Source organism: Stenotrophomonas sp. ZAC14A_NAIMI4_1 (genome assembly GCF_003086915.1).
Taxonomy (GTDB): domain Bacteria; phylum Pseudomonadota; class Gammaproteobacteria; order Xanthomonadales; family Xanthomonadaceae; genus Stenotrophomonas.
This window is the reverse complement of record NZ_CP026002.1, coordinates 2,519,806-2,577,476: the sequence shown is the minus strand read 5'-3', so window position 1 is coordinate 2,577,476 and position 57,671 is coordinate 2,519,806. Positions and strand designations below refer to the sequence as shown.

General features: G+C 67.0%; 47 protein-coding genes (1 of these 47 running past the window's edge). 10 read left to right on the top strand and 37 right to left on the bottom strand.

Annotated features, from left to right (window positions below):
* The 9 genes from C1926_RS11685 to C1926_RS11645 form a co-directional block, all read right to left on the bottom strand.
* Positions 1–289, bottom strand: partial view of a crotonase/enoyl-CoA hydratase family protein gene (locus tag C1926_RS11685; RefSeq protein WP_079221765.1) — the 5' end (the start) only. It extends 584 nt beyond the left edge of the window; the window shows 289 of its 873 coding nt (coding positions 1–289); its start codon is at positions 287–289; the stop codon falls past the left edge of the window.
* 160 nt (positions 290–449) lie between these two features.
* Positions 450–2,126, bottom strand: coding sequence for a long-chain fatty acid--CoA ligase (locus C1926_RS11680; RefSeq protein WP_108759299.1), 1,677 nt, complete (start codon positions 2,124–2,126; stop codon positions 450–452).
* A gap of 190 nt (positions 2,127–2,316) precedes the next feature.
* Complete coding sequence (betA, locus tag C1926_RS11675; protein WP_108759298.1) at positions 2,317–3,999, bottom strand: choline dehydrogenase; 1,683 nt, start codon at positions 3,997–3,999, stop codon at positions 2,317–2,319.
* Positions 4,000–4,105: 106 nt separating this feature from the next.
* Positions 4,106–5,578, bottom strand: coding sequence for a betaine-aldehyde dehydrogenase (gene betB / locus C1926_RS11670; RefSeq protein WP_108759297.1), 1,473 nt, complete (start codon positions 5,576–5,578; stop codon positions 4,106–4,108).
* 40 nt (positions 5,579–5,618) lie between these two features.
* A complete protein-coding gene (gene betI / locus C1926_RS11665) occupies positions 5,619–6,209 on the bottom strand; it encodes a transcriptional regulator BetI (protein ID WP_108759296.1) in 591 nt (196 codons plus the stop codon).
* Between the two features lie 164 nt (positions 6,210–6,373).
* On the bottom strand, positions 6,374–7,006 hold the full coding sequence (locus tag C1926_RS11660; RefSeq protein WP_079221770.1) for an AAA family ATPase: 633 nt from the start codon (positions 7,004–7,006) through the stop codon (positions 6,374–6,376).
* The gene (locus C1926_RS11655; RefSeq protein WP_079221771.1) at positions 7,006–7,380 is read right to left on the bottom strand and encodes a type II toxin-antitoxin system Phd/YefM family antitoxin; all 375 of its coding nucleotides are present in this window, start codon (positions 7,378–7,380) and stop codon (positions 7,006–7,008) included. Before C1926_RS11655 ends, C1926_RS11660 begins: the two co-directional genes overlap by 1 nt.
* A 313-nt stretch (positions 7,381–7,693) precedes the next feature.
* Entirely contained in the window at positions 7,694–10,447 is a 2,754-nt protein-coding gene (gene acnA, locus C1926_RS11650) for an aconitate hydratase AcnA (protein WP_108759295.1), read from the bottom strand.
* A 171-nt stretch (positions 10,448–10,618) separates the two neighbouring features.
* Entirely contained in the window at positions 10,619–11,521 is a 903-nt protein-coding gene (locus C1926_RS11645) for a LysR family transcriptional regulator (RefSeq protein ID WP_049455867.1), read from the bottom strand.
* Positions 11,522–11,630: 109 nt separating this feature from the next.
* Between C1926_RS11645 and C1926_RS11640 the strand changes: the two genes are divergently transcribed.
* From C1926_RS11640 to C1926_RS11595, 10 genes are all read left to right on the top strand, one after another.
* A complete protein-coding gene (locus C1926_RS11640; protein WP_108759294.1) occupies positions 11,631–12,752 on the top strand; it encodes a 4-oxalomesaconate tautomerase in 1,122 nt (373 codons plus the stop codon).
* A gap of 76 nt (positions 12,753–12,828) precedes the next feature.
* Entirely contained in the window at positions 12,829–13,890 is a 1,062-nt protein-coding gene (locus C1926_RS11635) for an ABC transporter substrate-binding protein (protein WP_079225216.1), read from the top strand.
* 14 nt (positions 13,891–13,904) lie between these two features.
* Positions 13,905–14,738 (top strand): ABC transporter ATP-binding protein, encoded by an 834-nt coding sequence (locus C1926_RS11630; RefSeq protein WP_108759293.1) that lies wholly within the window; start codon positions 13,905–13,907, stop codon positions 14,736–14,738.
* Positions 14,722–15,498, top strand: a complete 777-nt coding sequence (locus C1926_RS11625) for an ABC transporter permease (protein WP_006442371.1) — start codon at positions 14,722–14,724, stop codon at positions 15,496–15,498. Before C1926_RS11630 ends, C1926_RS11625 begins: the two co-directional genes overlap by 17 nt.
* 134 nt (positions 15,499–15,632) lie before the next feature.
* Positions 15,633–17,069, top strand: coding sequence for a porin (locus tag C1926_RS11620; protein WP_108759292.1), 1,437 nt, complete (start codon positions 15,633–15,635; stop codon positions 17,067–17,069).
* Positions 17,070–17,134: 65 nt separating this feature from the next.
* A complete protein-coding gene (locus tag C1926_RS11615) occupies positions 17,135–17,359 on the top strand; it encodes an AbrB/MazE/SpoVT family DNA-binding domain-containing protein (protein WP_108759291.1) in 225 nt (74 codons plus the stop codon).
* Between the two features lie 6 nt (positions 17,360–17,365).
* Positions 17,366–17,764 carry a type II toxin-antitoxin system VapC family toxin gene (locus C1926_RS11610; RefSeq protein ID WP_079221777.1) on the top strand — a complete coding sequence of 133 codons (399 nt, stop codon included), beginning with the start codon at positions 17,366–17,368 and terminating at the stop codon, positions 17,762–17,764.
* Between the two features lie 44 nt (positions 17,765–17,808).
* Positions 17,809–20,400 (top strand): bifunctional aconitate hydratase 2/2-methylisocitrate dehydratase, encoded by a 2,592-nt coding sequence (gene acnB / locus C1926_RS11605; RefSeq protein ID WP_108759290.1) that lies wholly within the window; start codon positions 17,809–17,811, stop codon positions 20,398–20,400.
* A 137-nt stretch (positions 20,401–20,537) separates the two neighbouring features.
* Positions 20,538–22,313 (top strand): WG repeat-containing protein, encoded by a 1,776-nt coding sequence (locus C1926_RS11600; RefSeq protein WP_159095093.1) that lies wholly within the window; start codon positions 20,538–20,540, stop codon positions 22,311–22,313.
* Positions 22,314–22,634: 321 nt separating this feature from the next.
* Positions 22,635–23,126, top strand: a complete 492-nt coding sequence (locus C1926_RS11595) for an energy transducer TonB (protein ID WP_108759288.1) — start codon at positions 22,635–22,637, stop codon at positions 23,124–23,126.
* Positions 23,127–23,542: 416 nt separating this feature from the next.
* Here C1926_RS11595 and C1926_RS11590 read toward each other — a convergent pair whose 3' ends face one another.
* The 28 genes from C1926_RS11590 to C1926_RS11455 all read right to left on the bottom strand — a co-directional run bounded on the left by C1926_RS11590 (position 23,543) and on the right by C1926_RS11455 (position 57,452).
* A complete protein-coding gene (locus tag C1926_RS11590; protein ID WP_159095091.1) occupies positions 23,543–24,514 on the bottom strand; it encodes an HNH endonuclease in 972 nt (323 codons plus the stop codon).
* Positions 24,515–24,559: 45 nt separating this feature from the next.
* Positions 24,560–25,633 carry a chemotaxis response regulator protein-glutamate methylesterase gene (locus tag C1926_RS11585; RefSeq protein WP_079221787.1) on the bottom strand — a complete coding sequence of 358 codons (1,074 nt, stop codon included), beginning with the start codon at positions 25,631–25,633 and terminating at the stop codon, positions 24,560–24,562.
* Positions 25,630–26,226, bottom strand: coding sequence for a chemoreceptor glutamine deamidase CheD (gene cheD / locus C1926_RS11580; protein ID WP_108759286.1), 597 nt, complete (start codon positions 26,224–26,226; stop codon positions 25,630–25,632). Before cheD ends, C1926_RS11585 begins: the two co-directional genes overlap by 4 nt.
* On the bottom strand, positions 26,223–27,092 hold the full coding sequence (locus tag C1926_RS11575) for a CheR family methyltransferase (protein ID WP_108746633.1): 870 nt from the start codon (positions 27,090–27,092) through the stop codon (positions 26,223–26,225). Before C1926_RS11575 ends, cheD begins: the two co-directional genes overlap by 4 nt.
* A gap of 33 nt (positions 27,093–27,125) precedes the next feature.
* A complete protein-coding gene (locus tag C1926_RS11570) occupies positions 27,126–29,411 on the bottom strand; it encodes a methyl-accepting chemotaxis protein (RefSeq protein WP_108759285.1) in 2,286 nt (761 codons plus the stop codon).
* Positions 29,412–30,194: 783 nt separating this feature from the next.
* Positions 30,195–32,561, bottom strand: coding sequence for a methyl-accepting chemotaxis protein (locus C1926_RS11565; protein ID WP_108759284.1), 2,367 nt, complete (start codon positions 32,559–32,561; stop codon positions 30,195–30,197).
* A gap of 96 nt (positions 32,562–32,657) precedes the next feature.
* Positions 32,658–33,041, bottom strand: a complete 384-nt coding sequence (locus tag C1926_RS11560) for a hypothetical protein (RefSeq protein ID WP_108759283.1) — start codon at positions 33,039–33,041, stop codon at positions 32,658–32,660.
* A 127-nt stretch (positions 33,042–33,168) separates the two neighbouring features.
* Complete coding sequence (locus C1926_RS11555) at positions 33,169–33,660, bottom strand: chemotaxis protein CheW (RefSeq protein ID WP_108746636.1); 492 nt, start codon at positions 33,658–33,660, stop codon at positions 33,169–33,171.
* Positions 33,661–33,831: 171 nt separating this feature from the next.
* A complete protein-coding gene (locus C1926_RS11550) occupies positions 33,832–34,605 on the bottom strand; it encodes a flagellar brake protein (protein WP_108759282.1) in 774 nt (257 codons plus the stop codon).
* A 165-nt stretch (positions 34,606–34,770) separates the two neighbouring features.
* Positions 34,771–36,987: a methyl-accepting chemotaxis protein gene (locus C1926_RS11545; RefSeq protein ID WP_108759281.1), complete on the bottom strand. Its 2,217-nt coding sequence runs from the start codon at positions 36,985–36,987 to the stop codon at positions 34,771–34,773.
* 3 nt (positions 36,988–36,990) lie between these two features.
* The gene (locus C1926_RS11540; protein WP_159095090.1) at positions 36,991–37,467 is read right to left on the bottom strand and encodes a hypothetical protein; all 477 of its coding nucleotides are present in this window, start codon (positions 37,465–37,467) and stop codon (positions 36,991–36,993) included.
* 147 nt (positions 37,468–37,614) lie between these two features.
* Positions 37,615–39,855 carry a methyl-accepting chemotaxis protein gene (locus C1926_RS11535; RefSeq protein ID WP_108759279.1) on the bottom strand — a complete coding sequence of 747 codons (2,241 nt, stop codon included), beginning with the start codon at positions 39,853–39,855 and terminating at the stop codon, positions 37,615–37,617.
* 327 nt (positions 39,856–40,182) lie between these two features.
* Positions 40,183–42,183, bottom strand: coding sequence for a chemotaxis protein CheA (locus tag C1926_RS11530; protein WP_108759278.1), 2,001 nt, complete (start codon positions 42,181–42,183; stop codon positions 40,183–40,185).
* 53 nt (positions 42,184–42,236) lie between these two features.
* Entirely contained in the window at positions 42,237–42,602 is a 366-nt protein-coding gene (locus tag C1926_RS11525; protein WP_070207889.1) for a response regulator, read from the bottom strand.
* Positions 42,599–42,907: an STAS domain-containing protein gene (locus C1926_RS11520; protein WP_079221799.1), complete on the bottom strand. Its 309-nt coding sequence runs from the start codon at positions 42,905–42,907 to the stop codon at positions 42,599–42,601. Before C1926_RS11520 ends, C1926_RS11525 begins: the two co-directional genes overlap by 4 nt.
* Before the next feature lie 74 nt (positions 42,908–42,981).
* Positions 42,982–44,232, bottom strand: coding sequence for a chemotaxis protein CheW (locus C1926_RS11515; RefSeq protein WP_108759277.1), 1,251 nt, complete (start codon positions 44,230–44,232; stop codon positions 42,982–42,984).
* Positions 44,229–45,011, bottom strand: a complete 783-nt coding sequence (locus C1926_RS11510; protein ID WP_108759276.1) for a ParA family protein — start codon at positions 45,009–45,011, stop codon at positions 44,229–44,231. The genes C1926_RS11515 and C1926_RS11510 overlap by 4 nt, the downstream gene beginning before the upstream one ends.
* Positions 45,012–45,015: 4 nt before the next feature.
* On the bottom strand, positions 45,016–46,026 hold the full coding sequence (motD, locus tag C1926_RS11505) for a flagellar motor protein MotD (RefSeq protein ID WP_108759275.1): 1,011 nt from the start codon (positions 46,024–46,026) through the stop codon (positions 45,016–45,018).
* Between the two features lies 1 nt (position 46,027).
* On the bottom strand, positions 46,028–46,768 hold the full coding sequence (locus tag C1926_RS11500; protein ID WP_079221803.1) for a flagellar motor protein: 741 nt from the start codon (positions 46,766–46,768) through the stop codon (positions 46,028–46,030).
* 102 nt (positions 46,769–46,870) lie between these two features.
* Positions 46,871–48,703, bottom strand: coding sequence for a chemotaxis protein CheA (locus C1926_RS11495; protein ID WP_108759274.1), 1,833 nt, complete (start codon positions 48,701–48,703; stop codon positions 46,871–46,873).
* 2 nt (positions 48,704–48,705) lie between these two features.
* Entirely contained in the window at positions 48,706–49,311 is a 606-nt protein-coding gene (locus C1926_RS11490) for a protein phosphatase CheZ (RefSeq protein WP_079221805.1), read from the bottom strand.
* Entirely contained in the window at positions 49,311–49,703 is a 393-nt protein-coding gene (cheY, locus tag C1926_RS11485; RefSeq protein ID WP_053520063.1) for a chemotaxis response regulator CheY, read from the bottom strand. The genes C1926_RS11490 and cheY overlap by 1 nt, the downstream gene beginning before the upstream one ends.
* 57 nt (positions 49,704–49,760) lie before the next feature.
* On the bottom strand, positions 49,761–50,504 hold the full coding sequence (locus C1926_RS11480) for an RNA polymerase sigma factor FliA (RefSeq protein ID WP_079221806.1): 744 nt from the start codon (positions 50,502–50,504) through the stop codon (positions 49,761–49,763).
* A complete protein-coding gene (locus tag C1926_RS11475; RefSeq protein ID WP_079221807.1) occupies positions 50,501–51,388 on the bottom strand; it encodes a MinD/ParA family protein in 888 nt (295 codons plus the stop codon). The genes C1926_RS11480 and C1926_RS11475 overlap by 4 nt, the downstream gene beginning before the upstream one ends.
* A complete protein-coding gene (gene flhF / locus C1926_RS11470) occupies positions 51,375–53,063 on the bottom strand; it encodes a flagellar biosynthesis protein FlhF (protein WP_108759273.1) in 1,689 nt (562 codons plus the stop codon). Before flhF ends, C1926_RS11475 begins: the two co-directional genes overlap by 14 nt.
* Positions 53,064–53,208: 145 nt before the next feature.
* Entirely contained in the window at positions 53,209–55,269 is a 2,061-nt protein-coding gene (gene flhA, locus C1926_RS11465; protein WP_174214126.1) for a flagellar biosynthesis protein FlhA, read from the bottom strand.
* A gap of 41 nt (positions 55,270–55,310) precedes the next feature.
* Complete coding sequence (gene flhB, locus C1926_RS11460) at positions 55,311–56,441, bottom strand: flagellar biosynthesis protein FlhB (protein WP_079221810.1); 1,131 nt, start codon at positions 56,439–56,441, stop codon at positions 55,311–55,313.
* Between the two features lie 96 nt (positions 56,442–56,537).
* Positions 56,538–57,452, bottom strand: a complete 915-nt coding sequence (locus C1926_RS11455; protein ID WP_108758280.1) for a transposase — start codon at positions 57,450–57,452, stop codon at positions 56,538–56,540.
* Between the last annotated feature and the right edge of the window lie 219 nt (positions 57,453–57,671).

Here is a 57,671-nt window from a genome sequence, read left to right as displayed (position 1 = left end):
GGATCAGCCGGGTGAACAGGTCCAGATCGCCACCCAGGTTGTACGCGGCGGCATCGGAGGCCAGCACGAAGTGGCGCAGCTGCCCGCTGTGGCGCTGCGCCGGGCCGCGGGTGATGGCGCTCATGTAGCTCCACATTTCGTCCAGCATGTCCTTGCGGCAGCACGGGCGGATGCCCGTCGCAGCATCGGCATGCATGAACAGCCAGTGGGCGGTGTCGTTGTTGCGGTCGTCCGTACGGATGGTGGCGTAGGGCGAACCACTGGTCGGCAGCTTTTCGATGGTGCTCATTGAAGTGTCCTCGGCATGCGGCCCGTTGAGAGAAGTGGTGGCCGGCGGGCCGAACGGTCCACACACGCGGCGATGCTACACCGGGCACGTGGCCACGCATGCGAAAAGGCCCGGGTCGTTGCCGACCCGGGCCTGAAAGCATTCAACCTGGAGCAGACCCTTACGGGGCGGGCGTATCGCGCAGTTCGCGGCGCAGGATCTTGCCCACGTTGGTCTTCGGCAGTTCCTTGCGGAATTCCACGATCCGGGGGTGCTTGTAGCCGGTGAGATTGGCCCGTGCGTGTTCCTTGACCATTTCGGCGGTCAGGTTCGGGTCCTTCTTCACGATGACCACCTTTACGACTTCACCGGACTTCTCGTCCGGTACACCGACGGCGGCCACTTCCAGCACGCCCGGCATCATCGCGATGACGTCCTCGACTTCGTTCGGGTACACGTTGAAGCCGGACACCAGGATCATGTCCTTCTTGCGGTCGACGATGTAGAAGAAGCCCTGTTCGTCCATCTTCGCCATGTCGCCGGTGTGCAGCCACTGGTCGGCATCGATGGCGGTGGCGGTCTCGTCGGGGCGCTGCCAGTAGCCCTTCATCACCTGCGGGCCGCGGATGCACAGCTCGCCCACCTCGCCCATGGCCAGGACATTGCCGTTGTCGTCCTTGATGCAGGCATCGGTGGACGGGATCGGCAGGCCGATGGCGCCGTTGTATTCCTTCAGGTCCAGCGGGTTGATGCAGGCCGCCGGCGAGGTCTCGGTCAGGCCATAGGCCTCGACCAGGGTCACCCCGGTCACCTTCTTCCAGCGCTCGGCCACCGCACGCTGCACGGCCATGCCGCCACCCAGGGTCACCTTCAGCGAGGAGAAGTCGACAGTGTCGAAGCCGGGGGTGTTGAGCAGGCCGTTGAACAGGGTGTTGACGCCGGTGATGGCGGTGAAGCGCACCGACTTGAGCTCCTTGACGAAGCCCTTCATGTCGCGCGGGTTGGTGATGAGGTGGTTGCAGCCGCCGAACTTCATGAAGACCAGGCCGTTGGCCGTCAACGCGAAGATGTGGTACAGCGGCAGGGCAGTGATGATCCACTCCTTGCCCGGCTCGATGCCCGACGCGCCGATCCAGGCCGAGGCCTGCTGCATGTTGGCGATCAGGTTGCGGTTGGTCAGCATCGCACCCTTGGCGACGCCGGTGGTGCCGCCGGTGTACTGCAGGAACGCGACGTCGTCGTGGTCGATCTCGACCTTGGGCAGGGTGTGGCGGCTGCCGAGCTTGAGTGCCTGGCGGAAGCGGACCGCGCCCTTCAGATGGTAGTTGGGCACCATCTTCTTGACGTACTTGAGCACGAAATTGACGATCGTGCCCTTGAGGCCGAGCAGGTCGCCCAGGCCGGTGGTGATGACGTGCTTGACCGGGGTGTCGGCGATGACCTGCTGGACGGTGTCACCGAAGTTGTCCACCACCACCAGCGCGCTGACGCCGGCGTCGACCAGCTGGTGCTTCAGCTCGCGCGCGGTGTACAGCGGGTTGACGTTGACCACGGTCAGGCCGGCGCGCAGCACGCCGAAGGTGGCGATGGGGTACTGCAGGCAGTTGGGCATCATCAGGGCGACGCGGTCACCCTTCTTGAGCTTGAGCTCACCCAGCAGGTAGGCGGCGAACTGCTCGACCAGGACGTCGGTTTCGCCGTAGGTGAGGACTTTGCCGAAACTGGAGTAGGCGGGACGGTCGCGGAATTTCGCGACGGAAGCGTCGAAGACCGAAGCTACCGAATGGAACTCGTTGATGTCGATTTCGGCGGGAACGCCTTTCGGATAGCTCTGCAGCCAGGGACGATCCAGACTCATATTCCCCCTCCAGGAATCGTTTTTGATGGGTGCGGCGCGGACAGTATCCGCCAGAACCGCTCGCAGCAGCATACCGTTCCGTAGGGAAAACGCGAAGGGGGCGTCTGTGTCCGGTAGTGCCGGCCGCTGGCCGGCACTGAAGGAGCCGGCCAGCGGCCGGCACTACCCGAAGGATTGAGAGGCGTATGCGTCAGCTGCGGCTGCGCGCCGGGGCGCCGTTGGCCTTGTAATAGGGCGCGGTGCTGCGGGCCAGCGGGCTGCGGCCACGGATCACGTCGGCCAGCTTCTCGGCGATCATGATGGTCGGCGCGTTGAGGTTGCCGGTCACCACCTGCGGCATGATCGAGGCATCGACGATGCGCAGGCCTTCCAGGCCGTGCACGCGTCCCTGGCCGTCGACCACCGCCATCGGGTCATCGGCGTGGCCCATCTTGTTGGTGCACGAGGGGTGGTAGGCCGTCTCGGCGTGCTCGCGGACGAAACCGTCGATCTGTGCGTCGGTCTGCAGCTCACGGCCCGGCGAAATCTCGCGGCCGCTGTACGGCGCCAGCGCCGGCTGCGCGAAGATCTCGCGGGTGATGCGGATGGCGGCGCGGAACTCGCGCCAGTCCTGCTCGTGCGACATGTAGTTGAACAGGATGCTGGGGTGCACGCGCGGATCCTTGGATACCACCTGCACGCGGCCGCGGCTGGGCGAGCGCATCGAGCCGACGTGCATCTGGAAGCTGTGCGCCTTGATCGGGTTGGAGCCGTTGTAATTGATCGCCACCGGCAGGAAGTGGTACTGCAGGTTCGGCCAGTCGAAGGCCTCGTCGCTGCGGATGAAGCCACCGGCCTCGAACTGGTTGCTGGCGCCGATGCCGGTGCCCATGAACAGCCATTCGGCGCCGATGGCGGGCTGGTTGTGCAGCTTCAGCGCAGGGGCCAGCGATACCGGCTTTTTGCACTCGTACTGCAGGTACATCTCCAGGTGATCCTGCAGGTTGGCGCCGACACCCGGCAGGTGGTGCACCAGGTCGATGTCCAGGCTGCGCAGCAGTTCGGCCGGGCCGACGCCGGAGCGCTGCAGGATCTGCGGCGAGGCGATGGCGCCACCGCACAGCAGCACTTCGCGGCGTGCGGTGGCACGCTGCGGCTGGTCGTTGTGCAGCCACTGCACGCCGACCGCGCGCTTGCCCGAGAACAGGATGCGATCGGTGAGGGCGTGGGTGACGATGGTCAGGTTCGGACGCGGCTTGGCCAGGTCCAGGTAGCCACGGGCGGTGCTGGAGCGGCGGCCCTGCGGGGTCACCGTGCGGTCCATCGGGCCGAAGCCTTCCTGCTGGTAGCCGTTGAGGTCGTCGGTGCGCGGGTAGCCAGCCTGAACGCCGGCTTCGACCATGGCGGCGAACAGTTCGTTGTTGCCGGCCTTCGGCGTGGTCACCCGCAGCGGGCCATCGCCGCCGTGGTAATCGTTGGCGCCGATGTCGCGGGTCTCGGCCTTGCGGAAGTAGGGCAGGCAGTCCAGGTAGGTCCAGTCTTCCAGGCCGGGCATGCTGGCCCAGTGGTCATAGTCCATCGCGTTGCCGCGGATGTAGCACATGCCGTTGATGAGCGATGAGCCGCCCAGGCCCTTGCCGCGGCCGCAATCCATGCGGCGGTTGTTCATGAAGGGCTCCGGGTCGGTCTTGTACGCCCAGTTGTAGCGCTTGCCCTGCAGCGGGTAGGCCAGTGCGGCCGGCATCTGGGTGCGGAAGTCGAGGCGGTAATCCGGGCCACCGGCTTCCAGCAGCAGCACGCTGACATCGGCATCCTCGGTGAGGCGGGTGGCCAGCACGTTGCCGGCCGAACCAGCGCCGATGATGATGTAGTCGTACTCGGTGTGGGTGCTCATGGGGTTCTCCTGCTGGCCGGGACGCGCGATGCGCAGGCGTCCCGGCGGAATGTCGGTCCGGCACGCGGGCCGGGCGGTGGGGCGGGGCCGGCTCAGGGCGCGCTGATCAGAACACGCTGGCGTAGTCGCCCAGTTCGACCTGCACCGACTTGATGCGGGTGTAGTGGCCGAGCGTGGACAGGCCGTTCTCGCGGCCGACGCCGGACTGCTTGTAGCCACCCACCGGCATTTCCGCCGGCGATTCGCCCCAGGTGTTGATCCAGCAGATGCCGGCTTCGAGGCGGTGGATGATGCGATGGGCGCGGCTGATGTCCCGGCTGACCACACCGGCAGCGAGGCCGAAGGTAGTGTCGTTGGCGCGGCGGATGGCTTCCTCCTCGTCGTCGTAGGCGAGGATGCTCATCACCGGCCCGAAGATCTCCTCGCGGACGATGGTCATGTCATCGCGGCAATCGGAGAACACGGTCGGCAGCACGTAGGCGCCTTCGGCCAGTGCGCCTTCTCCGGCACGGCCACCGCCGGCCAGCAGGCGCGCGCCTTCGGCCTTGCCACTGTCGATGTAGCGCAGCACGTTCTGCATGTGCGGGAAGCTGACCATGGGGCCGAAGTTGGTGTCGGCCGCCTGCGGGTCGCCGATGCGGATGCGCTTCACGCGTTCGACCACGGCGGCTTCGAATGCGGCCAGCAGGACGCGCGGCACGAACACGCGGGTGCCGTTGGTGCAGACCTGGCCGGAGCTGAAGAAATTGGCCATCACCGCGATGTCGGCGGCGCGGTCCAGGTCGGCGTCATCGCAGATGACCAGCGGCGACTTGCCGCCCAGTTCCATGGTCACTTCCTTCAGCGAGGAGGACGCAGCCGCGGCCATCACCTTCTTGCCGGTGGCCACGCCGCCGGTGAAGGAGATCTTCTCGATCACCGGATGCTCGGTGAGCCAGTTGCCGATCTCGCCGCCCGGGCCCTGCACCACGTTGAACACGCCGTCCGGAACGCCGGCTTCGGTGTAGATCTCGGCCAGCTTCAGCGCGGTCAGCGGGGTCACTTCGGAGGGCTTGAACACCATGGCGTTGCCGGCGGCCAGCGCAGGCGCCGATTTCCACAGCGCGATCTGGATCGGGTAATTCCAGGCACCGATGCCGGCGACCACGCCCAGCGGTTCGCGGCGCGTGTAGAAGAAGCTCGATTCGCGCAGCGGCAACTGGATGCCTTCGATGGCGGTGGCCAGGCCGGCGTAGTACTCCAGCACGTCGGCGCCGGTGACGATGTCCACCGTGGTGGTTTCGGCCAGCGCCTTGCCGGTATCCAGGGTTTCCAGCCGGGCCAGCTCATCGTTGCGCTCGCGCAGGATATCGACGGCGCGGCGCAGGATGCGCGAGCGCTCCATCGCCGTCATCGCCGCCCAGACCTTCTGTCCTTCGGCGGCGCTCTGCACCGCGCGTTCGACGTCGGCCTGGCTGGCGATCTGCACCTCGGCCAGCACCTGGCCGTTGGCCGGGTTGATGCTCTGGAAGGTCTTGCCGCTGGTGGCGTCGACGCGTTGGCCGTGGATGTAGAGCTGCTGTACGGGCAGGGGGGACATGGGGCACTCCTGGAAACAAAGGGGAAGGGCTTGAGGCTGCTTATACGCCCTCGGGCTGCAGCTGGAAGTCGATATAGGCGTAGGCCAGCGCGCGTGCGGCGGCGGTGTCGAACGGGCCGCCGACCAGGCTGCCGCGCAGCCACAGGCCGTCGATCATCGCGGCCAGCCCGCGCGCGGCGTCGCGGGCGCGTCCGGCGGGCAGCGCGCGGTGGAACTGATGGGCCAGGTTGGAATACAGCCGCTGGTCGTTGATGCGCTGCAGGCGAGCCAGTTCCGGCTGGTGCATGCTCGCCGCCCAGAAGGTCAGCCAGACCCGCATGGCCGGGCCGCTGGTCTGGGTCTGGTCGAAGTTGCCATCGACCAGGGCGCGCAGCTGGGCCCGCGGGTCTGCATCGGCGCGGGCCCGGCAGTGGGCGAACGCGTCCTTCAGTTCATTGAGGATCTGCCGCATGGCCGCGTTGAGCAGGCCGGCCTTGTCGCCGAAGTAGTGGGCGACGATGCCGGTGGACAGGCCGGCCTGGCGGGCGATGTTGGCCACGGTGGCATCGGCCAGGCCGATATCGTGGATGACCTGGAAGGTGGCCTGGATCAGCTGCTCGCGGCGGATGGGTTCGATGCCTTTCTTCGGCACGGTCTCACCTGGGGCATGGGCGTTGGCCCGAGGTGGACAGTATCGCGTTTGTTGATTGAACGTTCAATCAACAAAAGGTGAAGGCGGTGTATGGGTGGGGATCTGGGTTGGGGTCAGAGCCCTCTCCTGCGGAGAGGGATCCGACCCCGGATCCGGCCCCGGGTTTACAGGCGGAGGGCGGCTTCCAGCAGGGGGGCGGCCCAGGCGGGCGTGGCCGCCAGCTGGGCAAGGTCGTCTGCTTCGGGGTACAGCACCTGGCCATCCTCCATCTGCAGCAGCAGTTGCGGATCGGGCACGGCTTCGCCGGGGGCGGCATCGGCGCTGTTGTCGTAGACCTGCAGCTGGGCCAGCACCGGCATCAGTCGCACCAGGTTCTGCTGGGCCAGCGGCCAGCGCCGGCGGATGTCGGCCTCGTTGATGGGGTGGCCGCCGCTGCGCACCCGTGCCTGCACGCGCGCGATGTGCTGCTCCGGGCTGGACAGCCCGCAGAACCACATCAGCACGTCGTGGCTGTGGCTGGCTTCATGCAGCAGGGCGGCGATGGAATTGCCGCCCAGGGTGGTTTCGAAGGCATGGTTGTGGCCCCGTTCGAGGGCATCGCGGATGCGGTTGACACCTTCCTGCCAGGCCTGGGCGTTGGCCTCGGCCTGGGACTGGCCCGACAGCTCGCGCAGGCCACGGGCGAACGTATCCGGATTGAACCAGTCCAGCCCGGCCTCGCGCAGCACGTGGCCGCCCACCGAACTCTTGCCGGCGCCGTTGACGCCGGCAAGGACGTACAGGAACGGTCGAGACATCAGTGCCCCGTGCCGGCCTTGACCTGCCCCTTCAGGCGCGCCGGGCGGCGCAGCAGCGCACGCGCGGTGTCACCGGACTGGGCCTGCTGCAGCACGGCCAGGCGCTGGTCGAAGCCGGCGCGCAGTTCGGCCAGGCCCGGGGCCTGCCCGCGCAGTTCTTCCAGCGAGGATTCCAGCGCTTCCACGCGGGCCTGCAGGGCGCGGTACTGCTCGATGGAGACGATGACCGCCTGCGGCTCGTTGTGGTTGGTGACCACCACCATGCGCTGGTCGCGGACCTCCTGCATGACCTTGCGCCAGTGCTCCTTCACCGACGAGGCGGTGGTGTGGGTCAGCTCGTTGATCGGGTCGAAGCGGACGGGCAGGTGAAGCATGGCGGGGCTCCAGCGGGGGTATGGGCCCACCTTACGCCTGTTTCATGCGAATTGCATGAATTGGGAAAAATATGAAAATAGTACGGATTGCAGAAACGGCCGGATCGTTGTCGATCCGGTCGTTGTCCAACCGCCGCCGGGCATGGCCCGGCGCTACCGGCTTATTTGCTGGCCAGTTGGCGCAGCACGTACTGCAGCAGGCCGCCGTGGCGGGCGAGGAGGCGCGTTTGCGAACCACGGGTTCGCGCGCCTCCGCAGCGCCCCCGCGCTGGCGCGGGGGCCGGGCTTCCGCCCATTGGTGGCACGGGACGGTTCAGCGACCCGCCAGCTGGCGCAGCACGTACTGCAGCAGACCGCCGTGGCGGAAGTACTCGACTTCCTTCGGGGTCAGCAGCATCACCGAGACCTCGAAGGTCTTCTTCGTGCCATCGGCCTTGGTCGCGGTGACGGTCGCGCGCTTGCTGGCACCGTCTTCCAGGCCGGTGATGTCGATCGTCTCCGAGCCGTCCAGGCCCAGCGACTGCACGTTGTCACCGTTGCGGAACTGCAGCGGCAGCACGCCCATGCCGACCAGGTTGGAACGGTGGATGCGCTCGAAGCTCTCGGCCACCACGGCCTTCACGCCGAGCAGCAGGGTGCCCTTGGCGGCCCAGTCGCGCGACGAGCCGGTGCCGTATTCCTTGCCGGCCAGCACCACCAGCGGCACGTTGTCGGCCTTGTACTTCATGGCCGCGTCGTAGATCGCCAGCTTTTCCGGCTGGCCGCCGTTGGCCGGGTAGTACAGGGTGTTGCCGCCTTCCTCTCCACCGAACATCAGGTTCTTGATGCGGATGTTGGCGAAGGTGCCGCGGACCATGACGTCATCGTTGCCGCGGCGGCTGCCGTAGCTGTTGAAGTCGGCCGGCTGCACGCCGCGTTCCTGCAGGAAGCGGCCCGCCGGCGAATCCTTCTTGATGTTGCCGGCCGGGGAGATGTGGTCGGTGGTGATCGAATCGCCGAACAGGCCCATCACGCGCGCGCCGTGCACGTCGTCGATGCTGCCGACCTGCATGGTCATGCCATCGAAGTACGGCGGGTTCTTGATATAGGTGGAGGCATCGCTCCACTCGTACAGATTGCCGTCCGGCGAGGCGATGGTGTTCCAGCGGGAATCGCCCTTGAACACGTCGGCGTAGTTCTGCTTGAACATCTCCGGGCCGATGGTCGCAGCGATGACGTCGCCGATTTCCTTGTTGCTCGGCCAGATGTCGCGCAGGAACACCGGCTGGCCATCGCTGCCGGTGCCCAGCGGCTGGGTGGTCAGGTCGATGTCGGTGGTGCCGGCGATGGCGTAGGCCACCACCAGCGGCGGGCTGGCCAGGTAGTTCATCTTCACTTCGGGGTGCACGCGGCCCTCGAAGTTGCGGTTGCCCGACAGCACCGAGGTGACCACCAGATCGCCAGTGGCGATGCCGGCGCTGACTTCGGTGGGCAGCGGGCCGGAGTTGCCGATGCAGGTGGTGCAGCCGTAGCCCACCACGTAGAAGCCGATCTTCTCCAGCTCCTTCAGCACGCCGGCCTTTTCCAGGTAATCGGTGACCACGCGCGAGCCTGGGCCGAGCGAGGTCTTCACCCACGGCTGGCGGTTCAGGCCCTTGGCGGCGGCGTTGCGGGCCAGCAGGCCGGCGCCGATCATCACCGCCGGGTTGGAGGTGTTGGTGCAGGAGGTGATGGCGGCGATGACGACCGCGCCGTCCTTCAGGCGGACCTTGCGGCCTTCGGTCTCGATGTCCGCATAGCCCTTGGCCAGCTGTTCGTTGCCGACGGCCGCGCCGCCGCCTTCGCTGACGAAGGTGGAGACATCGGCGCTGCGCTTGTCACGGTTGGCGGTGAGGCCGACCAGCGATTCGCGGTAATTCTTCTGCACGTCCTCCAGCAGCACGCGGTCCTGCGGGCGCTTGGGGCCGGCCAGCGAGGGCTTGACCGTGCCCATGTCCAGCTCCAGCGTGGTGCTGTACTGGGCCGGTGCGCTGCCCGGTTCGTGCCACAGGCCCTGGGCCTTGGCATAGGCTTCGACCAGATTGATCTGCTCGTCGCTGCGGCCGGACAGGCGCAGGTAGTTCAGTGATTCGTGATCGATCGGGAAGATGCCGCAGGTGGCGCCGTATTCGGGGGCCATGTTGCCGATGGTGGCGCGGTCGGCCAGCGGCAGGTGCTGCAGGCCGTCGCCGTAGAACTCGACGAACTTGCCGACCACGCCCAGCTTGCGCAGCATCTGGGTAACGGTCAGCACCAGGTCGGTGGCGGTGGCGCCTTCGGGCAGCTTGCCGCTCAGCTTGAAGCCGACCACCTGCGGGATCAGCATCGAGGACGGCTGGCCGAGCATGGCCGCCTCCGCTTCAATGCCGCCCACGCCCCAGCCGAGCACGCCGATGCCGTTGATCATCGTGGTGTGGCTGTCGGTACCGAACACGGTATCGGGGTAGGCAACCGCCTTGCCGTCCTTGTCCGCGGTCATCACCACGCGGGCCAGGTTCTCCAGGTTCACCTGGTGGACGATGCCGGTGTTGGGCGGCACCACCTTGAAATTGTCAAAGGCCTTCTGGCCCCAGCGCAGGAAGCCGTAGCGTTCCTGGTTGCGCTGGAATTCGATCTTGCCGTTGAGGTCCAGGGCGTCGGGCTTGCCGAACACATCGACCTGCACCGAGTGGTCGATGACCAGTTCGGAAGGGATCTGCGGATTGATCTGCTCGGGCTTGCCGCCCAGCTTGACCACCGCATCGCGCATGGCGGCCAGGTCGACCACGCAGGGCACGCCGGTGAAGTCCTGCAGGACCACGCGCGCGGGCATGAAGGCGATTTCGGTATCCGGCTCGGCGCTGGGCTGCCAGCGAGCCACCGCTTCGATGTGGTCGGGGCCGACGGTGGCGCCGCCATCCTCGTGCCGGAGCAGGTTCTCCAGCAGGATCTTCATCGAATAGGGCAGGTGGGAGATATCGAAGCGCTGGCCCAGCTTGGGAAGGCTGAAGTAGTCGTAGGTCTTGCCGCCGACGTCCAGCTGGCTGCGGGTGGAGAACGAATCGCTCATGCGGGATGACTCCTCTTGCTGATGGCTTGCACTGGCCCACCGTGGCGGGCCTGCTTGCGTTTGCCGGTGGCGTTCCGGCCGCCGGATCCCCGCCAGTATGGCCGAGCGGGGAGGGGCCGAAACGCCCTTGGCGCAGGACGCAAGGTTACATGGCTGTATGTAGTGCCGATGTCACGGTTTGCCGCGCCACTGGCTCATCAGCATCTGCAGGAAGCGCTCGGCGGTGGGTGAAAGCAGGGCGCCGCGGCGGCGCACGATGCCGATGGTGCGCGACACCACCGGATTGCCGATCGGGCGGGTCACCAGGATCGGGTGGTCGCCATCGGGGGTGGCCATCTTCGGCAGCACCGATACGCCGATGCCGGCTTCGACCATGCCCAGGGACGTGGACAGGTGGGTCACTTCGTAGTGCCAGCTCAGCTTCAGGTTTTCGCGTGCCAGGGCGCCGTCGAGCAGGGTGCGGTTGCCGCTGGTGCGGTGCACGGTGATGAGCTGGTGCTGGGCCAGGTCGGCCCATTCGACCTTGCGCTTGCGGGCCAGCGGGTGGTCGCGGCGGCAGGCCAGCACGAAGGGGTCTTCGGCCAGTACGTCGAAATCCAGGTTGGGGTCGTTGGCCCCCATGAAGTTGATGCCGAATTCCACTTCGCCGCGTTCCACCGCCTGCAGGCCCTCGGTGGCCGGAATATCGAGGATGCGGAAGCGCACGTTCGGGTGCGCCTCGTGGAAGCGTGCCATCACGCTGGGCAGGAAGTAGAACGCGGCCGTGGGCAGGCAGGCGATGGTGACCGTGGCGCCGCGGGTGTCCTCGCGGCCACGCAGGGAAAACAACGAACCGTCGAACTCTTCCAGCATGCGCCGCACCAGCGGCAGCAGGTTCTCGCCGACGGCGGTGGTGCTGACGCTGCGCGTGGTGCGTTCCAGCAGGGGTGAGCCGACGGCCTGTTCCAGCTTCTGGATGCGGCGGCTGAGCGCCGGCTGCGATACGTGCAGGCTTTCAGCGGCGCGATGGAAGCTGCGTGTCTCGGCAACAAGAAGGAACGCGCGCAGGTCGAGGATTTCGCAATTGATGCTCATTGGGTATCAATCATCCAAAAATCAGCAATTCACAGATCAATCGGGGTCATGCCAGTATCGAATCACAGAGGGGGTATTCATCCCCTATACGCATCAATCTAGCACACGTATGTCCAACGATCTGCTCAGCATTCCCTGCGTGCTCATGCGCGGCGGTACTTCCAAAGGCCCCTTCTTCCTGGCATCCGACCTGCCGGCGGACACCGCCCAGCGCGACCGCCTGCTGCTGGAAGTGATGGGCTCGGGCCATCCGCTGCAGATCGACGGCATCGGTGGTGGCAACGCCCTGACCAGCAAGGTGGCGATCATCGACCGCTCCAGCCGCGATGATGCCGACGTGGACTATCTGTTCGCCCAGGTGCGGGTGGAGCAGCAGGTGGTGGATACCTCGCCCAACTGCGGCAACATGCTGGCCGCGGTCGGCCCATACGCCATCGAACGGGGCCTGGTGCAGGCGCAGGACCCGCAGACGTCGGTGCGCATCTTCAACGTCAACACCGGCAAGCTGATCGTGGCAACGGTGGAAACGCCCGGTGGCGAAGTGGTCTACCGCGGCGATACGCGGATTGCCGGTGCGCCGGGCTCGGCCTCGCCGGTGCGGCTGTCCTTCCTGGATGCGGCCGGCGCCCGCACCGGCAAGCTGCTGCCCAGTGGCCACGCGCAGGAAACCATCGATGGCGTGGCGGTAAGCCTGGTGGACTGCGCGATGCCGATGATGCTGGTGCGCGCCGAGGACCTGGGCGTGCGCGGTGATGCGTCGCCAGCCGAACTGAATGCGGATGCGGCCTTCCTCGCCCGGCTGGAGGCGCTGCGCATCGAAGCCGGGGCCCGCATGGGCATCGCCGACGCCGGCAACAAGGTGATTCCCAAGCCGGTGCTGCTGTCTGCGCCGCAGCACGGCGGCCATCTGCAGGTGCGCTACTTCATGCCGCACCAGTGCCATACCGCGCTGGCGATCACCGGTGGGGTCGGCCTGGCCACGGCGGCGGTCACGCCAGGCACGCTGGCCAACACTTTCGTCGGATGCCTGGGCCTGCCCGGCAGCATTACCCTCGAACATCCGAGCGGGGCCCTGGATGTGGGCCTCAGCCGAAGCTCGGACGATGCGCCGGTGGTTGCCAGCGTGGTCCGTACCGCCCGCCGCCTGTTCGAAGGCCGTGTGTTCGCGACCTCGCCGGCAACCCCCGAGATCTGTTCCACCCAAGCCCGCCAATGGACTTCAGCGGCATGACCTGAAACCGGTCGGGCCCGCGCAGCCGCGCGTGGCCGGCCACCACAACGTAGATGCTTCACTCCTGGGAGGGATGATGTACAAGCAGATGTTCATGGCCGCGCTGTGCGCGGCAGGCCTGGCCATGGCCGGGTGCAGCAAGCAGGGGGCCGATGCACAGGGCGCGGCGGCCGGCGGTGGCGACAACGCGCCGGTGCGGATCAGCGTGGGGTCGTACAACCTCAACAACCTGCCGTTCTTCATTGCCGATTCGAAGGGTTACTTCAAGGACGTCGGCCTGGAAGTGAAGACCGAGAACTTCGCCCAGGGCGGTTCGAAGGTCCTGCAGGCGCTGGTGGCCAACTCGACCGACGTGGCGGTGGGCTTCTATGACCACACCATCCAGATGCAGGCCAAGCACAAGGACGTGGTGGGCTTCGTGCTGCTGTCGCGCAATTCCGGCCTGGTGATGGCCGGCCGCGATGATGCGACGTTCGACCCGGCGCGCCCGGATACGATCAAGGGCCAGAAGGTGGGCATCACCGCACCGGGCTCTTCGTCCGACTTCTTCGTGCGCCACTTCCTGGCCCAGCATGACATCCCGGTGGACAGCATCTCGCTGATCGGCGTGGGGTCCGGCGCGGCGGCGGTGGCAGCACTGGAGCAGGGCAAGATCGACCTGCTGGTGAACTACGACCCGGCGGCGACGCTGATCACCGAGCGCAAGGTCGGGAAGATCATCATCGATGCACGCAGTGACGAGGGCGCACGCCAGGTTTACGGTGGCCTGTATCCGACCTCGGTGATGTATGCCAACCGCAGCTTCCTGGAACAGCGCCCGCAGGCGGCCGAGAAGATCGCCCGCGCCGAGCAGATGGCCCTGAAGTTCATCGCCGACAACAGCGCCGAGGACATCGTCGCCGCACTGCCGGACAGCTATGTCTCCGGCGACCGTGCCACCTACGCGCGTGCCGTGGAGAACGCCCGCGCGATCTTCACCACCGATGGCCACTTCACCGCTGCCGATCTGGAAACGCCGCTGAAGGTGCTGCGCGAGTTCAACAAGGATGTCGCCAACGCCGACATCGATCTGTCCAGGACCTACACCAATGCCTTCGTCGAGCGTGCCCACGCTGCGGCGCCGGCCGCCCAACGTTAAGCGGAGGTAACCCCATGGCCCTCAATGCCACCGTGCGCCAGCTCAACGGCGCGCCGCAGCTGGAGCCTGCACAGACCATGGTCGCCATCAACAAGGTGACCATGTCCTTCGGCGAATTTACCGCCGTGCGTGATGTCGACATCCAGGTGGGCGACGGCGAGTTCCTCGCCATCGTCGGCCCCACCGGCTGCGGCAAGAGCACCATCCTCAATTCCGTGGCGGGGCTGCTGAAGCCGTCGTCCGGCGAAGTGGCCATCGACGGACGCGCGGTCAGCGGCGTGCAGGAGTCGGTCGGCTACCTGTTCCAGCAGGATGCGCTGCTGCCGTGGAAGACGGCCTACCAGAACGTCGAGCTGGGCCTGCGCTTCCGCGGCGTGCCCGAGGCCGAGCGCAGGGCCAAGGCCAATGCGTGGCTGGCCAAGGTCGGCCTGACGGGCTTCGAGCACCGTTACCCGCACCAGCTGTCCGGTGGCCAGCGCAAGCGCGTGCAGATGGCGCAGGCGCTGATCGTCGAGCCGAAGGTGATCCTGATGGACGAGCCGTTCTCGGCGCTGGACATCCACACCCGCCACCTGATGCAGAACGAACTGCTGCGCCTGTGGCAGGAGGATCGCCGCTCGGTGATCCTGATCACCCACGATCTGGAAGAAGCCATCGCCCTGGGTGACCGCGTGGTGGTGCTGTCTTCCGGCCCGGCCAGCCGCGTCGTGCGCAGCTTCGATGTGGGCCTGGAACGGCCGCGCAATGTTGCCGAGATCAAGCTGGACGAACGTTTCACCGACCTGTACCGCGACATCTGGGCCTGCCTGCGCGGCGAAGTGGAGAAGAGCTATGCACGCCAAGACTGACAAGATCATCCAGCTGGCCCTGGTCATCGCCGTGTTCGGTGGCTGGGAAGGCGGCATCGCGCTGGGCGTGATCGATCCGTTCTTCTTCCCCTCGCCGACGGCGATCGTGCAGCAGGCGTGGACCTGGCTGTCCGATACATCCTTCTACCAGCACGTCTACATCACCCTGACCGAAACCGCGCTGGGTTACCTGATCGGTACCGGCCTGGGTGTGGCCGGTGGCGTCTGGCTCGGCCTGAGCCGCCGCTCGGCGCGCATCCTGGATCCCTTCATCAAGGGCTTCAATGCGATCCCGCGCGTGGTGCTGGCGCCGATCTTCGTGCTCTGGCTGGGCCTGGGCCTGTGGTCGAAGGTGGCCCTGGCGGTGACCCTGGTGTTCTTCACCACCTTCTTCAACGCCATGCAGGGCGTGCGTGAAGTGAATCCGGTGGTGCTGGCCAACGCGCGCATCCTCGGTGCGGGCCGCAGCGACCTGCTGCGCCACGTCTACTTCCCCGCGGCTGCCAGCTGGATCCTGTCGTCGCTGCGGACCTCGGTCGGCTTCGCCGTGGTCGGCGCCATCATCGGCGAGTACCTGGGCGCTTCGGCAGGCCTGGGCTACCTGATCGCGCAGGCCGAAGGCAACTTCAATGCCGTGGGTGTGTTTGCCGGCATCATCATCCTGGCCGCCTTCGTGCTGGTCATCGATGCCCTGCTCGACGTGGTCGAGAACAAGCTGATCACCTGGCGTCCCAACGCCCAGGCACAGGCCACCAGCTGACCGCGCTGCGCTGAGCCCGCATGCCGTGCCGCCGGGCTGATCCGGCGGCGCGCGCTGCCTCCCCCGATCTTCCCCCGCACCACCGCAACAGGCCAGCGCCAGGCCAGGGGGCCGGCTGGCCGGAGAGAGAACCCATGAACACGCACACCGTGCTGCCCCGCGCAGCGCTGTCGGTCGCGCTCGGCCTGCTGTTGGCCAGCGGCCATGCCGGGGCACAGCCCGCCCCGGCCCCGTTGAGCCAGGCCGAACTGTCAGCGCTGGTGCAGCAGCAGGCACTGCAGATCCAGCAGCTTGAAGCCCGCCTGCGTGCGGTTGAAGGCGGGCAGGGCGGCGCTGCAGCCGCCGTGGCGACGCCGGGCCCGGCAGCGTCCCCTGCGCTGGAAACGCGTGTGGCCGCGCTGGAGTCGAGCCAGTCCAAGTCGCCCAAGGTGTCCTGGGCCAAGGGCGCGCCGGAGTTCAGCAGCGCCGACGGCAAGGTCGCCTTCCGCCCGCGCGGCCGCCTGTTCGTCGATGGCTCCAGTACCGACGGTTCGTCGGTGGCTGGCCGCAACATTTCCGGCACCGAGATCCGCTCGGTGCGCCTGGGTGCCGAGGGCCGCTACGGCATCCTGGGCTGGGCGGTGGAGGGTGACTTCGCCGACAACGCAGTGGCCTGGAAATCGGTCTATGCGACCGTGGACCACACCCTGTTCGGCCTGCCGGCCGACCTGACCGTGGGCAACCGGCTGAACGACCGTGGCATCGACGGCTCCAGCAGCACCTCCAACACGCCGTTCCCGGACCGCAACGTGGTCGGCACGCTGATGCTGCCGCAGCGTGGTCTGTTCGGCGTGGGCCTGACCGAGCGCGTGTACGGCAAGGGTTGGCACGCCAGCCTGTCGGTGGCAGGCAACGATCTGAACAACGCCGGCAACGACAACGACAGCCAGACCTGGGCCACGCGCGTGCACTGGAATCCGGTGGCCAGCAAGGCCGCCACCGTGCACCTGGGGGCCTGGGCCTTCCACGAGGAGATCGCCGCCGGTGCCAGCGGGGTGCTGCGCAGCTCGGCCATTGCCGGGCACTTCAACGATCTGGTGAAGATCGCCCCGGGCACCCTGGTGGGCGCCGAGCGCAGCACGGCCTATGGCCTGGAAGCGGCCGGGTTCTTCGGCCCGGCATGGGCCACCGGCGAATGGGGCACGCGCAACCTGCGCGGTGTCGACGCCAGCGGCCGTTACGACCTGGACCATGAGGCCTGGGCGGTGTCGGCGGGCTGGTTCCTGGCGGGCGCGCTTCCGGCGTACTCGGGCAAGGCCGGCACCTGGGGCAAGGTGAAGGTGGCCGACCCGGTGACCGATGGCGGCGCCGGGGCCTGGGAACTGAAGGCGCGCTATGAGGACGTGGACTACGCCGAGCTGCCCACCGGCGGCACCGGCCACGCGTGGACGCTGGGAACGAACTGGTACCTGAACGACTACAGCCGGGTGATGTTCGAGGCGATCCGCTGGCAGACCTACAACCGCAGCGGCAGCGGGCAGGGCAGGGACGAGGGCACGACCTTCAATACCCGCCTGCAGGTGGTCTTCTAAGTACGCGGGTGGCGGTATGGCCCCTTCGGTATGTATAATTCGTGCATACCGAAGAGGGCCTACCCATGGAAGCCACCGTTGCAGAGCGCGGACAGATCACCCTGCCCAAGGCAGTGCGTGACGCGCTGGGCCTGACCAAGGGCACCCAGCTGAAGGTCGAGCTGGACGGCAGCCGGATCATTCTGCGCAAGAGTGTTGACGATGCCATTTCACGGGCGCGCGGCAAGTTCGCGCTGGATGGCTTCGATTCGGCCGAGGCCGCCGTGCGCGCCGTGCGCGACGAGGACTAAGCCGTGATGATCGCCGTCGATTCCCCGGTGCTGGTCGAACTGCTGAGCAACGGCCCGCAGGCCGATGCAGTGGAGGCCTGCCTGCGGCAGAGCCTGGTCGGCGGCCGCGTGGTGGTCTGCGGCGCGACCCTGGCTGAAGTCTGCGCCTCGCTGCGCGGCGGCGCCGAGGTGCTGGAAGCACTCGAAGAAATGGGCGTGCACTTCAATGCGCTGGAGGCCAAGTCGGCCCTGCGCGCCGGCGAGATGCACCGCCGCCACCGCCAGCGCAGCGGCAGCCGCCGCAGCCTGGACGATTTCATGGTCGGCGCCCACGCACTGCTGCAGTGTGATGGCCTGATCACCTGGAACGACACGTTTTACCGCGACTACTTCAAGGGCCTGAAGCTGATCGTGCCGCAAGCCTGAGCCCATTTTTGTTTTTTCAACCTACGCATTACCCGGGAGTTGTCATGTTGGAAGCCTACCGCCACCACGTCGCCGAGCGCGCTGCGCTTGGCATCCCGCCGCTGCCGCTGAGCGCGCAGCAGACGGCCGATGTCATCGAACTGCTGAAGAACCCGCCGCAGGGCGAGGCCGAGTTCCTGCTCGACCTGCTGACCCACCGCGTGCCGGCCGGCGTCGACGATGCTGCCAAAGTCAAAGCCTCGTACCTGGCGGCCATCGCCCTGGGCAGCGAGCAGAACCCGCTGATCAGCCGCGAGCGCGCCACCGAACTGCTGGGCACCATGCTCGGCGGTTACAACGTCGCCCCGCTGGTGCAGCTGCTGGACGATGCGGCCATCGGCACCATCGCCGCTGCGGGCCTGAAGAAGACCCTGCTGGTCTTCGACGCCTTCCATGACGTGCAGGAAAAGGCCAAGGCCGGCAACGCCAACGCCCAGTCCGTGCTGCAGAGCTGGGCCGATGCCGAGTGGTTCACCAGCAACCCGGAAGTGCCGCAGAGCCTGACCGTCACCGTGTTCAAGGTGCCGGGCGAAACCAACACCGACGACCTGTCGCCGGCCCCGGACGCGACCACCCGCCCTGACATTCCGATGCACGCCCTGGCGATGCTGAAGAACAAGCGCGACGATGCGGCGTTCACCCCGGAAGAAGACGGCAAGCGCGGTCCGATCCAGCAGATCCTCGACCTCAAGGACAAGGGCCACCTGGTTGCCTACGTCGGCGACGTGGTCGGCACCGGTTCCTCGCGCAAGTCGGCCACCAACAGCGTGCTGTGGTGGACCGGCGATGACATTCCGTTCATCCCGAACAAGCGCGCCGGTGGCGTCTGCCTGGGCGGCAAGATCGCCCCGATCTTCTACAACACCATGGAAGATGCCGGCGCCCTGCCGATCGAGCTGGACGTTTCGCAGATGGAGCACGGCGACGTGGTCGAGCTGCGTCCGTACGACGGCAAGGCACTGAAGAACGGCGAAGTGATCGCCGAGTTCGAAGTGAAGAGCGAAGTGCTGTTCGACGAAGTGCGCGCCGGTGGCCGCATTCCGCTGATCATCGGCCGCGGCCTGACCGGCAAGGCGCGTGAAGCGCTGGGCCTGGCCCCGACCGACCTGTTCCGCCTGCCGGTGCAGCCGGCCGACAACGGCAAGGGCTTCTCGCTGGCACAGAAGATGGTCGGCCGCGCCTGTGGCCTGGCAGAAGGCCAGGGCATGCGCCCGGGCACCTACTGCGAACCGAAGATGACCTCGGTCGGCTCGCAGGACACCACCGGCCCGATGACCCGTGACGAGCTGAAGGACCTGGCCTGCCTGGGCTTCTCGGCCGACCTGGTGATGCAGTCGTTCTGCCACACCGCCGCGTACCCGAAGCCGGTGGACGTGAAGACCCACCACACCCTGCCGGAGTTCATCTCCACCCGTGGCGGCGTCTCGCTGCGCCCGGGCGACGGCGTGATCCACAGCTGGCTCAACCGCATGCTGCTGCCGGACACCGTCGGTACCGGTGGTGACTCGCACACCCGTTTCCCGGTGGGCATTTCGTTCCCGGCCGGTTCGGGCCTGGTCGCCTTCGCTGCGGCCACCGGCGTCATGCCGCTGGACATGCCGGAATCGGTGCTGGTGCGCTTCAAGGGCCAGATGCAGCCGGGCGTCACCCTGCGTGACCTGGTCAACGCCATTCCGCTGTACGCCATCAAGTCGGGCCTGCTGACCGTGGCCAAGGCTGGCAAGAAGAACATCTTCTCCGGCCGCATCCTGGAAATCGAAGGCCTGCCGGAGCTGAAGGTCGAACAGGCGTTCGAACTGTCCGACGCCTCGGCCGAGCGCTCGGCGGCCGGTTGCTCGGTGCGCCTGAACAAGGAGCCGATCATCGAGTACCTGACCAGCAACATCACCCTGCTGAAGTGGATGATTGCCGAGGGTTACCAGGATCCGCGTTCGCTGCAGCGCCGTATCGAGAAGATGGAAGCGTGGCTGGCCAACCCGGAGCTGCTGGAGCCGGATGCCGACGCCGAATACGCTGCCGTCATCGAGATCGACCTGGCCGACATCCACGAGCCGATCGTGGCCTGCCCGAACGACCCGGACGACGTGAAGACCCTGTCCGAAGTCGCTGGCGCCAAGATCGACGAAGTGTTCATCGGTTCGTGCATGACCAACATCGGTCACTTCCGTGCCGCTGCCAAGCTGCTGGAAGGCAAGCGCGACCTGCCGACCCGCCTGTGGGTGGCCCCGCCGACCAAGATGGACGCCTCGGAGCTGACCAAGGAAGGCGTGTACGGCACCTTCGGCGCCACCGGTGCACGCATGGAAATGCCGGGCTGCTCGCTGTGCATGGGCAACCAGGCGCAGATCCGCGAAGGCTCCACCGCGATGTCGACCTCGACCCGCAACTTCCCGAACCGCCTGGGCCGCAACACCAACGTGTACCTGGGTTCGGCCGAGCTGGCCGCGATCTGCTCGCGTCTGGGCCGCATCCCGACCAAGGAAGAGTACATGGCCGATGTGGGCGTCATTGCCGCCAGCGGCGCGGAGATCTACCGCTACATGAACTTCGACCAGATCGAGGAATACCAGGACGTGGCCAAGACGGTCGCTGCCTGATCCTGCTGATCGGTTGATGATGTAAACGAAGAACCCCCGGTGAAAGCCGGGGGTTCTTTGTGGACAGGGCAATTTCGTAGAAATTGTATGTTTCCGGCGATGCATGGCGCCTACCGTGGATGCCCTCCATTCGGGTCTTGCCTGAGATGCGCCGTTCATTTCTGCTGACGACTTGCAGCCCTGCCCATCGCCGCAGCGCCATCACCCAAGCCTTCGCGGCTCTGCTGGCATCCGTACTTCTGACCCTGCCGCCATCGGTCGGCGCAACGCCGGCGTCTGCGATGCCGCAGCCTGTTAAGCCGCCGCCACGTCTCGATGAAACTACGCGCCACAGCCTCTGTCATGAGGGCCGCTGCGTGGTGCTGGATGGCACAGGCCGGCAACTGGCCGAGCATCGGGGAATACAGTACATCCGCCCATTCAAAAATGGATTGGCGGTCTTCGAAAGGGGGGAGAACAGGGGCGTCATGAATTCAGAAGGACGTATCGTCCTTGAAGCGAATTACGACTGGGTTGAGATACATGACAACGGGGTGATCGAAGCCAAGGTGTTGCTGCGGAAACCGCCCAAGGCGTACACGCGAATTGACTTCTTCAATGCACGGGGCCGATTGGCGCGTCGGTTTGAGGGGAAAGGCGAGAACGATCTCCTGCGCTCGGCGTCCTGGGCTGGAAACCCGGCTGTAGAACTCTGCAACAGTGAAAAGCGGCGCTGCACGACTCGCTTCCTTGACGCGAAGGGCAAGTCCGGTCCCGTTTTCAGTGTCTTTGGTAGTTTTGGTCCCGTGGGTCATGAGGGGGAAGTGGCCATCGCTTCGCGCGATGGTGTCCACTTTGGCCTGGTTGATCGATCACTGGCAGGCATAGGGCGCCAGGACTACGATCAGATGACCTTCAACAGTTCGGGTTTCGCGCTCGCCACCCAGGGCGGGAACGACACGGTGCTCGATCCCCAGGGGGTGCAAGTGGCGCCCATGGGTCGATATCGGTTCGAGTTTGGTCGGGGTGAGTACCTGATTTCTGCGGTAGCCGAAGACGGTGCGTGCCTGCATTTCACGCGCGCGGGTTCGATGTTTCCCACGCCTGCAGGCCACTGTATGAAGACAGATAGGTTCGCTGAACGAGTGGGCTACGTAATTTTCAGTTCGGAAGATGATGAATACGTTGTAGGTCTGGATGGGTCGCTGCGCTCCCTGCAACGCGCTGCAGGCCTGCATCCGTTGAACCGCAGGATCGTCGAGTATCAAAAGCCCGGCGAAGCGGGGGTGCGTTTCATGATGCTGGAAGATGGCAGCATCTCGTCTTCCCTGTACTACCGACTTGCGCCTTTTCAAACCGCGGAAGGACTGGATGACCAACTGCTGTTGGCCCAAGCCGATGGAGGATGGGGTGTAATAGATGCTACGGGTGCTTGGCTGATTCCTCCTCGCTACCGTCGAATAAGACCATTGGGTCTGAATCTGGTCGCGGCATTCGAACGGCCGGGATATGACCCCGGGTATCACATACTCGATCTGCGTGGCAATGCGGTGGCTGATTTCACGCTGCATGATCCCTTGCCGGAGTTTTTGGCGGATGGAACAAAGGTTTACGCGCTCTCACTACGTGGCCGTTGGGGTCTTCTGGATGAGTCGGGGCGGTGGAGGCTGGCGCCCCGCTACGGCTACGTGAATGTTTCGAAAGGCCTGGTTTCCGTGCGTGAGCGAAACAGTGCCGGTGATATTACGGTCAATTTTCTTGACCCGGACACAGAAACGACGCTGTTCGAACAGGGATTTCTATCTATTCATTCTCGAGCGGATGGTCTGTTTGAGACGTTGAAGACAGATCAGACCTTGGAGCTGATCACGCTTGACGGGACCGTTCTGGCGAGCTTGCACCACGTCCCAACCGAGAGCAGAAGCAGTAACTGATTGGGTGACTGGAACCCGACGCTATCCACTCGGCTGACGGGACGCCTGCTCGAGCGCATCCCGACCAAGGAAGAGTACATGGCCGATATGGGCGTAATCGCCGCCAGCGGCAGCGAGATCTACCGCTACATGAACTTCGATCAGATCGAGGAATACCAGGCCGTGGCCAACACCGTCGCTACCTGAAGCTGGTGCTGGCCGCTGGCGGGCAACCTGTTGAGATGAAAAACCCCCGGTGAAAGCCGGGGGCTTTTTGTAGGCGCCGGTTGCGTGCGTCGGCGACGCGCTAGACTTCGACGCGGTCTTTTTTGGCGGACACGGATGTTCGCGGATCGACGACGCTGGCTGGCACTGGCAGTAATGATGACGGGCTGGGTGATGGCACCCGCTGCGATCGCACAAGAGGACGTGCAGGCCGATGAAGCGGCTGCCGAGAGGCGGATGAGTGCTGACAAACGCCGGGTGTTCCTGCTGCAGGAGCAGTTTCTGGAGATCGCCCGTGCCAACGCGGCACGGTCGGAGGCCGCCGAAAGGGTGGAGATCTACGCCTCGGTCGATGCGGACTCGCAACGGCAGCATCCCGTGCACATTGAGAACTATCAGAAGCCAGAGCGCGGTGATGGCATCGCCACCCTGCTGGTGGACGTAGACGAGCAGGGCAACCCGGTTGCCGTGGAACTTGCGCGCGGCAGCGGATCGGGGGAGCTGGACGCAGCGGCCGTGGAGGCGGCGCATCGCGGGCGCTACAACGCTGCCAGCAGGGATGGCGTACCGGTGCGTGGAGAGGTGCAAGTTGCGGTGTGGGGACCGTAACGGCGATTGCGTGATGTGGCGTGCTGCCCACGCCGGGTAGGCAGTTGAAGCGGAAAATCCTGGCGCGTTCCGGGGTCATCGGCTGCTGGATGGTCCAGCCGGCAATGCCTTGGAGGCGCCGCCCGGCTGTGAGCAAATTGCCCCGGCCGCCGGAGACGTCCATCTCGAACCACGACAGCCCATTGCGGTGCAATGCACGGATGCAGGCCTGATTCCGTGCGCGGTCCAATTCGATGCAGTACTGGCGACGGATCTTCGCTTCTGTTGCACGTGGGCACGACAGGCCTGCGCGGGACTACATCAGCTTGCCGTGAATTGCGTGATCGGGATGGTCCCTCTGGGGCGTAAGAGCAGTGGCAAGGTCAACCCTGGCATCTGCTGCAACGTCTCACTGCTGCCGTTGGTATCTGACTTCGCTAGCGAGGCGCGCCTATCTGCAAGCCGAGCTTTTCAATGTGTGCCCTCAATTCGGCCGGTATCTCGTTCAAGTCAATGGCTTCCCATGGTCGTTCCAGCTTCAACGCTGCTGTTCGTTCCGAAACCACTCGCTCCCGGTCCGACAGATCGACAATCGACACAGTTGCGTTTCCACCCGTTGAATGCAAGCCCCAAGGCAATGCAAGATCTGGCAGGGCAAAGTCGCTTTCGTCAATGTGACTGTCTTTTTTTGAAAGCGGAAGGCAGAACTCGAATACGAAATTCTGAAAGCAGAGAATGGCTAGCAGTCTCGGATGTCGCCTGCTTCTTTCCTTCCGCTTCCATATCGAAATGGATGGATGCAGGAAAGGATGGTGCCCGGAGAGCATCGTGAGCTTTGTTACAAGCATGCGTGGGTCGGGAGGAGGCGACGTTGAAATCCCTCGGACCCAATCGACACAGCGTCGATGAAGCTTCAGTTCCTGTTCCGGAAGTGCGGCAATCGCCATTTTTGCGAAGCACTTGAATACGCGGGCTGGTCTGTAGGGATTTGTCTTTGTTTTTATCAGGATCGATTCTGAGGCCGCAACGTCGCAAATAAGACTGGAGTCTTGGTGCTCGACCAGAACCAAGCAATCATTAATGCGTTCAACTCTCTCTCCTTCTTTGGATTTGAATCCCGGGACGCCCTTTTTCCCTTTTACGGCTGTAGTGGTGCGCAGAATTCCCAGGAAGTTCGCAAGGTCATTCTCAAGGTTCCTGTCGAAGTACGAATTGCAGTCATCGCACTCATCCCGTGAATAGATGAATTTGTTTCCAATCAGCTCAGGAAGTGCGTGGGCTTCGGACTTGAATGTCACGTCGACCGGCGTCTTTCGGCAGTATCTGCAGGCACCTTGCGCACCTATTTCAATTCGTTTGTCTGGATGGAGTGAGATAATTCTGGTGTAGTCTTTCAGCAAGTTGAACAATCCGTATTCCTCTCTGTCCGTCAAGCTTTCTCGGGAAAGTATTGTCTAGCCGCGCGCCAGGGCCAGCAACCGCTCGGCGATCCGTTCCAGCGGCACCTGCTCCTCGGCCGCGCCCAGCTTGAATGCCGAACCGGGCATGCCCCAGACCACGCTGGTGGCTTCGTCCTGCACCAGGGTCGGTGCGCCGGCCTGGCGCATCTCCAGCAGGCCGCGTGCGCCGTCGTCACCCATGCCGGTGAGGATCGCGCCGATGGCATTGCCGCCGGCGGCCTGCGCCACTGAGCGGAACAGCACGTCCACCGCCGGCTTGTGCCGGTTCACCGCCGGGCCGTCATCGACGCGGCAACGCCAGCGCGCACCGTCGCGGATGATGCGCAGGTGCTTGCCGCCCGGGGGCAGGTAGGCATGGCCGGGCAGCACGGCTTCGCCATCGCTGGCTTCGCGTACCGCCATGGCCGAGTGGCGGTCCAGGCGTTCGGCGAAGGCCGTGCTGAAGCTGGCCGGCAGGTGCTGGGTCATCACCACGGCCGGGGCATCGGCAGGCAGGCCTTCCAGCACCACGCGCAGTGCTTCGGTGCCGCCGGCCGACGAGCCGATGGCAATCAGCCGGTCGGTGGTGCGGAACTGCGGCGCAGCCGGGCGCACCGCGGGCGCGGTATCGAGGATGAGCTTGGGCGTGGCGGCGCGCATCAGCGGGCGCACGCGCGAGCGCGCGGCCATCTTCACCTTGGCGATGATTTCATCGGCGTAGCCCTGCAGCCCACGGGCCACGTCGAGCTTGGGCTTGGAGACGAAGTCGACCGCGCCCAGGGCAAGCGCCTGCAGGGTGGTGTCGGCACCGCGCTCGGTCAGCGAGGAAATCATCACCACCGGCAGCGGATGCAGGCGCATCAGGTTTTCCAGGAACGCGAGGCCGTCCATGCGCGGCATTTCCACGTCCAGGGTGATCACGTCCGGCGCCAGGCGCTTGATCTTCTCGCGCGCCAGCAGCGGGTCAGCGGCGGTGCCGACCACATCGATGCCCGGGTCGCTGGACAGGATCTCGGTGAGCATCTGCCGTACGACGGCGGAGTCGTCGACGATCAGGACCCGGCAGGGGGCGTTGCCGGGCAGGGTCATTCGAACAGCTCCACGCCACCGGTGACCGGGGCCTTGGACAGGCGTGCACGCACGGCCGATTCGGTCGCGGCCACTTCGGCTTCATGGGCATGCGGCAGGCGCTGCACCACCACGCGGCCGGTATCGGCGAAGAACCAGATCTTGCGCGGGTGGATGCCGCACAGGTCCTCGGCGAGGATCGGGATGTGCTCGGCCTGCAGGTACTGGCGCACGAACTCGGCGTTGCGGGTGCCCACCGGGTTGCTGGTGAAGCCCTTGAGCACGTTGGCGCCGCCGAACACCTTTGCTTCGATGCGCTTGCGGTGTGCGCCGCGCTTGAGCATGTCGTTGATCAGCAGTTCCATGGCATAGCTGCCATAGCGCGCAGGTGCGCCGTCGCCGGCATTGCCTTCGGGCAGCAGGAAGTGGTTCATGCCGCCGATCTTCAGCACCGGGTCGCGCAGGCAGGCCGCCACGCAGGAGCCCAGCGTGGTGGTCAGCGCGGTGGTGTCATCGACCACCAGGTACTGGGTCGGCAGCAGCTTGGCGGCGACAGTCTTGAAGCGCGCATCCTGGTAGCGCATCACATCATCGGTACGCAGCGAGGCATTCATGCGCCGGCCCCCTGTGCGCGGCGGTACAGGGTGCGGCCGCAGGGCTGGATCAGGTCGGCCGCATGCAGGTAGTTCTCCGAATGGCCGGTGTAGAGCAGGCCGTCTTCGTTGAGGTGCTGCACGAGGCGGCCGAGGATGGCGCGCTGGGTCGGCTTGTCGAAGTAGATCATGACGTTGCGGCAGAACAGCGCGTCGAACGGGCCGCCGACGTCGTAGCGCGGGGCCAGCAGGTTGAGCGGGCGGAAGTCGATCAGCTCGCGCAGCGCGGGCAGCACCCGGCACTGGCCTTCGTTGGGGCCGCTGCCCCGCTGGAAGTAGCGACGGCGCAGGTCCGGGTCGAGGTTGGTGACGCGGTCGATGTTGTAGACACCGCGGCTGGCGGTGGCCAGCACCTGGGTATCCACGTCGGTGGCCACGATGCGCACCGGCGGCTTCAGGGTACCGAACGCCTCACAGGCCGTGATGGCCATGGAGTAGGGCTCCTCACCGGTGGAGGCGGCGCACGACCACAGCAGCAGCGGGCTGCGGGTGGAGCGCTGCTGCAGTTCCTCGCGCAGCTTGTCGAAATGGTGCGGCTCGCGGAAGAACGAGGTGAGGTTGGTGGTCAGCGCGTTGGTGAACGCCTGCCACTCATCGCCACCGTCCTGCTCCAGATGGTCCAGGTACTGCTGGAAACTGCGCATGCCCAGCGTGCGCAGGCGGCGCGACAGGCGGCCGTACACCATGTCGCGCTTTGCCGGCGCAAGGGCGATGCCCACGCGCTGGTAGATCAGGTCGCAGACGCGGCGGAAATCACGGTCGGCGAACTCGAATTCGCGGGGGCCGGTGACGATGGGAGTAGGACTTTGCACGGGGGACGTGTCCATCGGCGAGGGTGGCAGCCGCAGCCGCCACCGGGATCAGAATTCCTGCCAGTCGCCGTCGCTGGGGGCGACGAAGCTGGAGCTGGAGGACGGGCTGGAACTGGGGCGTCGGGCCGGGGCCGGCGACGCCACCGGCTGCGCACGGCGCGCGGCCACGGCGGGCGCCGGCTCGATGCGGGCGGTGACGGCCTTCACTGCGGCAGCCACCTGGTTGTCGAGGCGGAAGATCGCCACGGCGTCGGCCAGCTGCGCGGCCTGGTCTTCCATTGCACGGGCGGCAGCGGTGGCTTCCTCCACCAGCGCAGCGTTCTGCTGGGTGGTTTCGTCCATCTGCACCACGGTCTGGTTGACCTGCTCGATGCCCGCGCTCTGTTCCTGCGAGGCGGCGGAAATCTCGGCCATGATGTCGGTGACGCGCTGCACCGAGGCGACGATCTCGCCCATGGTGCTGCCCGCCTGGTGCACCAGGCTGGAGCCTTCGGCGACCTTGCCGACCGAATCGTCGATCAGGCCCTTGATTTCCTTCGCGGCGGCGGCGGAGCGCTGGGCGAGGGTGCGTACTTCGCTGGCGACCACGGCGAAGCCGCGGCCCTGTTCACCGGCACGCGCTGCTTCCACGGCGGCATTCAGCGCCAGGATGTTGGTCTGGAAGGCGATGCCGTCGATGACGCTGATGATCTCGGCGATCTTCTTCGACGAGGCTTCGATGGCCGACATGGTGGTGACCACCTGGTTGACCACGCTGCCGCCCTGCGACGCCACGCCCTGTGCGCCGATGGCCAGCTGGTTGGCCTGGCGGGCGTGCTCGGCGTTCTGGCGTACGGTCGAGGTCAACTCTTCCATCGAGGCCGCGGTTTCTTCCAGGTTGGCCGCCTGTTGTTCGGTGCGGCGCGACAGGTCGCTGTTGCCCGATGCGATCTCGCCGGCTGCCAGGGTGATGCTGGAGGCGCTGGCCTGGATCTGGCCGACGATCTGGGTCAGCTGGCTGACGGTGCTGTTGGCATCGTCACGCATGCGCGCGAACACGCCCTGGTAGTCTCCCTGCATGCGCGTGGTCAGGTCGCCTTCGGCGATGGCCGACAGCAGCCGCGAGAGCTTGCCGAGGTTGTCATCGCTGACCGCCATCATGGCGTTGAGGTTTTCCAGCATCAGGCGGAAATCGTGATCGAAGCGCTGCGCGTCGCCGCGGCGGCTGAAATCGCCGGCGGCAGCGGCGCTGGCCAGCTGCTTGATCTCGGTATTGATGCGGCCGAGGTTGGCCTTGACCGTATCCACGGCGGTGGTCATGGCAGCCTTCTCGCCCGGGTAGCGGGCGACGTCGCGGCTGAGGTCGCCGACGGCGTACTGCTTCACTACGTCCAGCACGTCGTGCAGGGTCTGCACGTGGCTGCCGACCAGGGTGTTGGTTTCCTGCACCATCAGGCCGTACTCGCCGGGGAAGGCGCTGGCATCGATGCGGTAGCTCAGTTCACCGGCATCGTGGCGGCGGGCCATTTCGCGCTGGCCGCTGATGACCGCATGCAGCTGCTGCTGCATGCCTGACATGGCGTCCAGCAGGCGACCGGTTTCGTCATGCGGCTGCGGGCCGATGTGGCTGTCGAGCTTGCCCTTGGCGATGCCCTCGGCAACGGCGGTGGCCTGCTTCAGCGGGCCGGCGATGCGGTTGCCGATGATCCAGCTCAGGCCCAGTACGATCAGCACCAGCGCGCCGCCGGCCAGGGTCATCACGCCGGTGAAGGCCCAGGCTTCATGCTGCACGTCGTCCATGTAGACGCCGGTGGTGACCACCCACTGCCACGGTGCGTACATGCCAGCGTAGGTGACCTTGTCGATCAGGCCTTCGCTGCCGGGCTTGCCGGTCCTGTAGTAGGTGAAGCCGCCGCCGATGCGTGCCATGCCGACCTGCAGGTAGTAGATCGGCACGCCGTCATCGGAGGTGTAATCCTTCTGCACGGTGCCGACGCGCTTGGGTGCGAAGGGGTGCATCAGCACGCGGTACTGGGTGTCCAGCACGTTGTAGTAATCGGCATCGTTGTTGGCGCGCATCACTTCCAGCGCCTGCAGGGCGGAGGCCTTGGCGGCGTCTTCGCTGAGTTCGCCGCTGGCGGCCAGGCGCTTGTAGTGGTCGAGGACGCCGTAGGTGAGTTCGACCTGGGTCTTCAGGGCGTCCTTGCGGGTCTTGGTCAGGTCCAGGTACTGCATGCGGGCGGCGATCACCGACAGCGCGATCACGCCGATCGCGATGAGCAGCGTCAGCAGGTTGAGCTTGCGCCGGACGGAGAGGTTGCTGAAGTAGTGTTGCCAGCGATGCAGGAGGTTCATGAAGCGGACCAGGTCGAGACGGGCGGGCGGCGCCAGTACCGGTCAGGGCGCGACAGGCCGTGACAGAACGGTTATCGGCCGGGGGCGGGGAGATTTGAGGGTCACGCGCTTTGCGTATTCAGGGTTCCTTGCAGCGGCGGCTGCGGCGCTGCCTGCGGCAGGCTCTTGAGCCAGGGCAACAGCAACAGCGGTCTGTCGGTGTTTCGTTACATCGAGGGAGGCGGGCCGGGGTGGGCAGGCGGGACACGCGGTGAATACATCCATGTAGCTCGTAGGCGCCGTCCTTGGCGCCTACGGTCCCGCCTGCCCACCCCGGCCCGCCTCTTCGTGCATTGCGTCGGCGGACGGCAAGAGCGGTGTTGTCATCGGGACGGAATTGGGGGTCAGAGCCGTTTTCCTGCGGAAAACGGCTCTGACCCCAAGGGAGGGAGAAAGAGGGGTCGGATCCGTTTTCCGCAGGAAAACGGCTCTGACCCCGGGAACGGTGCAGCTGTTGCTCTTGCTCTTCTTTCTTCAATCCGGGGTGGACGCGCGGGAAACTGTCCGTGGCCGGGCGGGTGGGTTGCGCAGGGGTGTCCGCGGCATGGATGCCGCGGCCAAGCCCCCATGGATGGGTTTACGGCGTCCCCTGCGCAGCCCACCCGCCCGGCCAACCCACAAAATCCCAGCACAAAGAGCGCCCACCCCGAGGGGCTTCGCCGTTGGCTGTTGACCCCGGAACCCCGGAAACGAAAACGCCCCGGCACGAGGCCAGGGCGTCTTCGAAGCCTGCGGCAGCAGATATCAGAACTCCTGCCAGTCTCCGTCCGCCAGTTCGGCAGCCATCGGGCGGCCACCGGTGCTGCGGCGTGCCGGCGGCGCGGCCGGTGCCGGGGCCGGGGCAGCAGCGCGCGGGGCCGGGGCGCGCGGGGCGACCACGGTCTCGGCTTCGTCCACCACGAAGATCGACACGGCCTCGCTCAGGTGGCCGGCCTGTTCTTCCATCGCACGGGCGGCAGCGGTGGCTTCTTCCACCAGTGCAGCATTCTGCTGGGTGGTTTCGTCCATCTGCACCACGGTCTGGTTGACCTGCTCGATGCCGGCCGACTGTTCCTGCGAGGCGGCGGAAATCTCCGCCATGATGTCGGTGACGCGCTGCACCGAGGCGACGATCTCGCCCATGGTCGCGCCAGCCTTGTGCACCAGTGCCGAGCCGTCATTGACCTTGCCGACGGAGTCGTCGATGAGGCCCTTGATCTCCTTCGCGGCAGCGGCGGAGCGCTGGGCGAGGGTGCGCACCTCGCTGGCGACCACGGCGAAGCCGCGGCCCTGTTCACCGGCTCGGGCGGCTTCCACGGCGGCATTCAGCGCCAGGATGTTGGTCTGGAAGGCGATACCGTCGATGACGCTGATGATCTCGGCGATCTTCTTCGAGGATGCCTGGATGGCCGACATGGTGGTGACCACCTGGCCGACCACGTCGCCGCCCTGCGAGGCGACGCCGTGTGCACCGATGGCCAGCTGGTTGGCCTGGCGGGCGTGCTCGGCGTTCTGGCGAACGGTCGAGGTCAGCTCTTCCATCGATGCTGCGGTTTCTTCCAGGTTGGCGGCCTGCTGCTCGGTGCGGCGCGACAGGTCGCTGTTGCCCGAAGCGATTTCGCCGGCGGCCGAGTTGATCGCGCGGCTGGACTGCTTGATGCGGGTGACGATCTCGCTCAGCTGCGCGGCGGTAGCGTTGGCGTCGTCACGCATGCGGGCGAACACGCCCTGGTAGTCGCCGTGCATGCGCACGGTCAGGTCACCCTGCGACAGGGCAGCCAGCAGGCCGGAGATCTGCTCGATGCTGCCGGCGTTGGCGTCCAGCAGGCCGTTGATCTGCTGGGCCAGCTGCAGGAAGAAGCCTTCCTTGCCGGTGGCATCGACGCGGCCTGACAGGTCGCCGGCGGCGGCCTGGGCAATCACGCGGGCCACTTCGGCTTCGACCTGCGCTTCCTGGGTGCGGTCGCGCCACTCCACCACGTAGCCGACGGTGTCACCGGCTTCGTTGCGGATGGTCGATGCCACCTGGGCGAACTGCGCATCGCCGTACTGCATCGGGCGGCGGGCGACGCCATGGGCCTTCAGGTTGGCCACCAGGGTGGCATCCATTTCGCCGCGGTGTTCCAGCACGGTCACCGGCTTGCCGACCAGCGACGCCTGGACGTCGAAGTCCGGCAGGTCGCGGCGCACGTCGTCCTGGTACTGGGCCAGGGTCTGCTGCAGCGCGCGGTTGCTGTAGACGATGGTGTTGTTCGGGTCGGTCAGGTATACGCCGGTGGAGCTGTAGTCCAGGGCGGTACGGATGCGCAGGTTCTCTCGGGCGATGGCGGCGTCGGTCTCGATGCGCTCGCGCAGGTCGCGCTGCATGCGCTGCATGGCCTGCATCAGCTCGCCCACTTCGTCCTGGCGGCTGACATCGATGTGGCCGTCCAGCTTGCCACCGGCGACGTCGTTGGCGACCGAGACGGCGCCACGCACGCTGCCGACCAGGGCACGGGCGAACAGCCACACCAGCACCAGGCCCAGCGCGGCGCCGCCGAACAGGGCGATCACCATCAGCGTGGCCGATGCGGAATAGGTGGATGAGGCCTCGTCACGCGCGGCGCGGGACAGGCGGTTGTCTTCGGCGATCAGCGACTCGAGCGAGGCGGTGGCCTTGCGGTGCTTGGTGCGGGTCTCGCCGACGAAGGTGTCGATGGCGTCGTCGGGCAGCTCCAGTTCCAGCATCTCGTTGACGCTGTCGTAGGAGGCAACGGCGTCCTTCCAGTCCTTGGCGAAGGTGTCGAACAGCTTCTTCTGCTGCGGGTTGTCGATCAGGGTCGGATACTCCTTGATCGCCTTGTCCAGGTTGGTGCGCAGCTCAGCGACGCGGGCATGGGCTTCAGCCTTGACCTCGGCGCTGGCGCGGACCAGCTGCTGGTACTCGGAGTTGCGGATCTCGCCGATCATGCCGCGCATCTCGCCGGCCATGCGGATGCTTTCCATCCGCGAGCCCGCCAGCTCGGTGGTCACGTTGTTCAGCGAATGCAGGCCACGATAGGCGACGATGCCCTGCAGCAGCATCACCAGCAGGATGACGCCGAACGTCAGCAGCAGTTTCGGCATCAGTTTGAGGTTGTTGATCCACGGCATGGGCGTTGCGATCTCCTAAGGCAGACGCGTCCGGGCGTCTTGCCCGGTTGCAGCAGACCACGCCGGCGCGTGGCCGGCGTGGTGATGGACAGCGGATTACTTGATGTTGGCCAGCTTCAGGCTTGCCGGCGAGCTGACTTCGATTTCAGCGCGCGAGGCGTCGCGCTGGATCTTGCCCAGCACGCACACGGTCTTGCCTTCCAGGCTTTCCAGCGGGAAGTTGAACTTGCTGCGGTTCTCGCCGGCGATGCGGGCCGAGAAGGTGTGGCGCGGGAAGGCGCCGCCCATGTACAGGAAGGTCGGCTGGCCTTCGGAACCTTCGGCGAAGCGCGCCTTTTCGACCTTGCCGCAGACCATGCCGTCCTTGCCGACCGCGCGCGGGGCCATTTCCGGCGGGATCATGTCGGCCGACTGTGCGAAAGCGGAAGACGCGGTGGTGGCCAGGACGGCGGCCGAAACGAACGCAAGCAGGGACTTCATCGGGGTGTTTCTCCGGGGATTGTGATGGTCGATCCGGTCCTGCGCGACCGGGTTCCTGTCCCCCTATCGGCATTGCCGCGGGGAACTGAAGGGCTCGGTTACAGAAACGTGAGGGAAGTCCGCCTGCTCAGGCCGCAGCGTCTTCGACCAGGCTGGCCTGGCCCATGTCGGCGCTGTCCAGCAGGGTTTCGATGTCCAGCAGGATCAGCATGCGGTCGTCGTGGGTGCCGATGCCGGAAATGAAGCGGGTATCGACGGCGGCGCCGAATTCCGGGGTGGGGCGGATCTGTTCGCCCGACAGCGGGATCACGTCCGAGACGCTGTCCACGACGATGCCGACCACGCGGTCTTCCACGTTCAGCACGATCATCACGGTGAAGGCGTCGTAGGTCGCGTTTTCCAGGCGCAGCTTCAGGCGCAGGTCGATGACCGGGACGATGGTGCCGCGCAGGTTGATGACGCCCTTGATGTAGTCCGGTGCGTCCGGCACGCGGGTGACCGCGTCGTAGCCACGGATTTCCTGCACCTTGAGGATGTCCACGCCGTAGTGCTCGGCACCGAGGGTGAAGCTGAGGAATTCGCCACCGGCGCTGGCGGTGGAGCTGGTCTTGTCGTTCATCGAGGGTCCTGGTCTGCCGGAAGTCCCGGTGTCAGGCTCGATATCGGCCCCTTGGGGAGGGACTTTAGGTGGGCCCTCCACGCATGGCGTGGACAGTTCGGTAGTGCCGGCCGCTGGCCGGCAATGGTGGCCCGTTGCCGGCCAGCGGCCGGCACGACCGGGCGGGCGCCCTTACATCTCGCCGTTCTGGCGTGCCTTGCGCTGGCGGTCGACGCGGAAGATGTAGCGCTGGATGGCGCTGTCACCGCCGCGTGGCAGATCGTCGAAACGCATGCCGATGCGCTTGACCTCGATGCCGTTGGGCTGCCGCTGCGGCAGCATGTTGCAGACCACCAGGGTGATCTGCAGGTGCGGGCCGTCGGGCATCGAGAGCACAGCGTTGTAGCGCTTCTGCAGGCTGAATACCGCGCAGTCGTTGGGCACGGTGATCGCCAAGCCGCCGCCGCTGATGTCCACCACGCGCATGGACAGCGCGTCGCTGCCCACTTCACCGGCGGGCAGGCTCAGTTGCGGCGAGTCGGTGATGGGGGTTTCCAGGCGGTACAGCTCGCGCCGCTGCAGGTGCACCAGCTCTTCGGGCAGCGGGGCGCGGAAGGCCACGTGGCCGTCGTTGTCCACCCGTTGCAGGTCGTGCAGGCGGAAGCGCACCAGCACCCGTTCCAGCTGGGCGAAGCACAGCAGGTGGTCGGCCTGTTCGGCGGCGCGGTTGGAGGCTTCCTGGGGGCTGCCATCCAGCAGCAGGAAGTCGTCGTCCTCATCCAGCTCGAGCAGCGCGGTGGGGAAGGATCGATCGCGACCGTCGACATGGGCGTTGATCAGCGAGCGCTGGTCGATCAGCGAACGCAGCAGCTGGCGCAGCTGGCGGGGATTGCGCACCAGGAAGCGTTCGTCGGCGGCGTCGGCCGCGTGGGCATCGTGCAGGTCGGTGTCGTGGCCGTCGGACATGGAATCTTGGTTCTGGGGCGGGGGCCGACACGCGCTGGCGCGTGGCTTGAAGGAAGTATCGGCCGGGGGTGGCAATTATGAAGTGTGAAGTTCATCACTCTACACGGGTGGGGTCAGAGCCCTTTCCCGATGGGAAAGGGATCCGACCCCGTGTGCTGGGTGGGGTCAGATCCCTTTCCGGTCAGGGAAGGGCTCTGACCCCATTGCGATCTGGCGCACGCGCCGCATCACGGCGGACTCGCCGTGGCCGTCGTCCAGGTGGAAACGCGCCACGGCCTCGGCCAGCAGCCCGGCCTGTTCGGCCATGCCGTGCGTGGCGTGGGTGGAATCCTCCACCAGCGCGGCGTTCTGCCGGGTGGCGGCATCCATCTGCGCGATGCTCTGGTTGACCTGCTCGATGCCGGCGCTCTGTTCCTGCGAGGCGGCGGAAATCTCGCCCATGATCTGGTTGACCTGCTGCACGGCCTGCACGATCTGCCCCATGGTGCCGCCCGCCCGGTCGACCAGGCGGGCGCCCTCGGTGACCTTGCCGACCGAATCGTCGATCAGGCCCTTGATCTCCTTGGCCGCGGCCGCCGAACGCTGCGCCAGCGTGCGTACCTCGCTGGCGACCACGGCGAAGCCGCGGCCCTGCTCGCCAGCACGTGCGGCCTCGACGGCGGCATTCAGCGCGAGGATGTTGGTCTGGAACGCGATGCCGTCGATGACGCTGATGATCTCGGCAATCTTCTTCGACGATGCCTGGATGGCCGACATGGTGGTGACCACCTGGCCGACCACGGCGCCGCCTTCGCCAGCCACGTCGGCCGCACCGCTGGCCAGCTGGTTGGCCTGGCGCGCATGTTCGGCGTTCTGGCGCACGGTGGCGGTCAGTTCCTCCATGGTCGCGGCGGTCTCTTCCAGGCTGGCGGCCTGCTGTTCGGTGCGGTCGGCCAGGTGGCCATTGCCGCGCGACAGGCCGTCGGCGCTGGCGGTGAGCGTGGTCGAGGCGGACTGGATGCTGCCGACGATGGCGGTGAGCTGGGCGACGGTGGTGTTGGCATCGTCGCGGATGCGGGCGTATATGCCCTGGAAATCACCCTGCATGTGCGCGGTCAGGTCGCCGCGTGACAGCGACGACAGCAGCTGGGAGATCTGATCGAGGCTGGATGCGCTGGCGTCGAGCAGGCTGTTGAGACGCTCGGCCAGCTGCAGGAAGAAGCCTTCCTTGCCGGCGGTGGCGACGCGGCCGCTGAAGTCGCCCAGCGAGGCGGCCTCGACGATCTCGCCCAGTTCTTCTTCCACCTGCAGTTCGACGGTGCGGTCGGCCCATTCCACCACGAAGCCGTGGCGCTGGCCGGCGCCGTCGATGATCGGGTTGACGATCAGGCGCATGCTGCGGCCGCCGACCCGGATCTGTGCCCGGTACGTGCCGGTGAGGCCGTCGAGCAGCTGGGCCTGGTGGGCGGGGTTGCGGTGGAAGATGTCGATGCTGCGGCCCAGCAGGTCGGCGGCATTGAACTGCGGCAGGTCGCGGCGCAGGTCGGCTTCGGCGGCGGCCAGCATTTTCTGCAGGGGCCGGTTGACGAAGACGATGGTGCGCTCGCGGTCGGCGATCATGACGTTGGTGGTGACATCGTCGAGTGCGGTGCGGATGCGCAGCGATTCACTGCTGGCGGCCTGTTCGCGGGCGCGCCGCTGCAGCAGCTGGTTGCCGGTCTGCACCAGCGCGGCGGCCAGCGAATCACGCGGGAACTGTGCGGACTGCAGGCTGTCGGGCAGCGGCCGGTCCTCGGCCAGGCCGTGTGCCAGCTGGGCCAGCTGCTGCGGGTCGTGGCCGAGAAGCAGCAGCTGCCGGCGCATCTGCACCGCCATCACCGACAGCAGGCCCGCTTCCACCACCACGTACAGCGCATGCAGGGCCAGCACGCCCAGGCCGCTGCCGGTGGCAAACACCGGGTAGGGCAGGCCACGCACCTGCAGCGCGTAGAACAGCACGTGGTGCACGGCGATGGCGGCGGCGGCCACCACGATCGGCAGCCAGTCGCGGTAGTACAGCAGCAGGGCGATCAGCACGATGACCGTGAAGTGGGTTTCCAGCTGCCCGTGGGTCTGATGGATGAGCGTGGCCGACAACACCATCCAGGCCAGCGCAACGGTGCAGCGGCTGAGGCGGCTGCCCGGCAGGCCGTGCACCTGCAGCGCGGTGACCAGCAGCGTCGGCAGCGACACCGCCAGCCACGGGGTCCACTGCCCACTGCGCAGGGCCAGGCCCAGCGAAACCAGCACCAGTGCGGCGGTGACTGCCAGGAACAGGCGATCGGCGCTGGCCGACATGGCGCGCAGGAACGGCGGGGTTTCGTGACCGCCCGGTGGCGTGGGGCGCGGGGTCGATGCGTGCATGCACTACTCCTTGAGGCATGGGCATGGGTTGGAAAGGATGAGCGGTGCCTGCGGTCCGCGCAGGAGCTGGCCGACCAGTGCGGTGGCAGCCAGCGGGCCGCGGCTGCAGCCTGGCCCGAGCAGGGCCGGGCCGGCGTAGACCAGGCGCTGGTCGTGCAGGACCAGCCAGTCGAAGGGCAGGGCGAGGGTACTGTTGCGCGTGGCCACGCCCAGCGGGGGGGCTGTACTGGCAGCGCACGGGCAATGGCCGGGCTGGCGCAGCAGCAGCGGATGGTCGCGGCTGGCGGCAAGCAGGGAGGGTGGGACCTGCGCCAGCAGCTGCGCGGGATTCCAATCGCTGGCCACGGGCATGGCGGTGCGGGCGCTCTGCAGCCACAGCACGGGCAGGGTCCAGCCCAGCCATGCGGCCAACAGCAGCATGCCGGCCAGGGCCGACCAGCGCGGGGCTGGGCTCGGAGGGGAGTCGGCGCTGGCGGGCATCATCGGGCCTGCTCGGGGGGCGTTCTCCGATAGCGGCGCGATGGCGTGAAGCTGAAGGGAAAATAAATAAATGCGTCATGCGTGGATGGGTTCGTTGGATGAACCCATCCACGCACGGCGTGGACCTACATCAAGCGTGGCCCTGGCTCAGAACTCCTGCCAGTCACCGTCACCGGCCAGTGCCGGCTGCGCCACCGGCTTGCGAACCCGCGACGGGGCCGGGCTGGCCACCGGAGCCGGCTTGCGTGCGGCAGCCAGTGCAGCGACCGTGCGCGGCGCGGCGAGGCTCAGGCCCGGGGTGGCCAGGCGGAAGCGGGCCACGGCCTCGCCCAGCTGCGCGGCCTGGTCTTCCATGGCACGCGCGGCGGCGGTGGCTTCTTCCACCAGCGCGGCGTTCTGCTGGGTGGTTTCGTCCATCTGCACGACGGTCTGGTTGACCTGCTCGATACCGGCCGACTGCTCCTGCGAGGCGGCGGAGATTTCGGCCATGATGTCGGTGACGCGCTGCACCGAGGCGACGATCTCGCCCATCGTGCTGCCGGCCTGATGCACCAGGCTGGAGCCTTCGGCGACCTTGCCGACCGAATCGTCGATCAGGCCCTTGATTTCCTTCGCGGCAGCCGCCGAACGCTGGGCGAGGGTGCGCACCTCGCTGGCGACCACGGCGAAACCGCGGCCCTGTTCACCGGCGCGCGCCGCTTCCACGGCGGCATTCAGCGCCAGGATGTTGGTCTGGAAGGCGATGCCATCGATGACGCTGATGATCTCGGCGATCTTCTTCGACGAGGCTTCGATGGCCGACATGGTGGTGACCACCTGGCCGACCACAGCGCCACCCTGCGAGGCGACGCCGTGCGCGCCGATGGCCAGCTGGTTGGCCTGGCTTGCATGTTCGGCGTTCTGCTTCACGGTGGAGGTCAGTTCCTCCATCGAAGCGGCGGTTTCTTCCAGGTTGGCGGCCTGCTGTTCGGTGCGGCGCGACAGGTCGCTGTTGCCCGAGGCGATCTCGCCGGCGGCCAGGGTGATGCTGCCGGCGCTGGCCTGGATCTGGCCGACGATCTGGGTCAGCTGGGCGACGGTGGTGTTGGCATCGTCGCGCATGCGGGCGAAGACACCGTGGAACTGGCCGTCCATGCGCGCGGTCAGGTCGCCTTCGGCAATGGCCTGCAGCAGCTGCGAGAGCTGGCCCAGGTTGCCATCGGCCACCTGCATCATCGAGTTCAGCTGTTCGATCATCACCTTGAAGTCATGGTCGAAGCGATCGGCGTCGCCGCGCTGGCTGAAGTCACCGGCGGCAGCAGCGCTGGCCAGGTGCTGGATCTGCGTGTTGATGGCCAGCAGGCTGGCCTTGGCGGCATCCATCGCCTCGTGCAGGAAGGCACGGGTGCCCGGCAGGCGCTGTGCATCCTGGGTCAGGTTGCCGGCGGCGTACTGGTTCAGTACGTCGATGGCAGCGCGGATTGAATCGAGGTGTTCGAAGATGACGGTGTTGATGCCGCCGGCCAGCTGGCCGTACACGCCGGGGAAATCCTCGGGGATGCGATGGCTGATGTCCGGGCCGGCATGCATCTGCGCCATCAGCTGGGTCTGCTCGGAGAAGCGGCGCAGCATGGTGGTCATGTCGCTGGTGGCGGTCAGCATGCGACCGGCTTCGTCCTTGCTGGTGGCCTGGGTGCTGACGCTCAGGTCGCCGCGGGCGACGGCCTGGATGGCGGTCAGTGCTTTGCCGAGCGGAACGGTGACCGCGCGCGAAATGACCACGGCCAGCGCAGCGGCGACCAGCGACAGCAGCACGATGCAGCTGACGACGGCGATGATGCTGTTGCGGTGGGTGGCATTGGCAGCGTCGATCTTGCCCTGCATCTGCGTGCCGAGGAAGGCGCTCAGTGCCTTCAGTTCCTCGAAGGCCTTGCGCCGTGCGGGACGGGACTGTTCGTCGGATACCTGCTGGGCCAGCACGCCGTCGCCGGCGTTGGCGGCTTCGCGCAGCTTGGCGTTGGCGGCGAAGTAGGCGTCCACGCCGGTCTTCACCGGCTGGTACAGCGCGCGTTCCTTCTCGCCGGTCGGCAGGGCGGCATAGGCGGCCAGCTCCTTGTGCACGATGGCAGCGCTGTCATCCATGCGCTTGTAGTAATCGGCCACCTTTTCCGGCTGGTCCAGCATGGTCAGCAGGGCCATCTCGTAGGTGCGGAATTCGCCGAGCTGCGAACGCACTTCGCCCAGGTGCTGCACCGAGGGAATATCGTTGCTGGCCATGCTGCCCAGCTGGGTGTTGGCTTCGCTGAGGCGGACCAGGGCGAACAGCCCCAGGACCAGGGTCATCAGCGTTGTCAGGGTGAACCCCACGGCCAGCTTGCGGGCGATGGGCAGATCGTGGAACCACTTCATGCAGGGTGCTCCAGGTGGGCAGAGGGAAACGGTCGTGCCGGTGGGGGTTCGGTGATTGCCGTCAAAGCCAGATAGCGGCGTAGCCTGCACGGACTTTATGGATGGATGTCACATTCGTGTGCGTAGGGTGAAATCGCGCGAAAGCCTTGCAGGGCGGGCGCTTCCATTTGACGGGGTGGTTGCACGGGAAACTGCCTGCGCGACGGAGATCACATTGAGGGATGCGGGGGTGGGGTCAGAGCCCTTTGCGGCGCAAAGGGATCTGACCCCAAACAAAAACCGCCGCCCCTGGGGGCGGCGGTCCGAAGTACAGCGCGGTGCGGAAGGTCAGGCGGCCTGCGGCACGCGCAGCGAGCGCACCAGGCCACCGATGTCGACGATCAGGGCGACGCGGCCGTCGCCAAGGATGGTGGCACCGGACACCCCGCCGATGCGGCGGTAGTTGTTCTCGATGTTCTTCACCACCACCTGCTGCTGGCCGACCAGTTCGTCCACTTCCAGGGCGATCTTCTGGCCATCGCCCTCGACCACCACCACCAGCGATTCGCTGTTGGCGCTGCGGGCACCATAGCCGTAGTACTCGCTGAGCGAGAGGATCGGCAGGTACTCGCCGCGCACGCGCAGCACGCGGCCTTCGCCGGCCATGCTGCGGATGTCCTCGGCCTGCGGCTGCAGGGCTTCGAGCACGTAGGCCAGCGGCAGGATCAGGGTTTCGCCGGCCACCGCCACGGTCATGCCGTCGAGGATGGCCAGGGTCAGCGGCAGGCGGATCAGCGTGCGCGTACCACTGCCCAGGCTGCTCTCGATCTGCACCTCGCCGCCCAGTGCCTGGATGTTGCGGCGGACCACGTCCATGCCCACGCCCCGGCCGGACAGATCGGTCACGGCATCGGCAGTGGAGAAGCCAGGCTGGAAGATCAGGTCCCAGACCTGCGAATCGGTCGGGTTGTCCGGCACGGCCAGGCCGCGCTCGTGGGCCTTGGCCAGGATCTTGGTACGGTCCAGGCCGCGACCATCGTCGCTGACTTCGATGACGATGTGGCCGCCCTGGTGCGAGGCCGCCAGGGTGATAGTGCCGGTCTCGTCCTTGCCCGCGCCACGACGCACGTCCGGCATTTCCAGGCCGTGGTCGATGGAGTTGCGGACCAGGTGGACCAGCGGATCGGCGATCTTCTCGATCAGGCCCTTGTCCAGTTCGGTGCCTTCGCCGACGGTGCGCAGGCGAACCTGCTTGCCGAGGCGGGTGGAAAGGTCGCGGACCAGGCGCGGAAAGCGGCGGAACACCGCATCGACCGGCAGCATGCGCACGCCGATCACCGCTTCCTGCAGGTCGCGGGTGTTGCGTTCAAGCTGGTCCAGGCCGGCGAACAGGCTTTCGGCATGCACCGGGTCCAGTGCGTGCGAGACCTGCTTGAGCATGGCCTGGGTGATGACCAGTTCGCCGACCAGGTTGATGAGGGCGTCCACCTTGTCCACGCTGACGCGGATCGAGGTTTCGGCTTCCTGGGCGCCACCGCCATTGGCGGCCGGCGTGGCGGAGGTGGCGGCGGCCACCGGTGCAGCGGGGGTGGAAGGGGCAACAACGGGTGCAGCAGGGGCCTGGGTAGCGAGGCTCGGCGGCGCGGCCGGACGGATGTCCAGTTCGCAGTCATCCAGCACCCAGGCAAACGTATCTTCGATCTTGCTGCGCGGCACCTTTCCGACCAGGCCCAGGTCCCACGCCAGGTGGGCCTCGAGCGGGTCGAGCTGGGCAAAGCCGGGCAGGCGCTCCATGCGCGCGGCCACCTGCAGCGAACCGAGGTGTTCCAGTTCGCGGATGATGCGCAGCGGATCGTTGCCGCTCATGAACAGCGACGGCGCAGGGGTGAAGCCGATCTGCCAGGCTTCTGGCGTGTCGTCTACCTTGGCTTCGGCGGCAACCGGGGCGCTGGCGGCGGCCTGGCCGGACAGCACTGCTTCCAGGCGCGCCTTCACCGCAGCAACGGCGGCCGGATCGGCGGCCTGGCCATGTTCGGCTTCGCGCAGCAGGGCGCGCAGCACGTCCACCGAGGACAGCATGGCGTCGACGGCCACAGGTTCCAGCGCGCGCTTGCCGGCCCGCAGCTCATCGAGCAGCGTTTCCAGCACGTGGGTCAGGCCGGCGATCGCATCGAAGCCGAAGGTGCCGGCGCCCCCCTTGATGGAGTGGGCGGCGCGGAACACCGAATTGATGATCTCCGCGTCCTGTTGTCCCGATTCCAGGGCCAGCAGGCCGGCCTCCATCGCGTCGAGGCCTTCGCGGCTCTCCTCGAAGAAGGTGGCGTGGAAGCGTTGCAGGTCCATGCTCATGGCAGAGGCAATCCGGAAACGTGGGGAAGGGGCGGTTCAGGGGTGCGGGGCGATCAGCCCAGCACCTTCTGCACGGTGGCGACCAGCTGTTCGGGGTTGAACGGCTTGACCAGCCAGCCGGTGGCACCGGCGGCCTTGCCTTCGGACTTCTTGTCCGCAGCCGACTCGGTGGTCAGCATCAGCATCGGGGTGAACTTGTAGTCCGGCAGCTGGCGCAGTTCACGGATCAGGCTGATGCCATCCATGTTCGGCATGTTGACGTCGGTGACCACCGCGTTGAAACGCTGGCCCTTGGCGCGACCGAGCGCGACCGCGCCGTCTTCGGCTTCTTCGACGGCAAAACCGGCCGAGGTGAGGGCGAAGGAAACCATCTGGCGCATCGACGCCGAATCGTCCACCACCAAGATACGTGCGCTCATGCAGCGTTCTCCACAGATTTCAGGTTGTCATGGGGTACGTCCAGGCCCAGGGCCTGGGTGACGCCCAACAGGCGGGCGGCGTCACGGAAGGTTGCAGTGCAACCGTGGAAGCCGGTGCCCAGGCCCGCCTCGCGGCGTGCCTGCACGAACGCACACAGCACCTGCACGCTTGCCGTGTGGATGCGACCGACCTGGCTTGCGTCCAGGGTCAGTTCGCCTGCTTCCGCCACGAGGGGCGAAAGGCGGTTCTTGAGCTCGGTGCTGTTCTCGATGCCGAGATCGTCACCCAGTTCGACAGTGCTCATCGTTGCTCCGGACAAACGGTTCCGAGATCCATAACGGCACCCGGCAGGGGTTCTTTAGGATTGAATCGACGCACTCAACCCAACAGCCGGGTCGCGTCGAGCAGGATCATCGGCCGCTGGCTGATGCGGGCCACGCCGCGGAACAGCTCGTTGGAGATCTGGCAGATGCGCGCGGTATCGGGAGGCTCGATCTGCGAATCGGTGAGGTTGGCCACGTCTTCGACCGCCGATACACGCAGGCCCAGGGTCTCGCCGTTCTCTTCCAGCACCACGATGCGCGTCTGCGCGTCGTCTTCGGCGGTGACCGCGCCCAGGTGGATGCCCAGGTCCATCACCGGCACCACCTGGCCACGCAGGTTCATGATGCCGAGCATGGCCGGGGCGGTGCCGCGCAGCGGCAGCAGCGGCACGGGCAGGACCACTTCCTGCACCTTCAGCAGTTCCAGCGCATAGGCCTGGGTGCCACAGCGCAGCCGCAGCCAGCGCGAGGTGCGCTCGGCGGCGCGGCGGTTGTGCGGGTTCGCGCCGTGCGGCGGCTGGTGGGCCTGCGCCTGCAGTTCCTGCCAGCTGCCGGGGCGGCTGCCTGGCGGCGCGTCGAGGGCGATGCGCGGGGGTGGTGCGACCGCCGCCCGTGCGGCCGGGGCGGGCGCAGGGCGCGGCACAACCGGCGCGATCGGTGCGGCCACGGCCGCCGCCGCCGCCGGTACCGCCTCGCCTACGGCCGCCGCTTCGAAGGCGGCCTGCAGGGCAGGGCTGTCGGTGTGCGCCAGGCGATGGCTGTCGGCGCCGTCGGTTTCGTAGATGACTTCGTCGGGCAGGTCGTCCCAGGTGGGCTTGGGGGCTGCCGAGTCGGTGGCGGGGTCGGGGACCGCTGCGCTCGCCGGGCCTGGCCCGGCGCTACCGGTGGCATCGCCCGTTTCGTAGATGACTTCGGCCGGCAGGTCGTCCCAGGTGGGTTCGCGTTCGGGCGCGGCGACAGCAACGGCCGCTGCTTCGAATGCGGCTTCGAGCGAGGCATCGTCCACGGATGCGGCAACGGTGGTGTCGCCGGTTTCGTAGACGACTTCGGCCGGCAGGTCGTCCCAGGTGGGTTCGCGTTCGGGTGCCGCTGCGCTCGCCGGGCACGGCCCGGCGCTACCCGGGAGGGTGTCCACGGAGGGGTCAACGCTGGTGTCGCCGGTTTCGTAGATCACCTCGGCCGGCAGGTCGTCCCACGTCGGCTCGCGCTCGGGCGCGGCGGCGACCGGGGGGGGCGGTGCAGCCAGGGCGATGGCTTCGCCCAGCAGCTCGTCCAGGTAGTCGTCCAGCACGCCGGGGGTGTTCATGCCGCCTGCTCCAATGCGCGCGCGTCTTCGCCGAGGATCCAGTTCAGGGCGCGGCGATAGGCGGCCAGGCCGCGGCCCGGGTAGTCCTCGCCCACGCTGGGCAGGGTCAGGCCGGCGGCGTTGCTGATGCGGGTGTCGATCGGGATCGCGTCTTCCCACACGCGGGCGCCATGGTTGTCCTGCATGGTGCGCAGCGATTCGTTGCCGGCGCGGGTGCGGCGGTCGAACAGGGTCGGCAGGATCGAGATCGGCAGCGGACGGCGGCGCGAGCGCTCGACCATCTCGCCGGTGCGCACCATGCCGTCCAGTCCGTGCAGCGCCAGCGGCTCGGCCTGGGTGGGGATGATCAGGCGGTCGGCCGCAGCCAGTGCGTTGATCATCAGCAGGCCCAGGGTAGGCGCGCAGTCCAGCAGGATGTAGTCATGCTGGCCCTGGTGGCGGGCAAGTGCGTTCTGCAGGGCCAGGCCCAGCCCGGGCTGGTTGGCGCTGCGCCGCTCCAGCGTGGCCAGCGAAGCCTGCGCGCACACGTAGTCCAGGCCGCCGATGCTGCTGGGGTGGCTCAGTGCGGACAGCTCGGCCGGCGGTGCGCCGAACAGTTCCAGCACGCCGGCCGGCGCCGGTTCCACCGGCACGCCGAAGGCGCGGGTAAGCGAGGCGTGCGGATCCAGGTCGATCAACAGCACGCGGTGGCCCTGTGCGGCCAGGCCGCGACCGAGGGCGAGGGTGGTGGTGGTCTTGCCGACTCCACCCTTCTGGTTGGCGACTGCCCAGATGCGCATCGGGTTACTCCTTCATTGCCGGGGGAACGGCGGCGCCGACGCGGCTGCCAGCCGGCACCGGCGGCAACTGCACCGGTGCGTTGGGGGAAACGGGGGTGCTGCGCGGTGCAGCGGCGGCCGTGTCGGTGGCTGCGCTGCCACCGGCGGCGGCGTTCAGGCGTTCGCCCAGCGGGTCGACCGCGTGGCTGGTGTCGGCCAGGATGATGACCATCACCCGCCGGTTGCGGTTGCGGCCCTGCGCGGTGTCGTTCTCTTCGCGCGGACGGAACTGGCCGTAGCCGACCATGGCCAGCCGCGAGGGCTGCACGCCCTGGTCGGCGAACAGGTGCACCACGCTGGCGGCGCGGCCGGCCGACAGTTCCCAGTTGGAGGGGAAGGTGGCGGTGGCGATCGGTACGTTGTCGGTGTGGCCTTCCACGCGCACGCTGTTGGGGACGTCGCGCAGCACGTCGGCCAGGCTGGCCAGGGTCTTCCGCGCATGCACGTCCAGCGCGGCCGATCCGGTCGGGAACAGGATGTCGCTGTTGATCTCCACTTCGATCCACAGCTCGGTGCGGCGCACGCTGATCATGCCGCGGTCGATCAGCGGCGACAGCGCGGCGGTCAGGCGGTCGGCGATGCTGCTGAGCTGGCGCTCGGCGCGGGCGATCTGGTCCTGGTTGTGTACCGACACCGGCATGCGCATCTGCGAGGCCATTGCCGGCAGCAGGGTGGGGTCGTGGGTGGGCGCCGGTGCGGACGGGCCGATCCGGGTGCCCGACTTGATGACCGAGGGGCTGTCCCAGCCGCCGCCCTGCACCTGCTTGTTGCCCACCTGCACCGGGTTGATGGTGCGCGGTGCGCCACCGAAGGCGTCGGTCAGGGCGTCGGCCATGATCCGGTACTTGCCCTCGTTGACCGAGGAAATGGCATACATGACCACGAAGAAGGCGAGCAGCAACGTCATCAGGTCGGCATAGGGAATGGCCCATGCCTCGTGGTTGGCGTGCTCTTCGTGGTGCTTGCGGCGGGCCATGTCAGTGCAGGAAGCCGGTGAGGTTGGTTTCGATGTTGCGCGGGTTTTCGCCCTGGGCGATCGAGATCAGGCCTTCGATGACCATTTCGCGGTCGCGGGTGTTGTGCGCGATCACGCCCTTCAGCTTGGCCGCGATGGGCAGGAACAGCAGGTTGGCCGAGGCGATGCCGTAGATGGTGGCGGTGAACGCGGCGGCGATGCCGTGGCCCAGCTTGCTGGGGTCGGCCAGGTTCTTCATCACCGCGATCAGGCCCAGCACGGCACCGATGATGCCCAGGGTGGGGGCGTAGATGCCCATGGCCTCGAAGACCTTGGCGCCGGCTTGGTCCTGGTGTTCCTGGCTGCTCAGTTCGATTTCCAGCATGTGCCGGATCGATTCGGGCTCCACGCCATCGACCAGCAGCTGCAGGCCCTTGCGCAGGAACGGGTCGCGCTGCGCTTCCACCTGCGATTCCAGGCCCAGCAGGCCCTGGCGGCGGGCGATGTTGCTCCACTCGACGATCTGCTTGATCAGTTCGTGGCGGTCGCTGTGCGGCGGACGCACGACCCAGCGCACGATCTTGAAGGCGTGCTTGAACACCGCCGGGGCGGTGTGCAGCAGGATCGATGCCACGGTGCCGACGATGACGATCACGAAGGCGGCAGGCGACCACAGCGAAGCCAGGCCGGCGCCCTTCAGGATGCTGCCGCCGACCAGCGAGGCCAGGGCGAGAAAGAGTCCAATGAGGCTGAGTCTATCCATGGGTCCGGTATCGGCTTGTGTGAATGGGACTTGAGACACCGGTAGATCGTGTACAGACGGTAGTCACAGTTTTCGGGTCGCCGGGCTATGCCCGGCGGGGGTTCAGCGCAGGCCGTCCACGTCCAGGATCAGGGCCATGCGACCATCGCCGATCAAGGTTGCACCGGCGTAGCCGCGCAGGCCGCGCAGCGCCTTGGGCAGCGGCTTGATGACCACTTCCTCGCGGCCGCGCACCTGGTCCACGACCAGGCCGAAGCGCGCTTCACCAGCCTGCAGCACCACGATGGTCAGCAGGGGGGACGCTGCAGGCGTCACATCCAGCCACTGGCGCAGATCGACCAGCGGCAGGGTGTGCGAGCGGCGGTCCAGCACGGCGCGGCCATCGAACCAGCCCAGCGAGGTGCGCGGGGCGTGCAGCACTTCCATCACGCGCGCCAGCGGCAGCGCATAGACGTCTTCGCCGGCCTGCACCAGCAGCGTCGGCAGGATGGCCAGGGTGAGCGGCACGCGGATCAGGAAGCGGCTGCCACGGCCCAGTTCCGACTGGATCTGGATCTGGCCGCTCAGCTCGCGGATGCGCGACTGCACCACGTCCATGCCCACGCCGCGGCCGGAAATATCGGTGACCTGCTGCTTGGTCGAGAAGCCGGGCAGGAACACCAGGTGCAGGCACTCCTCGCTGCTGAGGCGGGCGGCGGCTTCCGGGTCGATCAGGCCCTTCTCGCGGGCCTTGGCGCGCAGCTTTTCCGGGTCGATGCCGGCGCCGTCGTCCTGCACTTCGATGCTGACGTAGTCGCCTTCCTGCTGCGCTGACAGGCGCACGTGGCCCATCCGCGGCTTGCCCTGCGCTTCGCGCAGGTCCGGCATTTCCACGCCGTGGTCGATGGCGTTGCGCACCAGGTGCACCAGCGGGTCGGCCAGCGCTTCGACCAGGTTGCGGTCCAGCTCGGTCTCGGCGCCGATCAACTCCAGGTCCACTTCCTTCTGCAGCGAGCGGGCGACGTCGCGGGCCACCTTCGGGAAGCGCGAGAACACCTTGCCGACCGGCTGCATGCGGGTGCGCATGACCGCCGACTGCAGGCGGGCGGTGGCGATGTCCAGCGTCGACACCGCGCGATCCAGCTCTTCGTCGCGCAGGCGGGTGCGCAGGGTCTTCAGCCGGTTCCGTGACAGCACCAGTTCGCCGATCAGGTTGACGATCGCATCCAGGCGCTTGGTGTCCACGCGCACCGTGTGTTCGGCTTCGGCCACCGGCTTGTTCGCGGCCGGCTTGGCGGCCGCGCGCGGGGCCAGTGCCGGGGCCGGCGGGGCGGCCACCGGTGCGGCGGCCACGGGCTTGGCGCCCGGGACGGCGCCACCATGCAGCTGGTCGAGCAGGGCTTCGAACTCGTCTTCGCTGATCAGGCCATCATCGGCCTTCTTCGGCGGCGCGACGGCGGTCGGTGCGCTGCCGCCATGCAGCTGGTCGAGCAGGGCCTCGAACTCATCGTCGGTGATCAGGTCGCTGCCGGCAGCGGCCGGGGTGGCGGCAGCAGCACTCGGCGCTGCGGTGCCGCCACCATGCACGTCGAACTGGGCGATCAGTTCCGGCGGGGCGTAGCCGGGTTCAGTGCCGGAGGACACCGCATCGAGCATCGACTGCAGGTAATCCAGCGACTGCTGGGCGGCATCGAAGTGATGGGCCTGCAGCACGGCCTGGCCGGCACGCGCCGCGCCCAGCGCTTCTTCGGCGGCATGGCACAGCTCGACCATGGCGGTGATGCCGAGGAAGCCGGCGCCACCCTTCAGCGTGTGGTAGCCGCGGAAGACCGCGTTGAGCTGGTCGTTGTCCTGCGGTGCCTGTTCCAGCGACACCAGCTGTTCGCCCAGGCGATCCAGGATTTCCTGGGCCTCGATGATGAAATCGGCAGTGATGTCGTCGGCAACAGCGCTCATGCTTACAGCCCCAGGTCCGACAGCAGGTCGTCGGCGTCGTTCTGCGAGACCGCGTGGCGGTCCAGTCCCTTCAGTGCCGGCCCGGCCAGTTCCGGGTCGGTGCGATGCTGTTCCGGCGGCAGGCCGAGCGCGCCAAAGCCTTCGTGCACGCGGCGGACGATGCCGACCACGCGACGGATGATCTGCCCGGTCAGGTCCTGGTAGCTCTGGGTCAGGGCGATCTCGGTCAGGTTGTGGCGGATGCGTTCCAGCTGCGCATCCTGGCCCGGCTGCAGGCCATCGGCACGCAGCTGTTCGGTCAGGGCGCGGCATTCTTCGGCCAGGTCCAGGGTGCGGTGGGTGGCCTGTTCGGTCATCGCCACCACGTGGTCCAGGCGGGCGCAGGCATCGTCCAGCTCGCCGGCCTCGTCGGGCACGGTCGGCAGTTCGCCCAGGGCCTGGCCGAGTTCGCGGGCCAGCCGCGAAAGGCCGCTCATCATCGGCTGGGTGCGCGCGGCCACCAGGCTGTCGATGCGCTGGCGCCAGGCGGCCTCGTCACCGGATTCCAATGCATCCAAGGCTTCCTGCAGGCGCAGGGCAAGGGCGCTTCTGTCGACCTGTGCGTCCATCAGGCGCTCGCCGCCAGGCGTTCGAAGATCTTGCCCAGCTTCTCTTCCAGGGTCTGCGCGGTGAACGGCTTGATGATGTAGCCGTTGACGCCGCTCTGCGCCGCTTCGATGATCTGCTCGCGCTTGGCTTCGGCGGTGACCATCAGCACCGGCAGGGTCTTCAGCTTGGCATCGGCACGGATCGCCTTCAGCAGCTCGATGCCGGTCATCACCGGCATGTTCCAGTCGGTGACCACGAAATCGAACGGCTGGCTCTGCAGCATCGACAGCGCGGCATGCCCGTCCTCGGCTTCGGCGGTGTTGGTGAAGCCCAGATCGCCCAGCAGGTTCTTGACGATGCGACGCATGGTCGAGAAGTCGTCGACGATCAGGATGCGCATGTTCTTGTTCAAAGCAGAGTTCCTTTGTTGTTCACTGCGGGCGGCCGGGGGCAGCCGCCTCGCGCATGTTCATTGCTCGAGGCCGGCGTCGACCGCCTCGAACACCTTGAGCCGGCCGCGCAGGCGCAGCACGGCCTGGCCGTGGATCTGGCAGACCCGCGATTCGCTCACGCCGAGCACCGCGCCGATCTCCTTCAGGTTCAGCTCCTGCTCGTAGTACAGCGAGAGCACCAGCTGTTCGCGCTCGGGCAGGTGGCCGATGGCCTTGCCCAGCTCGCGGCCGAACTCGCCACGCTCCAGCACCTGCTGCGGGGTCGGGCCACCCTGGGCGACCGTATCCAGCTCGCCCTGGTCCTCGATGCGTGACTCCAGGCTCAGCACCTGGCCGCGCGAGGCGTCTTCCATCAGGCGCAGATACTCGGGCAGGGGCATGTCCATCGCCGCCGCCACTTCGGTGGCGCTGGCGGCACGGCCGCTGCTCTGTTCCAGCCGGCGGATGGTGGCGGCAGCGTCGCGGGCACGGCGGTGCACCGAACGCGGCACCCAGTCGCCACGGCGGATCTCGTCGATCATCGAGCCACGGATGCGGATCGAGGCGTAGGTCTCGAACGAGGCGCCCTGGTCGGCGTCGTAGCTTCGCGAGGCTTCGATCAGGCCCATCATGCCGGCCTGGATCAGGTCGTCCACCTCGACGCTGGCCGGCAGGCGGGCCGCCAGGTGGTGGGCGATGCGCCGCACCAGGTCCGAGTGCTGGGCGATGACGTCGGTCGCGCTCGAGCGCTGGACTTCCTTGTACTGGGCTGCGCCTTTCATACGGTCACCCCACGCTGCTTGAGGATGCGTTCGAGGAAGAATTCGACGCCACCACGCGGTTCGGTCGGCGCCTGCCAGCGGGCGGTACGGCGGGCGATCTCGGTGATCGCCAGCGCGGCCGGGCTGGACGGGTAGGCCTTGACCACCGGCTGCTGGCGCTGCACCGACAGGCGCAGCCAGTCATCCTGCGGCACGCAGCCGAGGTAGTTCAGCGAGACATCGGCGAGGAACTTCTCGCAGACGCGGGTCAGCTTTTCGTACAGCACGCGGCCCTCGTTGGGGTCACGCACCATGTTGGCTACGACCTGGATGCGGTCCACGCCACGTTCGCGCGACAGCACCTTGATGAGCGCGTAGGCATCGGTGATCGAGGCCGGCTCATCGCAGACCACCACCACGGTGTCCTGCGCGGCCTGGCAGAAGGTCAGCACGCCGTCGTTGATGCCGGCGGCGGTGTCCACCACCATGATGTCCAGCTCGCGTTCCAGCTCGGAGAACACGTTGACCAGGCCGACATGCTCGGCCGGGGCCAGTTCGGCCATGTGCCGGCGGCCCGACGCGGCCGGTACCACCAGCACGCCGTTGGGGCCCTCGATGATCACGTCTTCCAGGCTGCAGCGGCCGGCCACCAGGTCGGCCAGGGTGAATTTGGGGTTCAGGCCGAGGATGACGTCGATGTTGGCCAGGCCGAGGTCGGCGTCCAGCAGCAGGGTGCGTTTGCCCATGCCGGCCAGCGCCACGGCCAGGTTGGCCGACACGTTGGTCTTGCCCACGCCGCCCTTGCCGCCGGTCACCGCGATGGTGCGGACAGGGCCAAGCGGCTCGCTGCGGGTGGCCGACAGCGGGAAGGTATTGGTCAGCTTGGCGTACTCACGCGACGGCATGGTTCAACTCCGGGTTGCAGGGCATATCGGCCGCTCGGCGCAAATCTTCAAGGCGAAGTACGAGATTGGCTGCACTGGCCCGGTGCAGGTCCTCCGGGACGTCCTGGCCATCGGTCACCCAGGTGATCGGCAGGGCATGGTCGACGGCCACCGACAGGGCGTTGCCGAAGCGGCCGGTCTCGTCCAGCTTGCTCAGCACCAGGCCCTGCAGGTTGGCCGCGCCGAAGCGGCGGACGACCTCGTCCATGTCGCCGAAGCTGGTATTGGCCGGCAGCACCAGCAGGGTGCGCACCTGGCGGGCGGCCCGCAGCCACTGCAGCTGGGCGGCAAGGGCGCGGTCACGCGGGCCCAGGCCGGCGGTGTCGATCAGCACCAGCTTGTAGTCCTGCAGGCGCTCCAGCAGCTGGTCCAGGTCGGTGCCGCTGTTGGCTTCGTGCACCGCGATGCCGAGCTGGCGGCCGTAGCCGTACAGCTGCTCGCGGGCGCCGACGCGCAGGGTGTCGGTGGTCACCAGGGCCACGTCGCGCGGGGCGTGCTTCTCGGCGAAGCGCGAGGCCAGCTTGGCGATGGTGGTGGTCTTGCCGGCGCCGGTCGGGCCGACCAGGGCGATCACGCCGCCTTCTTCCAGCGGGTCGACCGGGGCGATCGGCAGCTTGCGCGAGATCAGCCCCAGCATCAGGCCGCGGCCGCGGTGGGCCTCGGTCTCCAGCGGGATCTGCATGGCCACGTCGCGGGCGAGGCCGGCATCGAAGCCGTATTCGTCCATCAGGTCCAGCGCGGTGGCGCGCACCGCACTGCCACGCAGGCGCTCGTCGGTGAAGCGGTTCATCTCACGCTCGATGACCTGGCGCATGCCGGCCACTTCCTGGCGCAGCTGGCGGATCTCGCCGTCATCGGCGGCCACCATGGTCAGGGCCGGGGCCGGGGCCAGCTGCGGGGCCGGTGCCGGTGCCGGCGCGGCTTCGGCAAGCGGCGCTGCGTCGTTGGCGGGCGCTGCGGCGGCCGGGGCTTCCACGATGGCAGCGGTGGCAACGGCCGGGGCCATCTCCACCGGCGCTTCCACCGGGGCAGCGGCGACCGCAGGGGCCGGCAGCGGCGGCGGCAGCAGGGTGGCGCTGTCATCCTCCAGCGGCGGATCGATCAGGAAGCGGGCGCGGTTGATCGGCGCGGCGGCAACCGCTGCGGTACTGGCCGGCGGCGCGACGATGGCGTCGGCATACGGGGCGAAGATCTGTTCCGGCAGTGCCGATTCGTTGACGCTGGCGCGGGCCAGGGTGGAGGCGAAGCCGGTGCTGCCACGGGTCGGCACGATCTCGTCGGCGCTGTCCAGGGTGCGGCCGGTGGCACCGACGGCGGCGCGGGCCAGGGCGGCGACCGCCGAGGTGGTGGCGGCCACCGGCTCGGCGGCCGGGGTCGCGCTGCGGCGGCGGGTCACGGCGGCGATCACGGCATCGGCGGCGCTGCGCGGCTTCGGCGGCGGCGGCGGTGCGATCTCGCGGCGCGAGGCTTCCAGCGCACGCTGCACGGCACTCTCGTCGTAGTGGGCGGCGGCGACGATCTCGATGCCTTCCTCGATCCGGCGGTTGGACAGGATCACGGCGTCGGGGCCATGTTCCTTGCGCACCAGGTTCATGGCCGAGCGCATGTCGGCGGCGACGAATCGTTTGATTTTCATGCTGTGGTCACGGGACGAAGTCGGCGGAGTGGCGGTCGAGGAACGCGGGTGGTCGGTGGTCTGCACGGTTCGGGTTCCCCTTGGAATCTGTCGTGTGGTGCGGTTTGAAAGTGGTGTCTGTTTTCTGGCGCTTGGAAGGCGGGCGTCAGCTGATCGTTCCGACCAGCTTCAGGCGCTTGTCTTCCGGCACCTCGCTGTAGGCCAGGACCGACAGCGACGGAACGCTGTGGCGGACCAGGCGGGCCAGCGCGGCGCGCACCGGGCCCGGTACCAGCACTACTGCCGGCTCGTTTCGCGCTTCCTGCTTGCTGACACATTCGGCCAGGCTCTGGTGCAGTCGCTCTGCAAGTCCGGGTTCCAGCGCGGCGCCGTTGCCCTGCGTGGACTCCTGCAAGACACGTTCCAATTGCGGGTTGAGGGTGAACACCGGCAGCTCCGCCGACATTCCGGCGATCTCCTGCACGATGAAGCGGCCCAGCGCGGTACGCACGGCAGCGGTCAGCGTGGCCGGGTCCTGGCTGATGGGGGCGTGCTCGACCAGTGCCTCGGCGATCTTGCGCAGCTGGCGGATCGGAATGCGCTCGACCAGCAGGTTCTGCAGCACGCGCACCACCGCCGACAGCGGCAGCGCCTTGGGCGTCAGATCTTCGACGAGCTTGGGCGCGCTCTTGCCGAGGTTGGCCAGCAGGTGCTGCACTTCCTCGTGGCCCAGCAGTTCCGGCGCGTGTTCGCGGATCAGGTGGGACAGGTGCGTGGCGACCACGGTGGCCGGGTCGACCACGGTGTAGCCCATGGTCTCGGCCTGGGCGCGCTGGTGCGGCTGGATCCAGGTGGCATCCAGGCCGAATGCGGGGTCCTTGCCGGCGATGCCTTCCAGCGGGCCCAGCGCACTGCCGGGGTCCAGCGCCAGTTCGCGGTCGGGGTGGATGTCGGCGGTGGCCACCGGCACGCCATGCACCAGCACGCGGTAGCCGTTGGCCGGCAGTTCCAGGTTGTCGCGGATATGCACGGAGGGGATCAGGAAGCCCACGTCCTGGGTCAGCTTGCGGCGCACGCCCTTGATGCGCGCCATCAGCTCGCCGCCCTGGTTGGCGTCCACCAGTGGGATCAGCCGGTAGCCCACTTCCAGGCCCAGCGGATCGACCGGGCGCAGCTCGTCCCAGCTCAGTTCGGCCGTGGGCGCGGGGCTGGGCTGGCGGCCCAGGGCGGCCAGCGCGGCGGCATCGCCGGACCCGGCGGCATCTTCGGCGGCCGGTGCCTGGCTCTTGCGGTACAGCTTCCAGGCGATGAAGCCGAGGATCGCGGCCAGCGTCAGGAAAGCGACGTTGGGCATGCCGGGGACCAGGCCGACCAGGCCGAGGATACCGGCGGTGATCGCCAGTGCGCGGTACTGGCCGAACACCTGGCCGGTCATGGCCTGGGCCATGTCCTGCGAGCGCGAGGCGCGGGTGACCAGCATTGCCACGGCGCTGGAAATCAGCAGGGCCGGCAGCTGCGCCACCAGGCCGTCACCGATGGACAGCAGGGTGTAGGTGGCGGCGGCATCGCCGAACGGCATGCCATGCTGCAGCACGCCCACGGCCAGGCCGCCCAGCATGTTGATGAACAGGATCAGGATGCCGGCGATGGCGTCGCCGCGGATGAACTTGCTGGCACCGTCCATCGCACCGTAGAAGTCGGCTTCCTCGCGGACCTCCTCACGGCGGGCCTTGGCTTCTTCACGCGTCAGCAAACCGGCGTTCAGATCGGCGTCGATGGCCATCTGCTTGCCGGGCATGGCGTCAAGGATGAAGCGCGCGGTCACTTCGGAGACGCGCCCGGCGCCCTTGGTGATGACCACGAAGTTGATGATGGTCAGGATGGCGAAGACCACGATGCCCACGGCGTAGTTGCCGCCGATGACGAATTCACCGAAGGCGGCGATGACCTTGCCGGCCGCGTCGTGGCCATTCTGGCCATTGAGCAGGATGACGCGGGTGGAGGCCACGTTCAGCGCCAGCCGCAGCATGGTGGTGACCAGCAGCACGATCGGGAAGATGGTGAAATCCAGTGGGCGCTTCACGTAGACCACCGCCAGCAGCACCATCAGCGAGATGGCGATGTTGAAGGTGAACAGTGCATCGAGTACCGGTGCGGCCAGCGGCACCACGACCATGGCCAGCAGGGCCAGCACGATCAGCGGCGCGCCAAGACCCTGGCGGATCATCTCCAGGGCGCGGCGGGTGTTGAAGCTGGATGCCTGTGCGCTCACGGGCGGCCTCCCTTGCCGAATTCATCCACATCCACATGCGGGGCGGACGGCATCGGGCCGGTCCGCCAGCTGCGCAGCTGGTAGACGTAGGACAGCACCTGGGCGACGGCGGAATACAGTCTCACGGGAATTTCCTTTCCGAGTTGCCCCTCCCGATACAAGGCGCGTGCCAAAGGCGGGGCTGAGACAATGGCGACCTTGTTGCCGTCGGCCACTTCACGGATGCGCAGGGCGGTTTCATCCACGCCCAGGGCGACCACGGTGGGGGCGCCCATGCTGCCGCCCTCGTATTTCAGGGCCACCGCGTAGTGGGTGGGGTTGACCACCACCACGTCGGCGGTGGGCACCGCTTCCATCATCCGGCGGTTGGCCAGCTGCTGCTGCATGTGGCGGATGCGGCCCTTCACCTCGGGGCTGCCCTCGCTTTCCTTCATTTCCCGGCGCAGCTCTTCACGGGTCATCTTCAGCTTGCGCATCCAGTTCCAGCGCTGGTACGGGGCATCGATGGCGGCCAGCACCAGCATGGCCCCGGCCGCGGCCAGCAGCAGCTTCAGGGTGAAGCCCAGGCCGTGGCCGATGGCCGACTCCAGCGGCTGGTTCAGCAGGCCGCGCAGGCTGTCGAAGCTGGCGGCGAAGACCAGCATGGCCGAGGCGCCGACGAAGCCCATGCGCAGCAGTGACTTGGTGAGTTCGGCCAGGGCTTCGGCACCCCACATGCGCTTCAGCCCGGACAGCGGGTTGAGCCGGTTCGCGTCGGGGACCAGCGACTTGTTCGACCAGCGCAGGCCGCCCATCGCCACCGGCGCCAGGAAGCTGGCCAGCAGGCAGACCAGCAGCAGCGGCCAGCAGGCCATCATCAGGCGCAGGAACAGCATGCCGAAGTGGCCGAACAGCAGCTGCGGGTTCTGCCACAGGGCCGGTTCGGGGCTGAGCGCGGCACGCATCCAGGCACGGCCGCCGGCCCCCAGCGAGGCGGCGCTGGCCATGATGGCGATGATGCCGGCACCGAACACGGCCACGGTCGCCAGCTCCTTCGAGCGCGGGATGTTGCCCTGTTCGCGGGCTTCACGCAGGCGCTTTTCTGTTGGCTGTTCGGTCTTTTCGCCTGCGTCTTCGTTCTCGGACATCACGGGCACTGCGGCTGGGGTTGCCGGGGTGCGTGCAAGAAGTGTTCCGTGATGGCGCTACCGGAGGTGCAGCGGGCTCCTGTAGCAACTGTCTTGTTAGGCGGAGGCCATCTGGGCCTCCGCGTCCCGCTTGCGGGCGTTGAGGATCACCAGCATCTTGCGCATCACCGCGACCAGGGCCACCTTGCCTGGCTTGCCTTGGTTGACGAGGGATTCAAAGAATTCCTTGAGCCGGGGCTCATAGCGTTTGGCGGTCAGCGCTGCCATGTAGAGCGCTTCGCGTACAACGGCACGGCCACCGGTGATACTCCGTCGTCCTTTCCAGGTGCCGCTTTCGCGGCTCATGGGGGCAACCCCTACCAACGCCGAGATGGCTTTCCCACTGAGCCTTCCCAGCTCCGGCAGCTCGCAGGCCAGGGTTGCCATCAGCACCGGGCCAGCGCCTTTGAGCTTGGCAAAATCACGCCATCCATCCTGCTCGGCCAAGAGCGCTGCGATGATGGAATCGAGCTGCTTGATGCTCCTCTGGATCTCGCGCAGATGCTGATTCAGCATGGAAATCAGGCTGGGTTCGCTGAACGCGCGCATGCGCTGATGCTCGCTCACCCGCATCTGCACCAGATGGCGCCGACGCTGGCAGAGCTCACCCAGACGGCGCTGCCAGGCCGCTGGCGGGACGTAGCGGGTCAGCTTGAGAGCGTCGGCCATGTGAGCCAAAACCATGGCGTCAATGCGATCGGTCTTGGCCTGCTTCCCGGTGGCTGAGGCGAAGCTGCGGCCACGGCCTGGGTTGATCCGCACCATCGGCAAGCCAGCTCCGTGCAAGGCGTCCAGCGCCTTCTGTTCATAGCCGCCGCTGGCCTCCAGCACGACCTGCTTGGCTGGCCACTGCTGCAGCCACCTGATCAGACTGGCCCAGCCCCGCTTGTTGTTCTTGAACTGACGGAAGGCCTGTTCATGGACGGCTACATCCAGATTCTCACCGCTGACGTCGATTCCGATCCCAAACATGAGGCAACTCCGCTAGGCTGACAGGGTCGAGAGCTCCCCCCGCTTGCCCAGTCTTATCAGTACGAGTGCCAGCTCGATCAACTGTTCGGGCGGATCAGGGAGAAACCGGCGCGGAGATCCTTGCTACAGAGCGATCGAAAAGACCTAGAGCCGAACGGTCGTCCGCGCCGGGCTCTCGGCACCTAAGGTGCCAGACTCGGAAGAGATAAGAGCCGAGCC

What these genes read in the sequence shown, in the direction of transcription:
- C1926_RS11680 (WP_108759299.1), bottom strand. Translation starts at nt 2,126, where the DNA reads ATGAGTCTGGATCGTCCCTGGCTGCAGAGCTATCCGAAAGGCGTTCCC.
- betA (WP_108759298.1), bottom strand. Translation starts at nt 3,999, where the DNA reads ATGAGCACCCACACCGAGTACGACTACATCATCATCGGCGCTGGTTCG.
- betB (WP_108759297.1), bottom strand. Translation starts at nt 5,578, where the DNA reads ATGTCCCCCCTGCCCGTACAGCAGCTCTACATCCACGGCCAACGCGTC.
- C1926_RS11660 (WP_079221770.1), bottom strand. Translation starts at nt 7,006, where the DNA reads ATGTCTCGACCGTTCCTGTACGTCCTTGCCGGCGTCAACGGCGCCGGC.
- C1926_RS11655 (WP_079221771.1), bottom strand. Translation starts at nt 7,380, where the DNA reads ATGCTTCACCTGCCCGTCCGCTTCGACCCGATCAACGAGCTGACCCAC.
- acnA (WP_108759295.1), bottom strand. Translation starts at nt 10,447, where the DNA reads ATGAGCGATTCGTTCTCCACCCGCAGCCAGCTGGACGTCGGCGGCAAG.
- C1926_RS11645 (WP_049455867.1), bottom strand. Translation starts at nt 11,521, where the DNA reads ATGAGCATCAATTGCGAAATCCTCGACCTGCGCGCGTTCCTTCTTGTT.
- C1926_RS11640 (WP_108759294.1), top strand. Translation starts at nt 11,631, where the DNA reads ATGTCCAACGATCTGCTCAGCATTCCCTGCGTGCTCATGCGCGGCGGT.
- C1926_RS11635 (WP_079225216.1), top strand. Translation starts at nt 12,829, where the DNA reads ATGTACAAGCAGATGTTCATGGCCGCGCTGTGCGCGGCAGGCCTGGCC.
- C1926_RS11630 (WP_108759293.1), top strand. Translation starts at nt 13,905, where the DNA reads ATGGCCCTCAATGCCACCGTGCGCCAGCTCAACGGCGCGCCGCAGCTG.
- C1926_RS11625 (WP_006442371.1), top strand. Translation starts at nt 14,722, where the DNA reads ATGCACGCCAAGACTGACAAGATCATCCAGCTGGCCCTGGTCATCGCC.
- C1926_RS11620 (WP_108759292.1), top strand. Translation starts at nt 15,633, where the DNA reads ATGAACACGCACACCGTGCTGCCCCGCGCAGCGCTGTCGGTCGCGCTC.
- C1926_RS11615 (WP_108759291.1), top strand. Translation starts at nt 17,135, where the DNA reads ATGGAAGCCACCGTTGCAGAGCGCGGACAGATCACCCTGCCCAAGGCA.
- C1926_RS11610 (WP_079221777.1), top strand. Translation starts at nt 17,366, where the DNA reads ATGATCGCCGTCGATTCCCCGGTGCTGGTCGAACTGCTGAGCAACGGC.
- acnB (WP_108759290.1), top strand. Translation starts at nt 17,809, where the DNA reads ATGTTGGAAGCCTACCGCCACCACGTCGCCGAGCGCGCTGCGCTTGGC.
- C1926_RS11595 (WP_108759288.1), top strand. Translation starts at nt 22,635, where the DNA reads ATGTTCGCGGATCGACGACGCTGGCTGGCACTGGCAGTAATGATGACG.
- C1926_RS11585 (WP_079221787.1), bottom strand. Translation starts at nt 25,633, where the DNA reads ATGACCCTGCCCGGCAACGCCCCCTGCCGGGTCCTGATCGTCGACGAC.
- cheD (WP_108759286.1), bottom strand. Translation starts at nt 26,226, where the DNA reads ATGAATGCCTCGCTGCGTACCGATGATGTGATGCGCTACCAGGATGCG.
- C1926_RS11575 (WP_108746633.1), bottom strand. Translation starts at nt 27,092, where the DNA reads ATGGACACGTCCCCCGTGCAAAGTCCTACTCCCATCGTCACCGGCCCC.
- C1926_RS11570 (WP_108759285.1), bottom strand. Translation starts at nt 29,411, where the DNA reads ATGAACCTCCTGCATCGCTGGCAACACTACTTCAGCAACCTCTCCGTC.
- C1926_RS11565 (WP_108759284.1), bottom strand. Translation starts at nt 32,561, where the DNA reads ATGCCGTGGATCAACAACCTCAAACTGATGCCGAAACTGCTGCTGACG.
- C1926_RS11560 (WP_108759283.1), bottom strand. Translation starts at nt 33,041, where the DNA reads ATGAAGTCCCTGCTTGCGTTCGTTTCGGCCGCCGTCCTGGCCACCACC.
- C1926_RS11555 (WP_108746636.1), bottom strand. Translation starts at nt 33,660, where the DNA reads ATGAACGACAAGACCAGCTCCACCGCCAGCGCCGGTGGCGAATTCCTC.
- C1926_RS11550 (WP_108759282.1), bottom strand. Translation starts at nt 34,605, where the DNA reads ATGTCCGACGGCCACGACACCGACCTGCACGATGCCCACGCGGCCGAC.
- C1926_RS11545 (WP_108759281.1), bottom strand. Translation starts at nt 36,987, where the DNA reads ATGCACGCATCGACCCCGCGCCCCACGCCACCGGGCGGTCACGAAACC.
- C1926_RS11540 (WP_159095090.1), bottom strand. Translation starts at nt 37,467, where the DNA reads ATGCCCGCCAGCGCCGACTCCCCTCCGAGCCCAGCCCCGCGCTGGTCG.
- C1926_RS11535 (WP_108759279.1), bottom strand. Translation starts at nt 39,855, where the DNA reads ATGAAGTGGTTCCACGATCTGCCCATCGCCCGCAAGCTGGCCGTGGGG.
- C1926_RS11530 (WP_108759278.1), bottom strand. Translation starts at nt 42,183, where the DNA reads ATGAGCATGGACCTGCAACGCTTCCACGCCACCTTCTTCGAGGAGAGC.
- C1926_RS11525 (WP_070207889.1), bottom strand. Translation starts at nt 42,602, where the DNA reads ATGAGCGCACGTATCTTGGTGGTGGACGATTCGGCGTCGATGCGCCAG.
- C1926_RS11520 (WP_079221799.1), bottom strand. Translation starts at nt 42,907, where the DNA reads ATGAGCACTGTCGAACTGGGTGACGATCTCGGCATCGAGAACAGCACC.
- C1926_RS11515 (WP_108759277.1), bottom strand. Translation starts at nt 44,232, where the DNA reads ATGAACACCCCCGGCGTGCTGGACGACTACCTGGACGAGCTGCTGGGC.
- C1926_RS11510 (WP_108759276.1), bottom strand. Translation starts at nt 45,011, where the DNA reads ATGCGCATCTGGGCAGTCGCCAACCAGAAGGGTGGAGTCGGCAAGACC.
- motD (WP_108759275.1), bottom strand. Translation starts at nt 46,026, where the DNA reads ATGGCCCGCCGCAAGCACCACGAAGAGCACGCCAACCACGAGGCATGG.
- C1926_RS11500 (WP_079221803.1), bottom strand. Translation starts at nt 46,768, where the DNA reads ATGGATAGACTCAGCCTCATTGGACTCTTTCTCGCCCTGGCCTCGCTG.
- C1926_RS11495 (WP_108759274.1), bottom strand. Translation starts at nt 48,703, where the DNA reads ATGAGCGCTGTTGCCGACGACATCACTGCCGATTTCATCATCGAGGCC.
- C1926_RS11490 (WP_079221805.1), bottom strand. Translation starts at nt 49,311, where the DNA reads ATGGACGCACAGGTCGACAGAAGCGCCCTTGCCCTGCGCCTGCAGGAA.
- C1926_RS11480 (WP_079221806.1), bottom strand. Translation starts at nt 50,504, where the DNA reads ATGAAAGGCGCAGCCCAGTACAAGGAAGTCCAGCGCTCGAGCGCGACC.
- C1926_RS11475 (WP_079221807.1), bottom strand. Translation starts at nt 51,388, where the DNA reads ATGCCGTCGCGTGAGTACGCCAAGCTGACCAATACCTTCCCGCTGTCG.
- flhF (WP_108759273.1), bottom strand. Translation starts at nt 53,063, where the DNA reads ATGAAAATCAAACGATTCGTCGCCGCCGACATGCGCTCGGCCATGAAC.
- flhA (WP_174214126.1), bottom strand. Translation starts at nt 55,269, where the DNA reads ATGATCCGCCAGGGTCTTGGCGCGCCGCTGATCGTGCTGGCCCTGCTG.
- flhB (WP_079221810.1), bottom strand. Translation starts at nt 56,441, where the DNA reads ATGTCCGAGAACGAAGACGCAGGCGAAAAGACCGAACAGCCAACAGAA.
- C1926_RS11455 (WP_108758280.1), bottom strand. Translation starts at nt 57,452, where the DNA reads ATGTTTGGGATCGGAATCGACGTCAGCGGTGAGAATCTGGATGTAGCC.